This is a genomic window from Acinetobacter sp. YH01009, assembly GCF_013420765.1.
GTDB lineage: Bacteria > Pseudomonadota > Gammaproteobacteria > Pseudomonadales > Moraxellaceae > Acinetobacter > Acinetobacter amyesii.
Map to the genome: position 1 here is coordinate 115,343 of NZ_VOYE01000008.1, position 48,726 is coordinate 164,068.

Genomic DNA, 48,726 nt, shown 5'->3' on the forward strand with positions numbered 1-48,726 from the left:
GTTCCCAATTTTGTCCTAAATCAGTCACTAATGATTTAACAAAAGCCAATACCCATTCTTTTTTATCAGCACCTGAGTCGCGCTCTTTTTCAGCTGCATCCATAGCATTGACAGTCGTTTGAACGATTTCACGACCAACACCATAAGCATCCACAATTGGAGAAAGTGCGCTTGCAATAGTTAATGCTGCCATGTGTTATGCCCCTTTTTCATATTCAATTAGAACTTTGGCCACAGCTTTTGCTGCGATCCAATAACGTGCCTGAAATGCTGCCAATTCAGCTTCATTTGAAATGAAACCTAATTCGACAATCAAACCACCAGCATTGATGTATGCCAGACTGCCACGAGCCGATTTGCTCTGATCAATCCATCCATTATCACCACGCAATCGACTACCTAAAGCACTGGCCACGGCTGCCGACAAGTCCTGAGCTAATTTCTTATCACGAGGCAGAGCAATTGTTTCAATTCCGTTTGCCTGCTTTGAAGCTGCTGCATTCATGTGAAATTCAACCGCAACTGATGATCCCTTAATCACTTTCAATGCAGACGATAACGGATCATTTTGAGTACCTGTGCCATCCGTTCGAGTCGTAATTCCTGCCTCACGCAGATAATGCACTACAGCATTACGGAAACTTGTCACAAGCTCAGATTCTTTGATCTTGCCATTTACTGCACCAGGATCTGTATTACTATGCCCTGCTGTAACCGCAACAAAACCTAAAGCAGAATTTTGGTGCAAATTTGGTTGATAAATCTTGCGACCAATCCACCCCAACCATACGATCACCACACCTGTAATAGTGGCATGGTATTCAGTTGGAATAACTTTAAAATCTACTGCCCATTGCAAGCCTGGAATAATCACAAGCAATAAAAAAGCCCCCAACATTGGGAGCTTAACGGAAAGATACTTCCAGACATTTTCGTCTATAAATTTCATTTACTGTCCTCACGATGGCTTTGCATAATTGCCATATCTTGTTTGAGTTGATTAATCGAATTGATGGTCCATGTACCGCCTGAGATCGCCACACCCAGCACAAAACCCAAGCCCCACTTAAGCATTGAGATCGCACCCTGATCTTTAAATTTCTGCTGTTCAAGTAATTCAACCTTGACCCGCATTTGCTCCAAAGCAGCGTGATACCCCTTATTGAGCGTATTCGCCTCGACAAGTTGCTCAGTAACTTTCTGCAATTTGTCAGAGACTTCATTTAACTTTTTCCAAAGCTGCGCGCTTGGCTCATTCACAACTGCCCCCTAATTTTTAGCAATAAAAAAAGCACCTCAAAAGGTGCTTTATGGTTGAAAATTTTATTTGAAAACTTTCGAAACAGGCTTTGTAAGATTTGCAATAATCGATGAAAAAACATGTTCTTTAAGAATCATGCACGTTGCTATCGATGCAGCAAAACATACCAATACCAATACATATCCAGACTGCGTAAATTCAATAAATTGTGCAACCAACAAGATGATAAACCCATGGAAAAGATATATTGACAGACTATTGTTTCCCAAGGCTTTAAGAAAATCAGGTAAAAATACAGACACTCGAATTAATGAAATAACAGCTAAAAATGAAATAACTAATAAACATAATTTAATGAAAATTGCATAAATATAATTGTGACCAAAATCATTAATATTAGAAACCCCAAACAACCATTTCGGATTTATTTCGACAAAATAGCTAGCAAAACAAATAACTGTCAAAATAAATGGCGATAGTAAAAGAGTTATCTTCTTAGCCCTTACAACGTTGCACAATTCTTTACCATAGAGCGCACCAGCAATAAAAAATGGTAAGAAAGACAAAGTACGCCCAATTGAATATGGGTAATTATCTGTACTAACCAATCCTATATAAACAGATAAAATTATAGATGCGATCATAGCTTGCTTATATTGCATAAGAATTGGTGTAATCAAACAATAAATACTTAATGTGAACATAAACCACATGATCCAGTACGGCCTATTGACCCACTTTTCAAAACTCCCCCCCCCTGAGATTAATAAATCAAAGATGATGTATAAGATTTGAAATACAATAAAAATTGCAAAGTATCTTGAAAAGCTGTTCTTCCAATTTTCTGCTTTAAAAAACATTCCAGAGATAAATATAAAAGCTGGCATATGAAACAAATAAATAGATCTTAAAAAAAATCCTGATGCTTCATCATCCCAACCTGCGTACCGCTCTAGAAAATGACCAAAAACAACAAAAAATATAAGTATTCCCTTCGTTTTGTCTATCACGTCATCTCTAGCAACAGTACGCATAATCACCTCATATTCTTTAAATTATCTTGTCAACCACTTAATAGTCTCATTAATTGTATCCTTCGTCACCTGAGTAAACTGATTAAACATGGCACCAATGAACGCAATTTTTGCAGGGAAAGGACTACCATCTAAGTTCAAACTGCCCTTTTCAGCAACAACAATTGAAGCATGCCCATCTGTTTGATTTCTATAAGCAAGTATCACGGCACCAGGTGCGACACTGCCTGTTGTGTAACAACTATAATCGACACCAGTGTATGGCGGGCTAGAATCAGGCAAAGTAATCCCGACTTTTGCAAAGATATTTGCATAATCAGCAAAACGATAAATTGAATTGTCGCTTTTCCCTGTTGTAAGCATGCTCGGTAAAAGCCGAAGTCGAATCGACCATGTATGCGGATTCTGGCCAGTTCCTGCATGATTGGAGCAAAGAACTGGTATGCCTGCATTAAACGCTGCCACTATTACGTTAGACTCTGCTTCGGATGCTTTTACTCGAGACCCGATTAACAAGTCATATTGCAATGCGGATTCCAAAGTAAATGTCCCACTTGCAACTATTGTCACAGTGTGTCCGTATGTCTCAAGAACACCTTTCAGCGCAACCGGTGATGCATTCCCAACTAGATCAGTAACAATAGCAATATTTCTTGGGCCATCAACCATTGTATTTACTGTAGATTCAGCACTTATTTTTTCAACTCCATTTTTCACAGAGCCAATTCGCACATAATACTTTTTACCAGTCTCAATTGTAGTATCAAGATACGTTCTCACATCTGCAGACAGAATAGCTTTAGCTGTAGGTAAGTCATTTACATCTATCGGTGTTTCAGAGCAGTAGTAACGCTGCTCATCAACAAAACCATCTAATTTCCAATTTAGTTCTAAACGATTAGTCATTTTTAAACTCAACTGCTAGATCATATGGTGCTGAGAAGAATTGCGATAACTCAACAATGTATTCAAATGGTTGTAAGCAATCGTAATCATCCCTGACCGTTTTCAGCGTGATTTTTAAAAAGCGAGTATCAGCTTGCATTGTTGAAATTGCCATCGTGTAACTCGTTGCACCTGTTACATTCTCATTTGAAGTCGCAAGCTCAATTTGATTTTCATCAAGTTGCGATAAAATTAAATGCGTCTGTGTATTTGCTTCGATCAAGACATCATTATCAAAGAAACTTAATGGTGTGCCCCCTGTTTCTTGCAAACGATTACGATCAGACCAAGTCAAAATTAAGTCTGTCTCAATTTCTTCTGGATAATACTCGCCATTAATTTTTACATTCGCAGGTGGATACGGACGAATTGCACGCGCAACACAAGTCAATTCATGCGCAGTTGCATTATTAAGCTCAAGAACATCAGATCCGGTTAGAGTAAGCGCTTTGAGAGATAGAAACTCCCCACTTAAATACTCTAAATCATCAATACCTGAATAATTATCCCAACCAAAGACAAAAGATCCAGGAACATGCTTTTGTGGCACCGTATCAAAACAACCTCGTTTAACAGTCAGCATATTTGTTACTGTGTCAAAACTAACAAAAGCCATGATTTCATCATCTACTTGAATTCGATGATTTGCTTCAAGCAGTTCAAACTCAGCCACATTTTCAACTTCAAAACTCGAATCCATGTAACCGATGTCATTTTTCAAAGAAGCATTTGGGCAGAAATCTAAAGTCGTTCTTTCATCGTAACCCGCACCTGCATTCACATATAAACTTGCATTTATATGTTGGTTGTTTGGACGTATTGCTGCCATTCCGACATACCCAAGTTCAGGATAATTGGAAAGCTTTGCATCAACTTCATCTTGACCGTATTGCTCAACAAGCTCAATGTATGGCACTTCAAATGCAATGGATGTCGCATTTTTTGCAGTGCTATCACCACTGGTGATCGGTGGCACATATTCAATAACAGACTGCATCGGACTACTAAAAGAGTCTTCAATCGCTTCAACATAAACTGTGTTATTGATTCCATCCCCGCGCTTAATCGTTCGAATGCGCATTACAGCTTCAGATAAACCGTAACTCACATCTGAGAGTTTAAATGGCATGCCCTCATGCCATGATTCTGAAAAACTTTCATCGACATCAAATGAAACAGATGCCAATGTACTTGAAAGCGTTTTTAGATCACGTAATGCAATACGACTTGCTAAATCGCTATTAGTAAATCCCTTATAGTCAACTGACTGAGAAATAACACCGCCCTGTTGTGCGATCCGCGCAATATCCTGAACTGTTACAGTTGAATCTTTAGCACGCTCACGATCCCAGTAAGTTACAGTGACTGAATTAACGCACTCAGCCAAAGTTCGACGTTCAAAATCAAGATTGCGAATATTACTTTCATCAAGTGAAATTAAATCGGCAACATCATAATCATCGCGTATTAAATAGAGCTTCCATTTGTTTGTGACACGATCCAAATACAGCTGCCCATTAATGTGCTCTTTAATATTATCAACAAACTCATTGATTGAAGTCGAGTCAGTCCATTTAATCGACATACCCATATTTTCATCAAAAAGTGTATCTGCTGCTTTTTTAAAAGAGACATCATCAATGTTTGATTCAGAAACACCAATACCCCAAACCTGATTTGTTAAACACTCACGGATAATGTGAGCCGGATTTATATCCCGATCAAGACCACTAGCAGCATCAAAACGCATATATTGGTAGTATCCAAGTTTTGCTCCTTTAGCCATCTGAGCATCTACAGGATCACAAATACACGTTACTCTTGCCCCATTTCTAACTTTCACTTTTATAATTGCAAAACGTTCACTGTCATCGTAATTTTGCTGAGACACCCCGTGATTAAAATAATAAGTTTCAGGTGGCTCGCTGATCTGAATCATGTAGCGATTATAAGATGCACTTGCACCATAAACGCCCCCCTTTTTAATCCAACTATACTGCCCAACTTGTTCGCCCCCAATAACGTCACGAAACTCTGTTGATGCTGTAATCGCAATACTGATTTCAAAAATCTCATTTTGCGAAATATTTGGTGAATTAATAACAAAGCTAGATGTGCCAAAATTTCCAACCGGTACAGATGATGATCCATTCGCACCATTAGCACCTACCATTTCCCAATTCAATTTTGCGAAATTGTAAGCAGGATTATCAGCACTAGGTGGTGGTAAAATTTCAGCTTTTACGTCATACCATTGTTGTTCACCATCATGACGTGTATGAATTCGCTTAACACGCCATTTCGAATCGGGCATATTCGGTGCTGTGCCAATGTAAACATTATCAAAAACAACAGAGCACACCCCACGATACGCAGAAATCAACCCACCAAAGGCATTGGAAATTTTTGCGCAAATACGCTGTAAAGTACTGCTTTTTTGCTGATCTGCATGTCCAAATAAAAGCTCAATATTCCCCTGAACACCACCAGACTGCTCATCACCGCCAAATAAGCTTGGCTTGTTGATATAAATCGTTTTATTTTCATTTTCTTCATTCAGATATGCATCTTTATCTTGAAATGAAATCTTAGTGATGGCATCAATTGGGCCGTGGCACAAAACAAAATGACCACTGGCAAAATACTTATAGCCAATCGTTTGCTTTTTCTTTTTAGCCATCTTCTTTAGCCCTCATAATCACTTGCTGCGCCATCGCATCATGGCCAAACAATTCTTCAAAACGCGTTATTGGCATTCCGTTATCAAAAAAATCTTTTATTTCAGCGTTGGTTAAGCCTTGATTCAAAAAAAAGCGTCTTGCTTTGATCGTACACATGCTGCAAGCACGTATATGATGAACAAAAATAAAGCCCGCTTTGTGCGGGCTGTTTTGTGATTCCATGACTCACCTATTTTTTAATTGCTCTTGGCGTACCTGCTAAAAATGCTGTGACGTTTGGTGCAACATCACAGGTCCCAAAAATGACAGGAATTGATCCTCCTTCATCTGCTTGAGTGACATCAAGTTCACCAGGTGTCAGTCTTGATTTTTGACCCTTACGCATCTGAATATATGAAAAGACAGCGACTGCAACCGCAACGACTGCGGCAATAATGGCAAACATTACACAATCCTTGTAGTTGTAGGGTTATCTTCAGGCATATACGAAAAGCCAAGAAAATTGTCCGTGTTATTGAACCGATGACATGCATTTAAAGATTTCATGCAGCCAGGGTAAACTGTCACAAAAAACACTGATTCAGATGCCACATCAAATGCATTTTGTGCATCTTGTGTCTGTTGATGAGCGTTATCGATTTCATTTTGTTTTTGATCGACAATTGCTTGAGCATCCTGTAAGTCCTGCTCATAAGTCGGACTCGCTGGATCTAAAGCATCACGATCTGCAATGGCTTCAATCAAGGCTGATGTTGCAATCGTTTCTGCATTTATAGCTTGCAGCCAAGTCTGCTTTGTCGTGTTATATGCCAACAACGCTTCATCAGTCGTCACTTGGTCAGCCAATGTATCTAAGCGACGAATTAAAGTGACTGATTGGCCAGAACTCGACTCAATTGCTACATTTACACCGGTACTGCTTTGCAACATACCAAGTCTGAAATAATTGTCATCAACAGCTAAATCACGTAGTTGCACATTCAACTTGTCTACAGATTTAACTGTTGTTTGAATGCCCCATTGTGATTTATCCAGTTTACAGCCACTGCCATAAAGATCATGACAACAAGTTCGCTGATACTTATAACGCGCACCGGCACGCCCCAAACTTGTATAGTCCGTTTCACATTTCAGCGTAATTTCTACACCATCTGGCTTAACTGCAGTAACACGCCCTTGCCACAAGGTTGAAATATTGCCAAATTGCAACTTACTCACTTTTACCAGAATATTTTCTTCAAGTGCTGAACGCAGGCAGTCTTGAGCGAATTTGCTGTTCAGTGCAAAGGTAATATCAATTGAGTTTTTTTCCAGATCACTACTTGAATCAATTGCCGATCTCGTTAATGTGATCGCTTCATAGATTATTTCGCCATCCTGAACAGACTTATCGCTCGACGTGTAATAAAACTTTGCATTGCCTCTGGTAAATTCATAAAGCTCACGACGAACTGCAGAGTTGGTTAGTGATTGAAAAAACTTGCCCAATCCCATTGCCTAAACTCCTATTTCTAAAATGGGTACCGTGACTTCTACATTTCCCGCACCTTGATAATGCAAATCGATAGAATCAGCATCTAATCGATGCAAGCCCAAATACGAGATCCGTTCGATGGATGAAGCATTCTTATTCAGTGCAGGCGAGACCGTGACCTGAACAGTACTCCCTGATACCAATGCAGATGCTGTAATGGTATGTGCTGTCCATGTTTGATTGCTTCTGACCGCAATGTGTTTACGGGCATCACCGAGCTGTTTATATTGATCCGATTCAATCAACATGACAGATGAAATAAAGCCTGTACTTTTACAGCGCATATTGGCTTCATACGTTGGCAACCAAAATGGACGATATTTGCCTTTACGTCTGAACAAAAATTGTCGGTATGCATACAGATCTTCAGCACTATGAATTACTGCTCGGTACTGCTTTGAATAACGTGCAAAATTCCAGTCTGAGTTTTGAAAAATCACACCCACTTCGTTATTAATCATGTTTTGTTGCTGCGATAGCGTTGCGTCCATACCACTGCCTGAGTAGGTAAGGCTGAAGAAATACAAATCATGACTTAAAAATTGAATTGGTTCTGATTCCAATACTTCTGGTTCATCAATGACAATGAAAATAATTGATGCTTGAGCATGTATCCCACTTATTTGACGTGAAATATCACCATTGATAAAACACAAGCGCACTGGATATAACTTTGCACCCTTAATATTAATTGCATTTTTAATAACAATCCGGTCACTTGCAACACTCAGAACCTCAACAAGTATTTGCTCAGTTTTATTCTTGAGTAACGCAAGACCACCTTCATAAAAAGAATAAATATCAGTTCTGCAAGCAATTAATGTTTGCTCAGGTAATGGCTCCCCATCTGCAACAACTTCAGGAGATACATCACCAACAAATTGAGATTCCTGAAACAAGGGAACTGCCCAGTTTTTTCGGATTCCTGCCCATTGAGCATTAAAATGCTGTGCAATTTCATTTCGTATAGCCACTGAAGAAAAACCCAGCGTTTGCCGGGCTTTATCTTTAAGCGGAGTTCTGACTTCTGTGCCATTTTTAGACTCAAACACATCAGTTTTAAACCCTAATGTTTCAGTCCCTCCAACCAAGGCTGGTGAAGTTAATAAAATAACTTCACCAAAATTTTCCGTTGTTAATTTCATGCAATCATCGCCTTAATCGAAGATCGATTGTTTTTAATGAAGTTCATGAATGTTTTGGTACCTGACGATGTACCCATAAAATCACCCACAATATTCGGATCTAAGATATTGTTGATCTGAAGACTTTGCGGTATAGCATTCTGCGCTGTTGTTGGCTGCCCTAAATATTTCGGTGTTGCTGCCATTCTAGGGCTTTCCAACTTAGGAGCATCAAGTACCAAACCACCATCTGCAAAGCCATTTTTAATAGACTGACGTAAAGCATAAAAGCCAGCTGGCCCACCCAAAGCAGCAATCTCCTCTTGAGTTAAAACACCTTCACCACGGTGAACGATACCCGCTAGATCATACTTACCACCATGCCCTGTATAACCGCCAGATGCATATCCTACTGGGCTTAATGCAGATACTGCAGCCTGAAGTAACCCCGTCTCCATGGTAGCAATACCAACCGCAGGCAAATTATATGGAAATGGTGCAGATGCCCAAGCAGCTGAAATAGCCGCATAGCTATTCATTGCAGTTGAAAATAACGCTGCACCTTTTTGAATACCGCCAAGAAGGGCATAAGCTGTGCTTGAAGAATCTACTAAGCCCATCATCATGCCCGCAAAATCAGCCCCATACTGAGCACCATAAGCCATTTGCATTCCTAAGCGCTGCTGCTGATATTCTTCTTCAGTAATCAACATTTGTGCACGTGCTTCTGCAAGCAAATCTATGTCTTGCTGATATGGAGACTTTTCAAGCCCCATCATGGACTGATAATCAACCCAAACCTGTTCACGTTCTGAGTTTTCTTCTACCCCCTGCTGAATATTCGCCTGCTTTACCAGCCCATTTTTCATCTCTGGTGAGTATTCTGCTGTATTGAGAATTTCCTCACGCACTAAAGCATAATATTCACTGGCATAGGCCTCAGCAGACATATATGCCTTCTTAGTTTCAAGGAGCTGCTTTTGCTCTTTAAGCTGAGCTTCCTTCTTCTCCAAAGCATATTGTTGATTAAGCGAAGCTATTTTCAATTTTCTTTGATCATCACTAAGCTTTTTGTCCGCAATAACTTCTTGCCGCTTAATCTTAAACGTGTTTTCAAGCTTCTGTTGATCAGTTAAATTATGCTGAACAAGGTCATAATCATTCTGCATGGAAATGAGCTTTTTCTCTTGCTCATAGCGGGTTTTAGCTGCAGTAAAATATTCCTGACTTACACCTGCCTTAGTTAGCCTCTGAACCTCTTTTTGATAATCGAGCAGACGCTGATCATCACTAGAAGCGTAGTCATATTTAATCCGCTCACGCTCTTCTAGAACCTTGTTATATTCACGTTCAGCTTTTGATAACGCTGATGTTGCTTTAGAGCTTTTTTCTTTAGCTTTAGCATTATCTTCAGCCTGTTTAGTATTTACTTTCAAGCCTGCACTATTTTGCTGAGATGTTGCTGTGGTTTTCAAAATCGCTTGCGTCAGTTTATTTTGCGCACTTGCAGTGCCAGCAAAAGCATCTATCGCTTTTTTCCCGCTGTCTAAAGCAGTATCTGCAATAGCTGACCATGACTGCTTTACAACACCTGCACCATTTTTAAGAGCATCAACTGCCCCACTAAATGAACCTGCTGTCACTACACCATATAGTGTTGAGCCAACGTTAATCAGTTGGACCATAGACTCGCGAGAAATCACAAACAATGTTTTTAATACACCCGCAGCAGTAACTACAACTCCAGCAAATGCATTCATGCCAATGCTTACAATAGATACCCCACTATCCAAGCCAACCGCTGAATTTGTGGTATCAACAAACAATCCCATTAAGTTAGATACTGCTGGCATCACAGCACTTACAAGTTGATTTTTCATACCTTGGAATTGAATATCAAGAACTTGCGTTTGTGCTGCTAACAGTCGTGATTGCTCAATACTTTCTTTTGTTTTAAGTACGCCAGCCTCTTCAAGTGCTCTTCCGTACTCTTCTAATAATTGCCCATTTTCGGCAAACAAAGGAGCCAGGTTTCCCAAATCAGATGCCAAACTTTCAAAAACAAATCGACGCTCTTGACTAGTGACACCCAGTTCATCCATTTTATTATTTAAAAGCTGGATAGCTTCAACACCATCTTTACCTTGTAATGTTTTTGCAAATGATCTGATTTGATCCTCAGTCATCTTAGTATTATTTTTCAGTGCATCAAAAAAGTCCGCAGCACCACCACCCTCAGTTGCACTAAACTCACCCAATTTTTCTTGAACGTCAGCAAGAATAGAGCCAAGCTGATCTTGTGAAACGCCAAAACCTAAAGATGCTTGTTCTAAAATTTGAAAATTCTGCACACTGGTGTTAGCACGGTCTGCCAGCATTTGCAGCTGTGCATCTGCTTTGGCTGTTTCTATCGACATTTGTATCAATGCACCAGCACCAATTAAAGCACCACCAACAGCCATGCCAGCCAATGCACCACTTGCAGCAACAACCCCACCACGCAAGCCATTTACTTTACCCAATACACCATCAAGAGCAGAACCAAATTGAGAACCACCTAATGATTGATTCATCTGGTCTTTAAAATTGGAGAAAGCCTTACCCATTTTATCTGTCGATTCTTTGGCTTTGCGTTCCGCTCTGTTCATTGGTTCAACAAACTGACCGATCTGCGCTACTAAATCCAAGGTTAAACGGCCAAGTGAAGCTGTAGCCATACTTTTCTCCAGATAATAAAAAACCCTTGCATTAAGCAAGGGTTATATACACATCAAATATTGGTATTAGAAATACTAATTAGGTTTATTAAAATGGCTATTGGGAATAGGTAGTGTAAAACTACTCCCCACCATACTGCTGCATTGCCTCTTCAAAACTAATCTCAGGCGCATCATGGTGCGGTAAAAAGTCATATTCATCTTCAACCTGAAAGCCTTCTGCCTTGGCATACATAAATTTCAATCCCGCCAAGACTTCTTCAAACCTCAGTCCAAAGTTTAAGCTTCCTCTGCGGTTTCTGTATTGCCACCAGTAGATATATTCTCTGTGACTAAGGTTTCGCTTGGCTTCGGCAATGGTTCTGCCTCCAATGCCATTGAGGACAAGCTCTGCCCAGAATTCTTCTCCTTCAAACTCTGCTTCGCTGTAACCTTTCCCAAAAAGTTCTTCTTCAAAATTTCTGCCCAAACTGCATCAATCAACGGCTTGCTAAAGTGCTGACGAATTTCAGCTTCGGTAAATTCAGGTTCACCTTCCTCATTTACAATACAATCCGCTAGAATACTGGCCAAAGCTTCCTTCTTTTCCTGGTTGGCTTGCATCTGTGCGATGGCGGTTGAATAATCCATAATTTTAATATGGGTTTCAAATTCGCAAGGCTCACCACTCACCATAATTTCTACGGTTATTTTTTCGGGTGTATCTATTAAAATGCCTGCTTTAATATCGGCTAAGCTCAATTTTTTTTTCATGATTTAATCCAAAAAATTAGCCCCTTTCGGGGCTAGGGTTTAAGCAGTTTCACGAATCCATTCAACTTTGGTGCTACGCTGAATAGTGACTGTAGTTTTCACTACGGTATTGGCATCAATATCCATCGGGAAAGAATCGATATAACCCGTGAATTTATTCCAACTACGACCATCAGGTAAAGTCACTGCACCTGTTAAAGCTTCCACTGTTGGTACAATACTTTTTGCCTCACCTTTATTTTTACCTGCCCACCCGACAATAAATGTACGCTCCTTACCTGAAACTTCTAAATCATATAAACGACCATGTGAAGCCTCTTTCGGATCTGCATTTAACTCAAAAGTTGCTTGGCCGGTATCTTTTAAGCCACCTCCTTCCATGTATTTCTTACTTTCTTCTTCATCCAAAGGTGTTACTTCGATACGTTCCTTTGAATCAGTACCAGGCTTAAAATTCAAAGCCCCAACAACTTTTACAAGCTCAAATTCGCCTGGTGTGGATTTAGATTCATCAACTACCCAGATGTCGGTACCCTGTGTACGTCGTGCCATAATTTTCTCCATAAAAAAACCACCTATTTGGTGGCTTTCATTTAGTTAAGGTTCTTCTAACCATCGGCTTTCAATCCGAATACGGTACAAATTGACTTCTGGCTCCAACTCGCAGCCAGTAAAATCCTCAATAGAACAATTTTCTTCAATAACTTTGCGCACTAACTTGGCAATTTTCCGTGTAGCACCTTTATCTGTGGCATAAATATCAATTTGCACATATAGCGCATCCATATCTGATACCCCAGATAAATACTGCTCTGGATCTGCACTGATAATCTGCCAACATACATAAGGCGCATCATTCATGTTGATGGCATCAAACTCACCAACTTTTAAGCCAACACCATCAGAAAGCAATGTTGCCAATTCCGTATCGACTGCACATAAATCATATAGCGGGATAATAAGCATTATTTAATATCCCTCATCAAATCAGCTTGTAACTTTTCAGCAAAGGCATCTGTCGCATTTTGAATATTAGATTCCAATGCTGGGCGCATATAGGGCTGTGCTCTGGTTTTCGATGTCCCAACCTCCACTAGCCAAAAATGTTTGGTGTCATTTTCCACAGGGGTGTAATGCGGATTTGGCTGTCGTGGCTTGCCTTTACGTTGCACATTTTTATTACTTCGCCAAAACTGACCACCTCCTTTAACACCAATACGGACTTTTGACGAATTTTTATCACTGGTTTTACCTGCACGTATAACCAAATTTTTGGAAATATCAGCACTGGTTTTAGGATCATCAATTTTTTTAGCATTGTCCTTGGCAGATTGTAAAACGGGCTTTGCAGCTGCTCGAAGTGCTTTTTTTACATGTTTTGTGGCTACATTTTTGGTCATTTCATCCATTTTTTTAAGGGCATCTTCTAAACCCTCAATTACGAATCCTGCCATACATATGCCCCCAACTCACAAGCCAAAGTGACATATTCACGCCCGGTTTTGTTATCACGTAAAGGCGCAATAATGCGGTAATAAAGCCCATCACATAACAAACGACAGAGCGACCAATCAGTATTTGGTTCAATATCGTCCTGCCGTAGCACAATACGGGTTGCTATCACTTTTTGATCTTTTCGTGCAGCAATGAAATCACGGATTGACGCATCTGTTATGTGACCATAAATAGGAAAGATAGTGGTCCAGACAGTTTCTCGGTCTCCGCTACCATCAGGTTTTATAACAGATTGTTTTCTTTGCACTTCAATGTATTGATTTAAGCTTCCTGTTTGCATTGAAATTCACTCCAGGTTTCAAAAGCAATTTGCACGACTAGAATCCGGTACATCTGCTGATCTCTCAAAAACAAACGCTCACCATGAATAAAAACCAGTTGAGAATAGAAACTCTTATTTTTAAACCATTGTTCAAATTCTACATGCATGTCACACCCCCATTTTTCGGTATGGCAGCATGTACATTTCAACTGCTTGATTGACGTATAAGTTGACTTCAGTTTGAGCTGCTCGGTTCTCATACATATCAGTGATGATCAACAAGGCAGCAATGGTCAAATCTTCATGTAATTCACCATTGACCGTCACTTCTTCAAGTGGTCGATCTAAGAAATTTTGAATATGTTTTAAAGCTGCTTTGGTGAGTAATCCGATGTAATCATCATCACGGTCATGTAGAACACGTAACTGTTTTTTGACAATGTTGGGGTCAATTAAATCACTCATAAAAATAGCCTTTTTGCGACACGAAAAGAGTTAAAAAAAAGCACCCCGAAGGGTGCTTTTGATGAATCTAAATTAAGGTGCTGGACCTACAACCACAGTGCCAGATGAAGTCAAACCAGCCAAAGTTGTAGTGACTAAAGCCTGATCACCTTCATCAACAGGGTTCGGTGCAAAGCTAAATTGACCTGATTGACCTACGAGCTGAACACCCACAGCCACACCGTCAACAGTTACCGTAACCACACTGCCTTCAGTTGCTGTACCTTCAAGTTTCGCATCTGTATTGGTTGTTACCACTGGTGCATTTGGTGCATTTCCAATTGCAGGCAATTGACCTGCCACACATGCATCAGGCAATACCACTGCGCCTGAACCATCCATTTCAGCAAGAATGGTGACTAAGTTTTTAGTCACGTTATTGCCGTCTTCAGTAGAGACAACGATAGTAACATCTGAGTCTAAATAACCTTCATAAGCCATGCTCAGTGGGCCACACCAGTATTTACCAACTGGCATCGTTGCACTAAAGATAACCGGCACACCCCAAATTACAGGCTGAACTGCTGCACCTGGTGCGCCAAATACGTAATGACCATCAGTGCCTTTAATACGTTCGATGCGTCCCCAATCTTCAGGGTTCAAAATGATACAGTCAGGCTGAATATAAGTTGCAGCCGCTTTGTATTTCGCTTTGTTTAAAACATCGATTGCTGTATCAGAGTGGTGAACATCTACAGTTGTATAGTTCAATGGCTCTAATAAACCGCTAAAGATTTTTTGCTGACCTTGCGCTGGTTTATGACCATTCACAACATAATATTCGAGCTTTAAGCGAACGCCATACGCCAAACGTGTTTCGATATACACAGCAAGCTGTGACATATTTTTAAGCGCTTGCTTAGATACACGTACAAAGTGAGCAATGGTACCTACGCTTAATTGAAGCATACCAAGTTGTAATTCAGATTCAGGCTTATCTTCAGCTTCAGGAATAATACCCGCCAAGAAGTTTGCAGTCGTTTCACGTAAGTAATAAGCCGTTTCAGAATCAGCAGGAATCCAGTTGATCAAATCAATGATATTTAATGGACGATATGCAGCTGTACGACCTGTGATGTCTTTTGCATCAGCGGCATTGCCAACTTTATTTGAAATGCCAGCAAGTGTGATGATGTTACGCGTTTTAATACCTTCAAACGTGACAGAATCAGACACTGATTTTGAACGAGAATACATGATCGAAGCCTGATCCACAGCATCCTTGTTACGAATAAGAATAGCTGCAATATCTTCCTGATCTTCTTGACGCAGATTTTTAGCTTGGTTGACCAGATCATTTTTGATTTGTTCAATATCTGATGCAATGCCTTCAATCTGTTTTGCACGGTTTGCCAAATCCGTAGCTAAATCGTCAGGAACATTTTCCAATGCTTTTTCTTTTTTCTTAATCAGTGCATCTAATTCACTGATTTGAGTACGCAACTGGAGAGATAACTCATCCAAATTTGCAGGCTGACCACCTTGAGCATTACGCATTTGAATAGCACCGGCAGCTGCACCATGGTTTAACTTCGCGTTCATAACTTTTCCTTTTTGCAAAAAGAAAACCGCCCATATAGGCGGCTCATATTTAAAAATTAAATGGTTTAAAATTTTGGTTTAAGCAAGATCACTCACCCATGACAACGGGCTTTCGACTTTCTTTTGTGGTTCAACTGGTTTTGTAAACGTTTGGATTCGATTGATTAAATCGCCAATTGCGTCATCACCAAAACCACGCCCTTTGAGTAATGCTTTCATATCATCCATGGACTGCACTCGACTCAATTCAGCATCAGTCGTTCGGGCATCACGATCCGAAGGCTCATCACATGCCGAAATCTCGTAAATATCACCACGATGAATTCGAATGTAGTTTTCGCCTACAACCTCTTCAATATCCATTGGATTTGGTTCATAGAATGAAATCGAGAAGCCATCGATGGTACCGTGTTCAAGCATGGCGCGAACTTGATCAGCAAGCCAAAGCCCTGGTGTCAGTTCACCAATCACTTTCAGACCAATTTCGTCCTCTTCAATGCTGATCCACTTACCGATACGTAATGCCATGGCTGGATTGGTATAGCGATAATTCCACCATCCATGGTTGTAATACATGTGAACGACTTTAACGCCCGCTTTCACTGCATTCACTAAGTCAGCAAATGCACCTTTCACCCATTGTTCACGATGTGAATTGATACTAGCCCACTTAACGGCATAACCTTCAAAGCGAAAAGTAGTACTGCCCTCTTCAGCAGGAACAATACGCATTTCCTGTGGTGCCAATTGTAAAAAACGACATTTCACATCTGGCAGATCCACACGCGGTTTTTCACGCATTTTTAAACGATTACTTTGTTTCATTAACATTCCCCTGTGGCGTTTGAATCAGCCGATCCAACGGCACAAGATTCGCTGCAACCAACAACTGATCACCATTTTCTTTAACTGGGTCGCCTTCCTCACGACGAATTTCGTTGATCGTAGACTGCCCATTGATAATTCGTTTTGAGTTGATCTCAACACGGTCTTTAATTGAAGCTCTCAGCAAGTCTTTGATCTTGAATTCGAATTCGTATTTATCCCAATCGATACGTTCAATCAGGTTTAAACGAATCGATTCTTCAATACGTTCAAAATAATGGCGCAGACCGAAACGATAGAAAGCATCCACCAACTCAGTGATACCGCTACCCCATGTCGTCGATCCATTCGTATCATTCACTAGGACACTAGGGACACCATAGAAACGACAAATTTCTTCAACTGTGAATCGACGGTTTTCAAGAAGTTCAATATCTTCAGGTGTCAAAGACATTTTATTGAATGTCAAACCACCCTCTAAGACTGGTAAAAAGAATTCATCTCCATAAATCATGTCGGTGAACTCTTCACGAAGACCATCTCGTTGTTCTTTTTTCAGTCTGACTTTTGGATCAGTGCTCAAATAACCATGTGGTTTTGCACCGTTTTCCATGATCTTGCCAACTTTGTCATCTGTCGCAAGGCCAATCCCAATTGTTCGTGCTCCATACGCCAAAGGCGACATCCCCACAAGGCCATTGCCAAATAATTTGATGTGCCAAATTTCTTTGGTTGTCAGTACTTCCTTTTTACCGTTGAAATAGGAAACGTGATATTCAACTTTGCCTCTGTCATTCAACTTTGGGGTCACAACCCCATTGTTTATGACCTCAAGCTGAATTAATTCCTTGTGCCAATAATATTTTCGAACATAAGCATTTCCATTGATCAAATTCAGCATCAAGGTTTCTTTAAACTCGATACATGTTTGATGATCGTTTGGCTTATTTCGCAAAAGCTTGATCAGCTCATGGTCAAATACTTGTGTTCGGTTACGGCTTTTATCGAAAGTAAACATTTCAATGGGCAAACTTGCCACCGTTTCAGCCAAAATCTTATGGCAAGCAAATACAGCACTGAGTGTCATTGCCCGATCAAATGTTGCAGTTCGAGCAATATTGCTTTGACTACGTGGTGAATCGAAAATCACACCGCGCTTAAATCCATCTGGTCCAGCACTTCGATTCCCGACTTCACGTTCTTTAAAAACAGCAGATTGAATTCTGTCTTTTTCAAGACAGAAATTCAGCCGATGTTTTGCTACTTTTGCACTTGTCTTCATCGTCGTACCGCCACAAAATTATTCAAATAATCATCAACATCCCAATCGGCATCACCTTCACCTGGTACCAAGTCAAAAACGTCCAACTTATCCCAAAGCATTGCCCGTGTGCCACCGATAATCGCTGCCACACCTGCGTCAATTTTTCGTGCTTTATCAGGCTTACGTGGGAAAATGTTGCTGTTGTTATCTTCTTTGACTTCAATGTTGCAAATACACCAATGCAGCACGGGATTGCCATCATGATGAAGCCGTCCATCACGGATCAACTCTTCCATCCAACGCATGCCGATACTCAAGGGATTGACCTTTTGAGGAACTTCAATTGCTTCTAAACCATCGGCAATCAAATCCTGCCCGAATTGCGCTGCATTCCATGGGTCAAAACCAATTTCATACATATTGGCTTGCAAATGACTTTCGATCACATCTTTATAAATCTGTGAAAAGTCAGTGACGTTCCCTGGCGTTTCAATCAGATGACCGCTTTCGACCCAATCCAAATATTCATCTGGACGTTTCTGACCGTCCATTGCACGTCTTTGATTTACCACGTTGGAGTTGATGTACTGATGCGCAAAAATATACCAATGCACACGCCCATCAATCAGTTTAGGGAACCATTTCACATAACCTGCCAAGTCCATTTTGCTTGCCAAGTCTAAGCCACCAAAAGAAATACATCCTTTAAAATCATCTTCAGTGACGCTCGGATCTGCAATCAACTCCCATTCACTCGAAGCAATCCAACTGTCTGCCCCTTGCACCCATTCATTCAAACTTTTCTGTCTAAATCGGCTTTCTTCAGCAGCGGTTTTGATCTTCTTGTATTTGCCTTGCAAGTAATTTGTGTCAAACGCTACGCCCATACTCGGATTCGCTTTTGGCCAAACATCAGGATTGCGCCAATCATCACCCTTATCGATGGTAAAAATGATGCCGAAATAACGCTCTAAATTATCTTTACCATACAAAATATCGACAACTTTGCAGCGCTCACGCCAACAGACCCCGATTTTATTACTGCCTGCTGTGGTAATACCCAAAACTAAAGGCTCACGACGAGCAATGACACCATCTGCCATGATGTCGTAAGTTTCAGAATCTTTATGCGCATGAATTTCGTCAAGAATGGCACAATGGACGTTTTTACCGTCCTTACTGCCTTCTTTGTCTGTCGCAATCGGACGGAAAATACTGTTGTCGTTGCCAGTGGTCGAACGGATCTCATACTGAGTCGTTTCAATACCAAATGTTGCTCTTAATTCAGCATTCAGCAGTACCATCTGTTTGGCATCCTGCCACACAATTTTTGCTTGGTCATAATTGGCAGCTGCTGCATAAACTTCAGCACCCGCTTCACCATCACCGCATAACATGTACAAACCAATGGCAGCAGCAAGGGTAGATTTGCCGTTTTTCTTAGAAATTTCGACATAAGCATCAGTAAAACGTCTGATACCATCCTCATCTTCCCAGCCGAAAATGTTACCAACAACGAACACTTGCCAAGGATCTAAGATGAAATGCTTACGCGCTAAGGCACCTTTCCAGTGATGCAAATTTTCAATGAATGAGCACACATGATTCATGCGTTCTTCATTGAATGAATATGGAAAATCGTGGTCGTTTTCTTGGCGTTTTAAATCATTTAGAAAACGTTTTACTGCTAATTTTTCAAACTTTCCTGCAATTCGTACACCTGTTTGCACGTCTTTGCAGTACTGGTGCATGATTTCTAAATAATTTCTTTCGCTCATGATCGTCTACGCACTGTAAATGCACTCTCTGTTTTCACTGGTTCAGGCGTTTCAAACCCAAGACCCAATTGCTGACTCTTATCCGTCTGAGCACCACGCATACCACTTCGAGAAGCTGGAGTCAGACCAAATTCTTTGGACAGTCGCAAAATGTCATCATGCAGTCGGTTCCGTAATGTGAACCACACTGATTGGACCTTAAATTTATTCGGAGTCGTGTCAACGTAATCATCGACACTCTGTAACTTGGCCAAAACAGCCTCATAGTCAGAAATATTTCGGCACAGCAATGTAAACGCTGCCCCATCCACTTCACTCAGCAAACCAACTTCAACAAGTTTTGGTCCTAAATCTTCCCAGACTGCATTTGCAACTTTGGTCAAGCCTGCAGGCTTAGGCGGGATTTTCGCTTTTACTGCTACTTTCGGTTGCAGTAGTTCAGATCCAGCTTGGAATGTGAAATCTTTATCAGTCATAAATCACCTCTGATACCCCCCTCCCTTTTGATTTTTTCTCACGGAGAGAAAATTTCATGGGGGGGCGGTCTTTAGCGGGAGGTCGGTTTAGACTTTTGACCCCATATCCCCTTGAATATTTTTAAAATGTGAAAAATGCAGTTGCTGTATCTTCATGCCGTTGGATACTTCGAGAATTTTTTCATTGAGCACATCGAGCACTTCCCATTGATCCTGATCAGTACAACCAAGTCGGCTGAGGATCACATCATTTGCAATGGTCACTGTGTCACCAACTTTGAAAGGATTCATTCGATCAGGATCTATCACAGGCTTATTCACTACTGGCATCCAAGCACCGCGATCTTCTGATGCAGTCTTGATGTTATGGTGTGTTTCACATAACGGTTGCCAGTTTGATTTGTTCCAGAACAGATCCTTATCACCCTTGTGTGGAATGATGTGATCGACCACCGTTGCTGGCATCACATAACCTTTGCGACGACACTCAACACACAGCGGATGTTCCAACAAAAATTGGTCACGATGTTTTTTCCACTCGGCATCATAGCCACGTTGATGTGCAGTCCCGCGATCACGATCACGTTGCTTCACTCTGCTCTGATGTTTGTCGCAATATCCTTTGTTCGATGCAAAGTCTTTACAGCCCGATGATAGACATGGACGCTTAGCTTTCTGTGGTGCTTTGTTCATGTTTCACCGGAGTAACTTTGATGGAACGTTTAATAATTAATTCACGCAGTTTCTGTGTTGCTTTCAGTTGAATGATCTTGTCCACTGCATGAAGCGCTGTGAGCATTACCATTCGACGTTTAGGCATCTGCACTGAGATGCGAACGATCATCTGATTGTTTGCCATGCGGTCATCCTTAAAAAAAGACTGTATGCCCTGCCCCGCGCCTGACATACAGCCATAAAAAAAGAGCCTCTGGGGAGAGACTCTTAAGAACTTACAGCGCTTTAAATACAGTTTTGCATTGTGGAGAAATGTAGTTTATTTCTGGCTCACCTGTCAATACATAAAATCAACTTTTAGGTGATTTAATATATTTCATTATCCATCAGTTTATTTATTTGTCTCTTAACCTTTTGCATTGCATCCTTCAAATCAACCGCTATATCTTTTCGATAATCATCAATCAAACTGCCAACCACTCGTTGGATCTTCATTCGAGACAATCCAGCAAGAACAGCACGGTTTCTTTCAGATGGCTTGTATGTTGCTGGACATGCGAACAGTTCAATCAATGCAACACGCAATGCAGTGGCATGATCAATATGATTTTGATAGCAGTATTCAGCCTCAAGTACCTGAGCCTGTTCAGTAATCACTTCAATCGTATTGTCACCGAAGGCATACATACGGATCAACTTCGCTTGTTTTGACGATAAACGTGCATAACTGATCGCCAGTAATACATCTTCACGGGTCAATGCACCAAAATTACCGCCACCGATTGCATCGAAATTTGTTGTTTTTGGATTTAACAAACGCAAATATTTTTCCATGATCACTATCCTTGTTGATTTTTTAAGCTAGTGTTACGGGTAAAGTCTATTTTGTTACGGCATAACTTTGATTTGTTACATGTAAAAAAATTAAAAATATAATAAAAACAAAGGTTGTTACGGGTGTTACGGGTGTTACGGGCTGTTTCCTCGCACGTAAGAAAAATATTCTTATCTTTAGAAATAAGAATTAGCAGATTGAATAATTTTTTTTTCACGCGTGCGCGCGCGCATAAGCACGTAACAGGTGTAACAAGGTCGCTGAAAGTTAGATGGTGTAAGGCTTTGACAGTGTTACGGGGTGTTGATTTAACCCGTAACAGACCCGTAACACCCGTAACAATTATTGATATTTTATATTGTGTTAGGGACATCATGATCTCCTTTTAACTTAGCACGGAATTCTTTCACTTGTCCACTCAGCCAATCTGCTCTTTTTACGCCTTCAGGTGGATTAGCAGTAAAGACCATGCGCCTTTGCACCTCTTTGCGTCTTTCCTGATAACCAGCTCCAGTGACAACATCCTCATAGATCCGTCCATGCCCTTTGGCCACGACACGCTCAGATGCAATCAAGTTTAAGAACTTGTTAGATGGAATCGCTTTTTCTCCATTCTTATGGCACCACTGACGATAAGCCATATACAAATCATCTGAGAGACAACAAACAAATGGATGCTCTAATAATCCTACACGCCAATCATCTAAGAATAATTTCCAGCCTGGTAAACCGAACTGAATGATTTTCTGTTTGGCCTTGGTCATTGGTGGCTCAGTGTATGGGGTGAAGTCGGCCAGATCCATCGACAACAAGTAGGTATAGAAAGCACTGATTGCTTTACTGTCAGGTTCAAGACAGTTTTCAATCAATCCTTTTAGGTCATCACCTAATTTTTGATTTGGTTCGAGTACCAAGAATCGACGGTCACGTTCTTCAATAGCCAATGGCTGTACTTCATTGGATAAGAACACACAGTTGATGTGGTTATTCTGCGAATAGCCTGACATAAACTTTTTCTCGATACGGATCTTTTCACCCGTGATCATGTGTTTGATCAGACCCATCATGCCGAACTTGGACTTATTGTTAAATATTTCTTCAAATAAGCAGTACAACTTACGCTCAGCCCAATCTGTATAAATGGATTCAAGACCATTTTGACCCAATGTGACAGAGTACTTTTCACCATAAATCCGTGTCATGATCTTTTCAAAGAATAGGGATTTACCCGAACCTTGCACGGCACTGCACAGCAAAACAGATGTATTCATTTTTGCACCTGGATGTTGCAGAGGATAAGCGAGCCATTTCATCAGCCATTCATAAGCAGCCGTTTCACGACCACATAAAAATTTGACCAAGTTAATAATTGGTATGCACAGCTCCAACGCATCGGAAGTTTGAACAATCTGATTTTTATCATCCAGCATCGGTGAAATGTCCATGCCGTCATAGGTATTGATCTGACCTTCACTGATATGCATGCTTGGGACAAAGACCAAATCTTCATGCCAAATCATGCGTTTTTCTCTAGACTTTGCCCATACATCATAAGCACCTGCCCAGTTTTCTTTCATAACATCCGTGCCGACAAGCTCACGACGAAATGTATCCCAACATGCTTTTTTACCTTCAAGCATAATGAACCTTTCGATCATCTCTTTTGCTTTGAGATGACCTTCATCCGTTGCACGTCCAGCTGCATCATCTGATGAAATGGTTTTACGTTTTGGATGTGAATTCCACTGATCAAAGACTTTCTTGCCACCTAACATGGTCTGAAATGCGGTTTTTTTCCAAATCTTTTTGCCGTAATCATCCCAAACGTTGGTTTCACCTTCGATTAAGCAGAAACGGGCAATCCATTTTTCCATTTGATTTTCAGGTGAAGGCACAGATTGAGCAGTATTTTCCTGCGAAATACCCGCGCCCCCACTTTGTTCAACAACATCGATTTGTTCAAAATCGGGATCTTGCCCCAAAAAATTGTTGGTTGCATTACTTGGGGGTGCGGGGGAAATCTGAATAGAAGAAATAGCTGAACGGATCTGCTTTCCGACTTCGTCGAGTCCGCAATTGACATGCAGATCGTTGAAGTCTGTATAGACCTTAGAATTCATGCAACTGACTCCTTAATTTTGGTGAAATCAGGCAGTACAATGATGCCACCTGTTATGGCTTGTGCTTCTTGGGCGTACTTCAAGCCTGTATCTTGTTTAGCTGAATCATCATCAGCACAGTAGACAAACACAGCATTCGGATATTTTTGGCGCAATACTGCACCCACTTTTGGTAAATTATTTGCAACGAATGAAAGCGCGACTGGATGACCTGTTGCCATGTGAATAGACATACCTGTTGCATAACCTTCAGCGATGCAGATGATGTGAGCGTCATACAAATCAGGCTGTACTTCACCGATCATGAAGAAGCACCCACCAGTACGACCTCCAGCATCAGTGATAAAAAACTTTTGGCCATCTGGTGTGATTGTTTGCACATTCCACATTTTGCCGTGCTCATCGTATGCAGGGATCAGTAAGTTACCGTCATGCGTAATCTTGATTTTAGGTTCCTTGTCTATTTGCTTATTTTTCAAATAAAGACTGAAATCACCCAAATAAGCATTGCGGAAAATGCTTTCTGCTTTACGTGCAATGTTCTCCTGAAGCTTGCGCTCAAGTTCACGCTGTTCTTTATCACGTAACTCTTTTTCTTTACGCCATTTTTCACGGTCTGCATCTGTGATATTTGACGTTGCATCAAGTCCGACAATGGCTGCAACTTCTGCAATCGTGTCTGGAAACGATAAATGTGTGCATTTTTGGATAAGACTGAAGCCGTCACCAGCGCCACAGTGCTGGCATATATAATCACCATTGCCATTTTTATCGTCATAACGAAAACGATCACGACCACCACATGCCGGACATGGTGTTTTTTTCTTAAATCGCACATCGATATTGAATCTTGGAAAAATCGTATCGGCCCAAAGACCTTGCGCTTTGGCTTTAACGTCATCCAATTGGAATCTAGGCTTTACCATTACGCCACCTGCTCACGCTGTTTTTTGACCATCGCAAGCAAAGATGTCGCCACTCGAACAAGATCCAGTACTTCCTGGTAAATCTCGTTTTCTTCAACCTTAGTGATCCGACCGTCTGCTACTGCATTCGCTATCGACTGAGCTAATGCACCCTGCTCTTTTGCTAGTTCACCAACTCGACTTAAATAACTCACCTGATCGAAATTTTCTGAAACTTTTGGAAATTCAAACCAGCCCGCATTGCCATGAATGGCACATATACTATCCATAATCCCTGGATCACGAGTTTCAGCAAGTACTGCTTCAAGATGATAAATATTGGCCTTATGGGTAGTGGTAGTAGGACATAGGGAATTTCTAAAAGTGGTTAGATTCCAACAATTCTTTTCAGCAATATACGACATCAATGATTGATCACCATCTGCATAAACTGCTGCACGTAATGCCAAAGAGAGTGGCAAAACCTTATCTTTCTTATTAATCATGATTTTAGCCTCATTAAATAATCATATTTACTCATGATGAAATCACCTACGCTTTACTTAAGTCATATAACCAAGAGACGAATTCATGCTTAGAAAAATCACCACTAGAAGCAAAAACCAAAGCATCAATCATTTCAGGACGAGGTATTTTTTTCTTGTAAATCAAATGTCTTTTGATGTAATTCGGTGTAGTTCCAGAGTCTTGAGAAAACTTGACCAAGCGCTCATCAGACATTTGCAAGATATATTCATTAAAATTGAAATCAACTTTCATACTACTAAATCACCTTAAAGGTTATTTATTTTGTTGCATTATTGATTTTTTAATTATTGAAAGTCAACACCTAATAGGTGATTTAAATATTTTATGAGTGATTTTTTTTCATGTGATTATGCTTGATAATCACCGCATAGCAATAAGTAAAAGTCTTCAGGAGCCTGATGGCCCTGAATTAAAGGCGGAGGAACATCAACCTCAATATTTGGTGTATAGGTATTTGAAATGCAAATGACTGTTTACGAGACTCGCAAAAACAACCTGCTCAACATGTTGGAATTCTATGAAAACAGAAGAGCTTTTTGTGAAAAATTAGGTGTTGAATACAATCACTTAAATCAATATTTAGGCAAAAATAGTAAAAAAAATATTGGTGATAAATTTGCCGAAAAAGTGACAGAAGCACATGGCTTACCACTAGGTTGGCTAGATCACCCCCAAGATATTCTTACCATTAAAAACATTGTTCAATCTAACCACGCGACAGATCATGTCGTATCAGATAAAAAAATTAGAAATAAATCAACTAATCACCCTAGTATTGATCAAAACGATGTGCTTAGAATAGTGCCACTTAAAAACATTTTAAAAATGTCCAAAGGTGAAGAGTTGGCAGTCAGCGATAATATTGAAGAAGTAAAGAACATTAATCTTCCAGCGGGTATCAATAATCCAATAGCGTACTTGATTCGTGGTACAGGATTTTCAAAACCATATCGAAATGGTTATGCAATTGTGTGTGAGTTTGCAGGTATACCGATACCTGGTGAGGAAGTCCTAATATTTTGTAAAGATGGCTCAATTTACGCTGGTGAATTCCAACGTGAAGAAGATATATTGATAAGCATTGATTCAGTTGATGGTTCTAATGATCGTATCCTTAAAGATAAGATTGCACGAATTTCTCCAGTGAAAATGTTTATTTCTCCGAGCCAAATTAAGTAGCTTAAATATGATTAAAAGGTGGCAAATGCCACCTTTTTTTTATTCCTAAAATTTACTTTTAAGTAATTTTATTAAAAAAAATATTCTTTCGTACAATAAATCAATGCAATAAAATCACCTAAAATTAAATTTAATCACCCAATAGGTATTGACAAGGTTGATTTTATAAATCAATAATTCACCTATCGAATAACCTATAAGGTGATTTATTTAATGAAAAAATCAACTTTTGACACAATCATCATCAAACGCCTTCAAGCTGAAGATTTCGCTCAGCCAGCAAAGATCAGTCTTTTTGCTCGAATCTGGAGAAAGTTATGTGTCGTGAAAACAGCATGAAGCAGATTAACGCAGCTATCGAAAATTTACTTAATGCACTTTCAAGCGCTGCATTACTGGATGCCCAATCTCAAGCCCTTGCGTTCATTCAAGCAGCTTTTGAAGCTGAAGAACTGAATCAAATCGAAAAACAGACTTTGGAAAAAAAAGTCCGTCGTATTTACCGAAATCAGCTTATTGAGGAATCAGCATGAATAATCAAATTCCCGCGCTAAAGCAAAAAATCAATGCTGCAGTTAAAGCATTGATGAAAGACGCATTTGATGCAAATAGCGATGACTTTCATGTCTTTGTTGATTTTTCAGGGCATGTCAATCTTGTTGAAGTTCGCGTTTTTTTAGGCGGATGCACTGAAGATAAGGATGCTGTGTATCTATGCTGCAGCTATACACAACCACTGCCATCTCAGCTAAGAGATATTGAAGCTTGGAAAAAATCTCTATCTGAATTGATTGATGCGCGAAAAAAACTAAAGCAGCTCAAAGAAGAGCAATCAAAAAAATTGTGGAGTGATCATGCCTAAACATCCGTGTGCAGATAAATGCCCTAATTTTATTGATGAACAGTGCTGCCATTGCCTAATTGCTGAAGTTGAGCAACCTGAACCTGAAGGCTGTGAACATCATCCATCAAAATGCTGCGAATGCATGCTTAAAGAAATTGATGAAGAGTATTTGAGCTATTTGTCTGATGAAGAAAAACATTTAAATGCAGCACTAAAAGCTGTGGAGTATGTGTCATGAACGAATATGCACCGTTTTACATTATTGCTTTTATGTTCGTTTTCTCTGTTTTTATTGTCTTAAAAGCGTATGAACATCAACTCAAACTCAAGCGAAAACAAGCTGCATTGAAGCAGCTGCTGGAGAACGACGATGCTGCAATTCACTGATTTAAACCACACACAGCACATTATCAATATCAGCAATGTGAACAACGTGGTGATCCGTAATAACAATGGTGCGCATGTGATTACTTTTCACATGCCTGGTCAGCATGTGGTCCCTGCAACCGTTGATGTAAAAACGGCTGAACGTATCTTCAAGGAACTAGGGGAATTGAAGTGAAAGGTAAATTTGCTCCAGTTATCAACACGTACACGATGCTTGTGTTGCGCTACATGTCTCCAGTGGTACCGCTTGAAAATGTGGTTGAAGACTACTTGAGCCACATGTCACTTGAAATTGCCAAACGTAAAGCAGTGAAACAGGAATTACCGTTTCCTGTGATCCGTTTAGGCGAAAAACAGAAAGCATCTTGGATGGTCAATTTGCATGATCTTGCTGTGTATATCGATCAGCAAACTGCATTGGCCCAGCACGATCATAAAGCCATGAATGGTGAACAGTATGCACACTAATTTAGACCATGACGTTTTTATCAAAAAGGGCAAATCCATTGCCCTTGCTCAACAAGTCGACGACTTCCTGAAGGCTCAGGGCAAATCTGAACCAGATCAGATTCCATTTGGTCACTCTGAACTATCGTCTAAAAAAAATGAATACGGTCGCACAGCACAAACCACCATGCGCGAAATTATGTTTAGTGCAGTACGTGAAAGCCAAACAGCTAAACAAAAAACGCGTGTCATTGATAAACCTGCAGAACCAACATACTCACCCGATGTGAGCGAAAACCGTGTTTTGTTTAATCGCCATGCGCGTGAACAAGCTTGGGAAAAGGGAAAAAAAGAATTCATTGGTCGCTGTAAAAAACATGGCGAACAAACATTTGTGATTAGAAAGCAAGGTAAAGACCACCTGTGCTGTGTCTGCAAAAAAGCATTCACTAAAGCGCAAAATGACAAAATAGCGAAATTTAAAAAAGGAATTTCAGTATGAAAAAATTAATGGTTGATTGTGAAACGCTTGGTATTGGTGAGCGTCCTGTTTTGCTCAGTATTGGCGCTGTTGTATTTGATGATGCTGAAATTCATAAATTTTTTCATGTGCAGATTGATATTGAAAGCGCCAAAGCACACGGTTTTTCGGTGGACCAATCGACACTTGATTGGTGGGATCAGCAAGACCCGATTGCTAAGAAAGATGCGTTTAGTGGCGAGCGTGATATTCAAGATGCGCTTGCAGCTCTTGTGCGATTCTACAAAGTGAATGAGTGTACGCAAATCTGGTCTAAAGGCTCTATTGCAGATATTCGTTGGATTAATAATGCATTGAATTATTTTGACATGCGCCAGCCATGGAAGTTTTGGCAAGAAATGTGTTTTCGCACGTTTCTTGAGATGTCGCCACGTGTGAGTGTTGCATTTGAGGGCGTGCCACACAATGCGCTTGATGATGCAGTTCACCAGGCTAAACAGTTTATTCATATCAAGACCATCCAAAGCAAACAGGCTCAGATCCTGATTGAACAAGGTCAACGTTTTAATGAAATAGCTCAAAAAGTAGCGGATTTAGAGTTCAAAATTTTACAAATGGAGGAATCAGCATAATGAAACTCGAAAATGCACAAGAACAATTGTTAGAACTGAGTCCTTTGAAACTGAGCCAACAATTTTGCCGTGATGATCTTTTAGATCTACGTGACCAACTCAAAGCCAAACGTGCAGGCTTGATTGAAGCCAAGGATAAATGCAAAAACGGCAATTCAATTGCTTTGCTGAACATTGAATTGTCACAAGTCAATTCTATGCTGACACGCATCAACCAGACTGTCACTTTGCTTGATCAAGATGCCAAGATCATGAAGAAAAATAATCACTCAACGCAGGAGCTGGCGATGCGTTTTTTCAAGGTTGCTGAAAAGGAATTGGATGCAAAGACGTTTAATAAAATTAAAAAAATGGCGGTGGCGTGATGGATGCAAAAGTAATTGAAGTAAATAATGTTTTAGAAGGTGATGCTAAACAAGTTGCCGATCAAATTTTCGGTGGCTATATCGTGCCGACATTCAATGAAATTGCAAAAGATGCACCCTTGTCTGCGATGCAATTCGTCACCATAATTGCAGGTAATGGCATTAGTCTATGCTTAAGTGGGACACGCACTGACAAACTAGACAGTGCCGCAAAAATATTGCATGACCTCGTTGATGAAGTGCTTACAAACGTTAAAGCAAGTCGAATCAAGAAAAGCTAACCCAGAGTTAATCGAAAGCCTCTTAATCAGAGGCTTTTTTAATGGCCTCAGCAATACCAGTGGTTTTTGCATATTCAATGGCTTGCTTGTATGTGAGCAGATCCTTTCGAATAATATCTAAATTGACATAGCGTTTCAGACTATTCCAATCATCATGCAAAGTGTACTGCTGGATCTGCGGTACCGTTAAGCCCTGCTCTGCCAAACGTGTTGCTGCTTCATGCCGAAGGTCATGAAAACGTAAATCATCAATGCCGGCTTGTTTCTTAATTTTCTGCCAATGACGTGCAATATTTTCCTCATGTGTTGGGATCAGGTACCGATCATCACCGCCACGTAAAAGCATCTTTTTACGGATTTCAGGCTTTAATAACTCATCAATGATTTCTGCAGCTTCGTCTGAGACCACAAACCATTTGTCATTGTTTTTCTTGGTCGGATGCTTCACTGCCTCCAGGTACCATTTTTTGTGCTCACGATCATAATGCTGTATTTCAAGCCTTGGCAATTCACCCAAGCGACGACCCGTGTAAATATCAAGCCACATAATCAAGTACAAAGGCGTATTTGAATAATTCTTTAAATGAAAATCCATGTACGCATACGTGGTCAGATCTTGCAATTCTTTGGTCGTTGGCAACCGATTACGCTCTTCAGACTCAGAAATCACACGAGACTTTCTTAGCCCTTTGACTGCCTTTTCATACTCATTGAAGTCGATCTCTATCCCCCAAAGTAATTCGGCATGATCTAACACCGATTTCATACACTGGAATTCGAAAAGAATCGTACTCGGCTCAACAGGATCTAAATCATAATTTTCATTTTTATAGCCGTCACGTCTACGCAAAGCATGTTGTGCATAGTCAGTGCGCTTCAGATCTGACAATGACTTTTGGGAAATATCGAACTTTTTCAGCATCTCAAGAGTAAATGCTTTGGTCCTGCCATAGTCTGAAATTTCAGATTTATACCTGGTAATTGCTGATGCCAAAGACATGGCAGCAGATGCCACAGCATCTTTGTCGGTTGACAACAAGTGAGGATTCTTTTCTAATCTGTCCTCTTCTCTTTTTAGCCACGCTTTTGCCAAAGCTCTGGTGCTAAATGTTTCAGTATCAAAGTACTCGATACCCTCACTTGGCTTGCGAATATTGATCACAGCCTTGTATCTGGTACCTTTAGTTTTGGATTTTAACTCTGTGATATAGCCCATACTTGCAACTATTTTTTAAATGAACGGGGAATGGTTGCAAATATAGTTGCAAGAGTTGCAAAAAGATAGGAAAAGATACAAATTTATCGTAAATGATACGAATGCTCATAGGTGCTTAAATGACTGATTTAAAACAAAACACTGATATATCAAGGCTTCCACGTATATCCGTTGCACCTATGATGGATTGGACGACTCGTGACTATCGTTTCTTTGCACGCTTGTTTAACCCTACTGTGATTCTCTACACCGAGATGGTCACCACAGGTGCGATTTTATTTGGCGGTGCGAATCGTCATTTGAACTATAACAACGAAGAACACCCGATTGTGTTACAGCTAGGTGGTTCAAATCCTAAAGATTTAGCGACCTGTACCAAGATGGCACAGGACTGGGGCTATGATGAAGTAAACCTCAATGTCGGCTGTCCGAGTGACCGCGTTCAGAACAATAAAATTGGCGCATGCTTGATGGCAGAGCCTGATTTGGTTGCAGAATGTATTGCTGAAATGCGAAATGCTGTTGATATTCCAGTGACCGTGAAACACCGCATCGGGATTGATGACATGCAGTCTTATGAAGAAATGCTACATTTTGTCGATACCGTGGCAAAGACTGGCTGTGACAATTTTATCGTGCATGCGCGTATTGCCCTGCTGCAAGGGTTGTCGCCAAAAGAAAACCGTGATGTGCCACCTTTACGTTATGAAGATGTTTATCGTCTGAAACAAGAACGTCCAAATTTATTGATCGAAATTAATGGCGGGGTGAAAACCTTTGCTGAAACGCAGCAACATTTACAACATGTTGATGGCGTGATGATTGGCCGTGAGGCTTATCACAACCCGTATTTATTGGCTGAGATCGGTCAGCTTTGGGATCTCGAATTACCCAACCGTTTCGATATTATCGATCAGATGCTACCGTATATTGCTAAACGCATGGAAGAAGGTGCGCCGCTTTCTATCATTACCCGTCATATTTTAGGTTTATTCCAAAATCTACCAGGTGCTCGAAAATGGCGTCAGGCTTTAAGTGGTGGCAATGCCAAAACCTTTGCAGATGTGGAAAATGCCATCCAAAATATTAAAGATGCAATGCAACGTACAGAAGACTATTTACGTGATCATCCTAAAGTCGTTTTAGAAGATTAATCCTATAAAAGTAAAAGCCCGCTATTTTGCGGGCTTTTTTATTTTCACGCCTCACAAAATACGTGTTTGGCAACATCGTCACAACTCAGCAAAATCATCAAAGCAATCACAATCATCGCTCAATGACTATTGATCGTAATGTTCCCTTTAGGAAAAGGCTCATCATCATCGGTCCATTGATAATCGGATGGATCTTCTTCCTCACGTAAACCCACATAGCTCTCAGGCGCCGATGTAACAGGTTCAACCTCCTCGGTTGGTTGTTCCAATTCCTCAACCAAATGATTCAACTCTTGATCTAACTGCGCCTGATACTTTGCAATTTCAGCTTCGTCAATGAAGGCAAATTGTTCTTCATCTATTTTCCATGCATAGCCTTGCAGGTCTTTGTAAATATCGACCAAAACAGTATAAGGCTGACCATCGTATTGCAACGTCGCCTGAGCCTTAAAGCTTAATCCCTTACGCTCTAATACTTTTATATTTTGAATCCGTAAATGGTACTGCCGATAATCTGGATTCTGATCAAACTCGTGTTGCATCTGCTGCTCAATCTGCCGAGATAATTCATCTGTCGAGACAAAATAGCTACAACCAGCCAAACTCAACAGTAAAAAAATGGTGAGCCATCGAAACATATTGCATCCCCCATGATGCATTTATTCTTGATGAAAAAGTCAGACCGTTCACAGATTGCGATCCAAACATTCCTCATTGTTTGCTTCATAATAGCCAATAAAACACACAGTACAAGCCAAATTATCAAGATTTCTCAATTTTATATTTAATTTTGATATCAATCACTTAAATTGCATTTTTGCTGTTTTAAAACACTGACAGCCTTGGTCTATTGCTGACATATTTTTGTTGAAAATGACCATTTTGGTAATAGTTTCCTAGCCGTCAAATTTTCAATATGAAACCGGTCCCCCTGTGATATCTTCAATAACGAGCCTTAAACAAAACATCTAAAAAGCGCCATAAAAAATCCCCGAACATTGCGGGGATTTTGAGGAATCAACTGAAATTATTCATCGTCCGTTTCAGGCTCATGATGTAGCGCATCATGTATGGCTTCCACCAATTGCTGTGCAATTTCTTGTTTTGACGCTTTCTCTAAATCACGCTTTTCCATTTGATATTGATCGGCGAAGAACACGGTCATGGCATTTTCGTCTGAAGCAAAGCCAATGTCTTTACGTGAGACATCATTGCACGCAATCATATCGAGTTTTTTCGCCACAAGTTTGCCTGCAGCATACTCTTCGACATTGCGTGTCTCGGCGGCAAATCCCACCATAAATGGACGTTTTGACTGCTGCGCAATCGTTGCAACGATATCTGGATTTTTAATTAAAGCCACATTGAGTTCATCGCCAGCTTTTTTGATTTTATGCTCTGCAACTTCTGCCACGCGATAATCCGCAACAGCCGCTGTTGCGATAAAAATATCACAGCCTTCATCTAACATTTGCAGACTAGTCTCTAACATTTTAATTGCAGACTGCACATTAATCCGTCGTACACCATTTGGTGTATCTAAACTGACGGGTCCTGCGATCAGCGTTACTTTAGCCCCAGCTGCATAACAAGCCGCTGCCAGTGCAAAACCCATTTTCCCTGTGCTGTGGTTGGAAATATAACGAACAGGATCTATCGACTCGCGTGTTGGACCTGCTGTAATCGCTACATGTTTACCGGCAAGCATGCCAAATTTTTCAGCAATAGCTCGCTGTGCTTGATGAAAATAGGCCGTCACTTGATCCGCTAAATCTTCTGGCTCAGGCATACGTCCTAAGCCCACATCTCCACAGGCTTGAGAACCGGCATCGGGCATGATCACATGTACGCCATCTTCAACCAGTGTATTTAAATTACGCTGTGTCGCTTTGGCTGCCCACATTTGCTGATTCATCGCAGGGGCAACCCAGACGGGTGCTTTAGTCGCAAGATAAAGTGTCGAAAGAAGGTCATCTGCTAAACCCGCCGCAAATTTTGCCAGCGTGTCACAACTTGCAGGAGCAACCAATACCAAATCAGCCCAACGTGCCAATTCAATATGCCCCATGCCCGCTTCTGCTTCGGGATTGAGTAATTCGGTATGCACAGGGTTGCCTGAAAGCGCCTGAAACGTTAGCGGGGTCACAAAGGCTTGCGCACCTTGAGTCATCACCACGCGCACATCAAATCCGGCATCTTTTAACCGACGGACAAGAATGGCACTTTTATAGGCTGCGATACCACCAGTGACACCTAAAAGAATATTTTTTGTGGGCATTACACTTAAATCAAAGCTCACGAACAGGCTACCTATCTGTTGCAGTGGCGCTCACAATAGCATTAAATATGCACTGACCCAACAATCTGCTGTGAAAAAGCCGATTGACTGATAATAAAAAAGTCTAAGAATAATGAATAATTCAATTAAAAATTGGCCTGAACAAGAGCGCCCACGTGAGCGCCTGATTCATCAAGGCGCACAAAGTTTATCCGATGCTGAACTACTGGCTATTTTCCTACGCTCTGGTTCCCAGCAGCACTCTGCTGTCGAACTCGCACGACTCCTGATCCAACATTTTGGTCAGTTGCAAGCGCTGATGGATGCTTCACTTGAGGATTTACGCCAGTTTCATGGCATTGGAAACAGTAAATATGCGCAGCTCATGGCGGTAAAAGAACTCGGTAAACGCTATGTGAGTCAACATTTTCAAAATGAAGCCTTACACTTGCAACATTCTGAACAATTGCAAAACTTTCTTCGCTTTGAATTTTTATCGGAACGTCAAGAAGTCTTTGGCGTGCTTTGTCTAGATGCGCATTTAAGAAAAATAAACTTTAAAAAACTTTTTTATGGCAGCCTCAATACCTGTGAAATTTCCATCAATCAACTGCTGCGTTATGTCATTTCTGAACATGCCAGCAGTATTGTCATTGCACATAATCATCCTTTCGGTCGTGCAGAACCTTCTGCTGCCGATCTTGAATTGACTCGACTCATTCAGCAGGCTTGTCAGCTGGTGGAAATTCGACTGATCGATCATTGTATTATCTCAACAGAAGGGAGCTTTTCCTTTGCTGAACATGGCTTGCTCCAAGCACACTCATCTGCGTGAAACAGTTATTGACAAGTGCTTGAGCAAACCCGAAGATCATCATAATTTTTTAAAACTAGAAATTATCATTCGAACATGATCGTCCGTGACCAACCGAGTATTTTTAAACTGCTATTTTCTTGGCGAGGAACGATTTTACCTAAGGTTTTACCGCCGCTCGGGATCGTTATGTTGCTGTCTGCCATTGTGGGCGGCTTATCCTATGTCGATATCTTCCATTTTACCGAATTTCCTTTGGTCGGCTTTACCCTGATCGGTGTTGTGCTGTCGATTTTCTTGGGCTTTAAAAACTCAGCCTGCTATGACCGTTGGTGGGAAGCTCGGCGTTTATGGGGCATTTTGATTGCCAACGCGCGACATTTTGACCGTGACTGCCGTTTACTCAGTCAAGGCCGTCGTGAACGTGTGATTCAACATGTGATCGTCTTTGCCAACGTTTTACGTGACCGACTCCGCCATCAAACTGCCAATCCCACAGAACTGGTTGAAACCAGCGGCATGAGCGCGAATGCCATCACCCAACTATACCAACAAGCCAATGCACCGCAGTACACGTTGAGTTTGATTCAATGGGAGCTGATGCAAGCGCTTAAAGATGGTGAAATTTCAGATATTATTTATACCCAGATGAATCAGCATGTGATGGAGCTCAGCACCGTACAAACCGGCTGTGACCGTATTGCCACTACGCCATTACCGTTTGCTTATTCGGTCTTGCTGAATCGAACTGTTTATTTTTTCTGTTTTGTCTTACCCTTTAGCTTGGGTTCTACTTTAGGTCTTGCGACCCCCCTTTTGGTCGGAATTTTGGCTTATACTTTTTTAGGCTTAGATGCACTGAGTTCAGAGATTGAAGAGCCCTTCGGCACACAGAGTAATGACCTTCCATTGGACTCGATGGTACGAACTATTGAAATTGAACTTCTAGGAACTCTAGGAAAACCCACCCCACCACCGATTCAAGCCAAAGATCATAATTTACTTTAATTGATCAGTGCGTCTAAACCCTCGCTTACATAGCCTTGCCGTACATTTTTCGTATATCAAAGATATGTAAGTGAGAGCAATCATCGCGTAAGGCATTAAACAAAGCTCTCCCAGATTCCAACTTGCCCCTCTTTCACTCGAGGAATATTGCCGAGTTTAATCCACGGCATATTGTCACCATGAAAATCACTGCCAACAGAAACTTTCAAGTTAAAGGCAGCAATCATGCGATCTACCATTTGACGAGTTGATAATGGCTCAATTGCCGGTGGTAATTCCACTGCATCACCGCCCGCTTCAGCAAAGATTTCAATCAAATAACGAATATTGGTCGCAGATAAATCATAACGTGTCGGATGCGCCAACACTGCAAAGCCACCACTGGCATGAATCACCTCAATGGTTTCAGCAAGACTCGGACCTTCAAATTTTACAAAAGCTTTTTTGCCTTCTTTAATATATTTATCAAAAGCTTGTTGTGGACGCGCAACCACACCCTTTTCCACCAAAGTTTTGGCAATATGCGTGCGTGTTACCCGATCTGGAATATGGTCGACTTTGGCAATCACATCGCTATAAATATCTTGACCAATTAACGGTATCAATAAGTCACAAATCTGCCGAGCACGTTCCGCTCGAATACGCTTTTGATCCATCAATAAGGCTTGTAAGGGTGCAGGATTTTGCATATTTAAAGCAACGATATGCACACCATAACTTTTTTTGGTCGCAGGTCTCGACCACTGGCTAGAAATCTCCACGCCAGAGATTAATTGCAGCTTTAATTCATGAGCGACTTGCTCTGCTGCCAACAATCCGTCCATCGTATCGTGATCAGTCAAAGCCAGCGTATGAATTCCAATAGCACTTGCGGCCTGCACCAAAGCCTCTGGTGACAAAGTACCATCAGAAATATTACTGTGTGTATGTAAATCTACGCCTTGCATCTCTATACTATGTCATTTATTTGATCAGATTTAGATACTCTAACATGAAAGCACTTTTAGACTTTGTGCCACTCATTATTTTCTTTTATTTATATAAAACTGTAGATCCAAACGATACGCAGCACCCATTATTACAATTGATTGGTTCTGCTGGGGGTGTCGATAACAATAACATTCTTGTGGCAACATCAGGTCTCATCATTTCCATGCTGGTGGTTTATGGTGCATTGTTTGTCATGCAAAAATTCCGTCTAGATAAACAACAATGGATTGTGTTGTTTATGACCGTGATATTTGGTGGTATTACCCTGATGCTAAGCGATGATTTTTATATTCGTTTAAAAGCCGTTTTACTGAACTTAGTTTTCGCAGGGGCGTTTTTACTTTCACCACTATTTAGTAAAGATAAGAAACCACTCATCGAACGTTTATTTGGTCCAGTCTTAAATTTAACCGCTGTCGGTTGGAAACGATTGAACTATGCATGGGCTGCAATGTTCGTGGTGATGTCATGTTTACACACCTTTTTCGCTTATTTGTTTGCAGACGGAAAATATTGGGGTGAATTCACTGCTTTTGGTGACATGATCGTGATGTTTTCCTTTATCATTATTCAGTTTATTGTATTACGTAAATACTTTAAGACCTCAGAATAATCCATTCGGTCAAAAATCAGGAAAAGTCATGCCATTATTCGTCGTAAGCTGTACAGATAATGAAGGTACAGTGGAAAAGCGCCTTGCGGTTCGTCCTCAACATCTTGAACGTCTACAAAAACTTGATGATGAAGGTCGTCTGATTGTTGCAGGTGCGATGCCTAAAGATCCGGCAAACCCGCAAGCTGGTTTTTATGGCAGTACGATCATTGTCGATTTTGATAGTCGTGAAGCCCTAGACCAATGGTTGGCAGATGAACCTTTCCTCAAAGAAGGGGTTTATGGCCAAATTGATGTCAAACCATTTAACAAAGCATTTCCTAAAGGATAAGGTTCATGCGCGTCGTTGTTTCTAGTTTACTGGGCTTATCTTTAATTTGTTCAACTGCATGGGCTGAAGAACCGGCTCCTGCACCTGCTGTAGCCCCTGCTGCTCAAGCAACGACTGCAACACCTCCTCCCAATCCTGTGCCGCATACTATTCCTGCCAATAAACCGGGCATCATTAAAGTGGCGGCAACCGTCAATCCCAATGGTCAACCTCAAGATGCAAACCCATTGACCATTGAGCAATTGGCAAAAAATAAAGCGCTGCAAGATGCCAAAGTTAAAGCGATGGTCAAAGACCAATCTGTACGCTTACAACAGTTAGAAAAAGCTAACCTTGAAGCTTTGGCGCAAAACCAAGAATTACAACTTAAAAATGATAGCTTGGGCGTACAAGTACAAGTGCTGCAAAGTGAACGTAGCGCGCAGATGTTTTTATATGGTGGCACCACGCTTGGTGTTGGCGTGATTTTAGGTTTCTTGTTGGCCAGTTACGTCTATACCAAACGTCGTCGTCAATGGTAATTCTTTTTTCTACTTCAATTTAAAGGTTGCTTGAGTTTTGTCAGGTGCAATTCAGACTGCCGATCTCGATTGGCAAATGATCGATGGCATTGATATTCCAGTGTCTAAACAGTTTGGTGATGTGTATTTTTCGAAGGACAACGGCCTGCTCGAAACACGTCATGTGTTTTTAAAAGGGAATGACCTCGGCACTCGCCTTGCGGCACTGACTGATTTTGAATATTTCAGTGTCGGCGAAACAGGTTTTGGTACAGGCTTAAATATTTTGGCCCTGTGGCAATTATGGCAACAGGTTCGTCCAAATAATCACAGTCATCTACATGCTATTTCTGTAGAAAAATTCCCTTTATCTAAAGCAGATCTCATTCGTGCATTAAATGCATGGCCTGAATTACAGCCTTTGGCACAGCAACTGATTGCGCAATATCCTAAACCTATTGCGGGATGTCATCGACTCAATTTTCCAGAAGAACGTTTTTCGATTGATCTTTGGTTAGGCGATGCACACGACGTTTTTCCGGTCATGGCAAAAACTGCTACAGTCAATGCATGGTTCTTGGACGGTTTTGCACCTGCCTGTAATCCTGACATGTGGGAAGAAAACGTACTCAAAAATATCGTGCGTCTATCGGACATTGGGACGACCTTCGCCTCATTTAGTGTGGCCGGTGTACTCAAACGCGGCTTACGTGAACATGGCATTACTATTACACGACCACGTGGCTTTGCACATAAACGTGAAATGCTCAAAGCCTTTTGGCTCTCACCTGAAAGTTCAGATGATCAATCCAAAGTTGCGGACATACCCACTTTAGACGAAAAAAAAAATCCTGAAATCGCTCTAGGACATAAGCCCCGTCAAATCGCGATTATTGGCGCTGGCATCGCTGGTTTAAGCTGTGCGTGGGCATTTGCTCAACGTGGGCATCAAGTGCGTATTTACGAGAAATCAGCACCACTCAGCGGTGGGTCGGGTAATCCTCTTGCCCTACTCAACCCTAAACTCTGTCCAATTGAACAAAGCGCTGAACATCTAATGACCCTAAGTTGGTTATATGCGCTCAAGCATTATCAAAACTTCAAGGCATTTCGGCCCTTACAGATTCACCAATCTATTTTAAAAAATAAAGCAGAATACCTTGATTTAGCTCAAGCTTATCCTTCAGAGGTGTTATCTGCTGAAGAAGGCACGCAAAATCAATTAGCCTCAACATTTCCAACCCTGCTCTTAAAACAAGCAGGCGCGGTCAGTCCTCATCAGCTTCGTGACCAAATCTTGGCGCATCCACACATTGAATTGTTACAAGCAGATATTCAACGCATTGAACAGCAACAAAATGGCGTTGCGCTATTTACAGTGGATCAGCAGCTTCCATCTGCCGAGCATGTCATTCTCTGTGCAGCACGTGACAGTATGCAGCTACAAACAGATTATCCAGAGCTGCGTGCCATTCGTGGACAAGTCAGTTGGTTGAACAATCCCGCTCAACAGATGGATATGCATACCGCCTATAGTTATGGAGGCTATTGCATGCAACTGGATGCCGAACAGATGATTATGGGCGCGTCATTTTATCCCGGCCGTGATGACACCGACGTTCTCACAGAAGATCATGTGCATAACTATGAACTTATCCACAGTGTGTTCCCCGACTTTGCCAAAACCTTAGCACCGATTAAGCAATGGCAAGGACGTGCCGCAATTCGCGCACAGACAAAAGACTTTTTCCCTGTAATTGGTGCAGTCCATGAAGATCAGCAAATTTATAGCTGTAGTGGACTCGGTTCTAAAGGTTTCCTGTATGCCCCGCTCTGTAGTGAAATCATTGCCGCGCTGGTCTTAAAAGAAGCCTGCCCTATTCCAACACAGCTACTCGATAAAATTCATGCAGCACGTTTTATACGACGCGCTAAAGCGAAACAAAAAACCAAGAAGCCTTATTTTCAAGGTCAGATGCCGTCATCTCCACCTCAAGAAAAATAACTTGCAATAAAAAAGCGCCTTTCGGCGCTTTTTTTGATTCGATCTTATTTCCCTTGTTCCAAAGGAAGACCGGCATCACGAGCAGCACGCGTGCCGCCCATTAAGATTACATATTCACGTGAGCTGTCAAAACCCTCTAGTAACTCTGCTGCACGTGGAGCTTTACTTCCGCCACCACATAAAATGTAAATGGGTTGATCCGTTGACACCTGAGTCAGTGCATCTGATGACAATGCGGTGATCGGTCGGTTAACCGCACCTTTCACATGTGCTTCAGCATAAGCACTTGCATCGCGAACATCCCAGATAATCGAGTCTTCTGGGAACTCAAATGTTGTAATTTCTTGTTTACGGATCATTGCACACTCCTTTTGATGTAAACAACACTTGGCAAATGAAGAAAACATCCCTAGCATCTCAGATATTCTTTCCCTTTGTAAAGGTCTAATCTATGCCTTCTTTTGATATTGTTTCGGAATTAGAAGTTTTTGAAGTAAATCATGCAGTTCAAAACACGCAAAAAGAAATTGCGACGCGTTTTGACTTCCGTGGTCAAGACGTTTCAATTGAGTTAAATGAGAAAAATAAGGAAATCAAAATCTCAACAGAAAGCGATTTCCAATGTGAGCAAGTGTATACCATGCTCGAAAATCATTTCTTCAAACGTAAAGTCGACATTCAAGCGCTCGATCCACAAAAAATGACCGCTTCTGGTAAAAACGTCATTCAAGTGATCAAACTAAAAGACGGTCTTGACTCTGATACTGCAAAAAAAATCAATAAAGCCATTAAAGAAAGCGGCATTAAAGTGCAATCTTCTATTCAAGGCGACAAAATTCGTGTGACTGACAAGAAACGTGACACTTTGCAACAAGTGATGGCGTTCTTAAAAGAGCAACAGTTTGGTGTGCCGCTTCAATTTAACAACTTTAAAGATTAAGGCAGCACAACTGCCATTGAGGTCAATATGGCACGTCCAAATCGTCTAAATAAACTGGTCAAAGCAAGCTCTAAATTACCCAAAGGTATTCAAAGTCGTTTGCTCAGTCGAGCTTTTGGTCGTGTCGTGCCCATGGTTGGAACGGCTAAAATCCAATATCAACATGTCAGCCCTGAGCGTGTTGAGGTGAGCATCGCCAATCATAAGGCGATGCAAAACCATATCGGGCAAGTACATGCCTGTGCCATGGCGCTGATCGCAGAAACAGCCACAGGTTTTGTCACAGCAATGAACGTCCCTGATAGCGCCATTGTCCTGATTAAAAGCTTCAAAGTTGATTTTAAGCGTCCAACCCAAGGTGGGATGACAGCCATCGCAACGCTTACACCCGAACAGCAACGACAAATGCAAAGTACAGAAAAAGGTGAAACCTTAGTACAGGTCTTAGTCACCGATGAATCTGGTGAAGCACCGATTCAATGTGAAATGCTTTGGGCGTGGGTGGCAAAATCCGCTCTGAAAAATAAATAAATGTAAATAAAACTTACTTTTAGGTAAGTATAAGTTTTACCAAATTTCAGCAAAATCAAGACTGTTTTTTACTATTTATACGCCGTAATTCCGCTCAATATGCTTGCACGACACAAATATATTGAGCACTTTATGAAAAAAATCATTCCCCTTTCACTCATCAGCCTGGTGGTGTTTTTAACTGCATGTCAAAGTACTATTCCTGCAACGCCAACGACTCCAAATCAAGCGGCTGAAAGCAATATTAAAACCAGCCAAGCAGCGGAAAATAAGAAAATCGTGATTGATTTTTATGAAGGTGTCTTTCTTAAACATCAGGTTAAGACATATGCTGACCGATATATTGGCAATCAATATATTCAACATAATCCGCATGTACCTGATGGCAAAGCGCCTTTTGTCGATTATTTCATCCAGTATTTTAAACAAAATCCTGAAGCAAAAAACCAGATCAAACGTGCCGCTGCCGAAGGTGATTTGGTCTATTTACATGTGCACTCTACGCAGAATAATCAAGACCGTGGAGAAGCGATTATTGATATCTTCCGTGTTGAAAATGGCAAGATCGTCGAACATTGGGATGTGCAACAAAGCATTCCTGAAACCAGTGCCAACTCAAACACGATGTTCTAATTTCTCAGTCACTATTCATAAAAAAGCCACTCGATTGAGCGGCTTTTTTTTTGCGTCTAACTTTAATTAAGCTTGATCTGCAGCAAATTTAGCTTTTGCATCCGCAGGAATTTGACGCTTAGCACCTTTCACATCCACAGCGACAAATGTAAACACACCTTCGGTTACGCGAATTGGATCACGTGAACTGTCGTGACTATCCCAAACTTCAATCTGCATTTGGATAGAGGTATTACCCACTTTTAAAATTTTGGTATATACACTGATGACATCCCCGACTTTCACTGGAACGAGGAAGGTCATTTGGTTAATTGAAATCGTTGCACAGCGTCCTTGACTGAAACGCTCTGCGTGAATTGCACCGGCCAAGTCCATTTGTGACACGATCCAACCACCGAAAACATCACCACTCCAGTTGGTGTCTGCAGGCATCGCGATGGTTTGTAGGGAAAGCGTTCCTTCAGGTTTTACATGAGTTTCTGACACTTTAGCTCCTGGCGCTGACATTTATTGAGGTAAATTTAACTGCTGGTTGAGCCATTGTTGTAACTCACCAGCACGCATTGCACCGCTTATTCTAGCAATTTCGTTGGTTTTATTCATCAAAACCAGTGTAGGAATACTACGAACATTAAATGCACCGCTCAATCGAGGGTTTGCTTCGGTATCAATTTTGGCAAAAACCACCTTCGGATTAGATTTTGCAACTTGTGCAAAGTGTGGCGCCATCATCTTACATGGTCCACACCATTCAGCCCATAAATCAATCAGCACAGGTAAATCACTATTGCTAATAAAATTTGCAAAGTTCTTTTCATTCAACTCGATGGGAGCCAATGGAATCAATGCTTGATGACATTGACCACATGCAGGTCCAACTTCGAGTTTTTCTTCAGGTACACGGTTTTTTGCACCACATTCAGGACACACAACGATCATTTAGCTGACTCCAACATGTTGATGTAAAAATTCTAATTGGGTTGCCATGGCTTTTTCAAACCATTGCCCATGATAAATATCAAAATGTTGCATTTCCCACTCATAATATTGCACATACGGTGCAATATTGGTCGCAGTTTCTCGGCTTGATTCGATGGGAATCAAACTATCTTCTTTTGCCGCAATAAAAAGTACTGGTATGCTAATTTTACGGACATCCAATATTGGGCGATAACGGATTAACTTAAAAAAGGTCCGAGCCGGAATTTCGCCACTCCAATAAAAATCAGGATTTACAATCGATAAGTAGCCCGCATAACTATCTTCAGACTGTAAAAAACACAATCGATGTGGATGAACTACGGGTAAAGTCGTTGGACTCATCCCAACTTTAGACCCCATATAGTCCTGACTCGATAATTTTAACGCTTTGGGTAATTGCTGTAAGGGATACAATTTTGCACTTTCAGCGCCGTCGACAAATGGTACTTGTACCATTACCGCTTTAATATTTTTAAGCTCTGCCGCCAAACTAAGCACATAGCCACCACTCAGCGATGTTCCCCATAATACAATGCGTCTCGAATCAATCGATTTACGCTGCTGTAAATGATCGATCATGGTCCGCCAATCTTCAAGTTGAGCTTTAAGGTTCACCAACTCTCTCGGACGCCCTGTACTGCCACCCCAATAGCGATAATCAAACAACACGACAGCATAGCCCGCTTGCACAAAGCGCTTGGCATATTGCACTAATTTAAACTGGCGTAATGCCGCCAAACCATGTGCCATGAGAATGACTGCAGGTTTTTCAACAGATTTTGGACGATAAAAGTCAGCAGCTATAACATCTTGTCCGCTTTTGACATACAGTGGTTCGACTGTATAGGCGTGCATACGCGCTCCATTGCGTTATTTTATGGTTGCAATCGCTTATAAAAATTTAAGAACATTCTGCTCAAGTTTGTGCTTAATGCTATCATAAAGCATAAATCTATGAATTAAATTATGGAGTGACTCAATGAGCGAAAATGTTGGTTTTGCAGGTCAAATCGGCCCAGAACATGTAGCGCAAGTGGTTGAAAAAGGCTTTAAATCGATTATCAATAACCGCCCTGACATGGAAGGTGGTCCTGAGCAACCAACCAGTGCTCAAATTGAAGAAGCAGCACGTACCGCTGGTTTAGACTATGTTCATCAACCGGTTGTTGCGGGTCAAATTTCTGAGCTAGATGTCCGTAACTTTGCGAATCATTTTAATGAATTGCCAAAGCCAGTACTCATGTTCTGCCGTACAGGTAACCGTTCAAATAACCTATATCAACTAGCAAAACAGATGGATCTTTTGGATGACTAAGGCTTTCATTCAAAAAGCTTTATTGATCGCAACGTGCATCTTTTCGGCACCCTCATTTGCTGATAATAGCAGTCAGCCCTTAAATGCATATTTAAGTGTCTCTGGACAAATGACCACAGATAAGTTTTCAAGTTTACTCAAGCAACTTAAATTTAAATCTGTGATTGTGAATCGACCAGATAATGAGGCAGGCAATGAAGTGACTGTTTTACAGTTACGACGCATTGCGGAAAAGTCTCATGTGAGTGTTGTGTATCAACCTGTGCAAAGCGGTAAAATTTCTCAAACAGACGTGAAAGAATTTGCCAAATATTATAATGAGCTCCCTAAACCCATTTTGATGATTTGTCGTAGCGGCTCTCGTTCGACATCTCTTTTCAATCAAGCTCAGGCTCAAGGTTTGCTCAATGACTAAATTTATGTTCACCGTTTTATTTACAACGTTGTTGCTAACAGGGTGTAATTCTATGAATGTACGTCCAACTGTTGGTGTAAGTGTCGGGACTGCACTATAAAATGACGAATATAAAGATGGCGCTATTTGCGCCATTTTTTATGTCTGGTATCTTTACGCAATATAACTTTTTCTATACATAAATAACTATTTTGGGGTAATTCATGAAATTCGTTCAAGGGACACTTGTACTTACTTTAGCCACTTTACTTACAGCTTGTGGTGGTGGCGGTAGTGATGGATATTTTAATAACGAAGGAACAGATTCTTCTAATCAAAACAATAACAATGGCGGTACAACAACTCCAACTGAAACAGCAAAAGCACAGTTAGATATTTTAAAACGTGAAGGGCAATATTTATTCGGTAATTATGATCCTAACGATGCATCAACAGCAAAAGGCTATATTGATCATTCAATGGATACATTTGCACAAGGCCCATTACAATTAAGTTTAGATATTAGAAAAATAAACTTAAACTCATATAAAAATACTTATCACTACAGAGATAAATGTTTCTATTTAAGTAAAACTGACTATAGAGCATGTTATGTTTTTATTGGCGAAGATATTAAAAATATCTTACCGGGTTATGACAACTGGGATTTCGATATTACAGCTAATGATCTAAAAAACATCAAATTACAACATGATGAAGTGACACCAAACTTAGAAGAATATGAATCCAATACTCGCATTTACGTATTTGAAAATGAAAATGGAGATAAAAATTTCCATGATGTAACAATTACTGGTGCATTTGCTTATCCATTTCAACAGTCTTGGGGAATACAACAAACTCAACAAAAAAGGTTTGTTTTAATAAATGGCAATACAAGCGACTATAAAATTACAACAACAGCAATAGTTACGGATCCAGAAACTGGTGATGATATTGAACGTGAAGTAACAACAGGTGCTATCAGTATTTACAAAGATCTCTCTTCTCTCGATGGAGATTTATACAATATTCAATCTGGATCAGGATTTAATGTATTAATTAACGATAACCCAAATATTCCTTTTGCAGAACCAATTTCATTCGTATTAAACTCAACACCAGGTACCACAAGTTCAGCAAGTTATCGTGTGAAAGCTTCAGGTGAACAAGAACTAATTTTACCTAGCATCACAACAATCGATGGGACTCGAGTTGAGAATGAAGCCTCTAGTTTAAATAGCCAGACATTTACTGGAAGCATTAAATTAACAGGGACGAACATTTTGAAATTTAAACAAGCTACAAGTGGTAGTCTTAGTTTTGAACATGCTATTAATGGAATAACATTCAAAGGTTCATCTACTAATAATGCAGGAACTGTAAGTACAAGTTTAACATTACCTTCTGGTATTAAATTTTAAGTGTAAAAAAATGCAATTAAACCCTCTATACTGAGGGTTTTTTTATATATTAGATCTAAACTCATGAAATGAAGCATATCCAAATGTACGACATCATCATTATCGGTGCAGGAACAGCAGGCATTTCAGCCTATAAAGAAGCAATTAAAAAAACACAAAATCTTCTTATCATTAATGATGGGCCTTGGGATACTACCTGTGCACGCGTAGGTTGTATGCCCAGTAAAATACTTATCTCTACTGCAAATCGTATGTACGAAATAGGACATTCAGATAATTTAGGACTAGATGTCAAAAGTGAAATTGATACCTCTAGCGTCATGCAACATGTTCAAACCTTACGTAATCGTTTTACACGAGCCACGTTAAAAGATGTTGAAAATTGGCCAAGCCAACATAAAATTTCAGGTAAAGCTGAATTTATTGATTCAAATACAATTCAAGTAAATAACCAAACATATCAAGCCAAGTCATTTATCCTTGCAGTAGGTACTACTCCTGCTATAGATACTGAACAAAAACAAATATTAGGCGACAAATTAATTACATCCGATCAAATATTCGAATTAGAACAACTCCCTAAATCTGTCGCAGTTATTGGAAGTGGCGTGATCGCTTTGGAATTAGCTCAGGCTTTAACACGGCTTAATATAAACACAACCGTTTTTGCACGTAGTCGAAAAATTGGTTCACTGAGTAGCCCTATATTGCAAAAGCTCGCACAGGAAGAATTAAGTAAAGAGTTAAAGCTAAAGTTTGAAATTTTACCTGAACATTACTCTGTTGAAGGCGATCTAGTTCATCTAACCTACACTGAAGAAAACGGACAAAAGACAATACAAGTTGACTATGTATTAGTTGCAACTGGCAGACGTACATTATTAAATACCTTAGGTTTAGAACTCATAAATGCAGAATTTAAAGATATTAAAAATTTGCCAATTAACCCAGATACAAAGCAACTAGCTGATTATCCAATTTTTATTGTCGGTGATGCACATACCAATACCCCTATTCAACACGAAGCAGCTCATGAGGGTAAGTTTGCAGTACAAAACTGTTTAAACTTTCCACAAATTAAATCCATAAAGACGCTAACACCTCTAGGCATCTTATTTTCTACACCACAAATGGCAACCATTGGGCAAAGCTATAAGCATCTACAAGATAAAAACATAGAATTCGTCATTGGTTACGTTTCTTATGAAAAACAAGGTCGTGCAATTGTTGCTGCTAAAAATAAAGGGGCTGCCGAAGTATATGTGGATACTATTAGCCATAAACTATTAGGAGCTGAGCTATTCTGCGCGGAAGCTGAACATTTGGCACATTTATTAGCTTGGATGATTTCAGAAAAACTAAGCATTCATGAAATTTTAAATAAACCCTTCTATCATCCAACGTTAGAAGAAGGATTAAGAACAGCATTAAAGCATGCACGACGTCAGTTAATATAATTTTATCGTTTTATGTAAATTTATAGCGTTGGATTTCCAGCACTTTATTTTCGTACCTTACCCTTTTTCTGCGCATAAAAAAACACCCCCTTCGCATTGAAGGGGGTGTTTCGAATAATGAGCTGGCGATGACTTACTCTCACATGGGTAACCCCACACTACCATCAGCGCTAAGAGGTTTCACTTCTGAGTTCGGGAAGGGATCAGGTGGTTCACTCTTGCTATGG

63 protein-coding genes and 1 rRNA gene (1 of these 64 running past the window's edge) are annotated in these 48,726 nt (G+C 40.6%); 25 read left to right on the forward strand and 39 right to left on the reverse strand.

What is annotated here, in order from left to right:
- The 30 genes from FTT76_RS09950 to FTT76_RS10095 form a co-directional block, all read right to left on the reverse strand.
- Positions 1–193: the 5' portion of a hypothetical protein gene (locus tag FTT76_RS09950; RefSeq protein ID WP_180190436.1), read on the reverse strand. Its footprint begins 71 nt before the window's first position; 193 of the gene's 264 nt are visible here — the first part of the coding sequence; it begins with the start codon at positions 191–193; the stop codon falls past the left edge of the window.
- A gap of 3 nt (positions 194–196) precedes the next feature.
- A complete protein-coding gene (locus tag FTT76_RS09955) occupies positions 197–949 on the reverse strand; it encodes an N-acetylmuramoyl-L-alanine amidase (protein ID WP_180190437.1) in 753 nt (250 codons plus the stop codon).
- The gene (locus tag FTT76_RS09960; protein WP_180078701.1) at positions 946–1,260 is read right to left on the reverse strand and encodes a hypothetical protein; all 315 of its coding nucleotides are present in this window, start codon (positions 1,258–1,260) and stop codon (positions 946–948) included. Before FTT76_RS09960 ends, FTT76_RS09955 begins: the two co-directional genes overlap by 4 nt.
- 63 nt (positions 1,261–1,323) lie before the next feature.
- The gene (locus FTT76_RS09965; RefSeq protein WP_180190438.1) at positions 1,324–2,295 is read right to left on the reverse strand and encodes an acyltransferase family protein; all 972 of its coding nucleotides are present in this window, start codon (positions 2,293–2,295) and stop codon (positions 1,324–1,326) included.
- 21 nt (positions 2,296–2,316) lie between these two features.
- Complete coding sequence (locus FTT76_RS09970) at positions 2,317–3,201, reverse strand: hypothetical protein (protein WP_180190439.1); 885 nt, start codon at positions 3,199–3,201, stop codon at positions 2,317–2,319.
- Positions 3,194–5,920, reverse strand: coding sequence for a phage tail protein (locus FTT76_RS09975; RefSeq protein WP_257235082.1), 2,727 nt, complete (start codon positions 5,918–5,920; stop codon positions 3,194–3,196). Before FTT76_RS09975 ends, FTT76_RS09970 begins: the two co-directional genes overlap by 8 nt.
- On the reverse strand, positions 5,913–6,143 hold the full coding sequence (locus FTT76_RS09980; protein WP_180190440.1) for a hypothetical protein: 231 nt from the start codon (positions 6,141–6,143) through the stop codon (positions 5,913–5,915). Before FTT76_RS09980 ends, FTT76_RS09975 begins: the two co-directional genes overlap by 8 nt.
- Before the next feature lie 7 nt (positions 6,144–6,150).
- Positions 6,151–6,366, reverse strand: a complete 216-nt coding sequence (locus FTT76_RS09985) for a hypothetical protein (protein WP_125274650.1) — start codon at positions 6,364–6,366, stop codon at positions 6,151–6,153.
- On the reverse strand, positions 6,366–7,415 hold the full coding sequence (locus FTT76_RS09990; RefSeq protein WP_180190441.1) for a DUF2163 domain-containing protein: 1,050 nt from the start codon (positions 7,413–7,415) through the stop codon (positions 6,366–6,368). Before FTT76_RS09990 ends, FTT76_RS09985 begins: the two co-directional genes overlap by 1 nt.
- Positions 7,416–7,418: 3 nt before the next feature.
- A complete protein-coding gene (locus tag FTT76_RS09995) occupies positions 7,419–8,600 on the reverse strand; it encodes a hypothetical protein (protein ID WP_180190442.1) in 1,182 nt (393 codons plus the stop codon).
- Complete coding sequence (locus FTT76_RS10000; RefSeq protein WP_180190443.1) at positions 8,597–11,296, reverse strand: phage tail tape measure protein; 2,700 nt, start codon at positions 11,294–11,296, stop codon at positions 8,597–8,599. Before FTT76_RS10000 ends, FTT76_RS09995 begins: the two co-directional genes overlap by 4 nt.
- Before the next feature lie 279 nt (positions 11,297–11,575).
- Positions 11,576–12,049, reverse strand: a complete 474-nt coding sequence (locus tag FTT76_RS10005; protein ID WP_180190444.1) for a phage tail assembly chaperone family protein, TAC — start codon at positions 12,047–12,049, stop codon at positions 11,576–11,578.
- 39 nt (positions 12,050–12,088) lie between these two features.
- Complete coding sequence (locus tag FTT76_RS10010) at positions 12,089–12,601, reverse strand: phage tail tube protein (RefSeq protein ID WP_180190445.1); 513 nt, start codon at positions 12,599–12,601, stop codon at positions 12,089–12,091.
- Between the two features lie 45 nt (positions 12,602–12,646).
- Positions 12,647–13,015, reverse strand: coding sequence for a DUF3168 domain-containing protein (locus FTT76_RS10015; protein ID WP_180190446.1), 369 nt, complete (start codon positions 13,013–13,015; stop codon positions 12,647–12,649).
- A complete protein-coding gene (locus FTT76_RS10020; RefSeq protein WP_180190447.1) occupies positions 13,015–13,503 on the reverse strand; it encodes an HK97-gp10 family putative phage morphogenesis protein in 489 nt (162 codons plus the stop codon). Before FTT76_RS10020 ends, FTT76_RS10015 begins: the two co-directional genes overlap by 1 nt.
- Positions 13,488–13,844, reverse strand: coding sequence for a head-tail adaptor protein (locus FTT76_RS10025; RefSeq protein WP_180190448.1), 357 nt, complete (start codon positions 13,842–13,844; stop codon positions 13,488–13,490). The genes FTT76_RS10020 and FTT76_RS10025 overlap by 16 nt, the downstream gene beginning before the upstream one ends.
- A complete protein-coding gene (locus FTT76_RS10030) occupies positions 13,826–13,993 on the reverse strand; it encodes a hypothetical protein (RefSeq protein WP_180190449.1) in 168 nt (55 codons plus the stop codon). Before FTT76_RS10030 ends, FTT76_RS10025 begins: the two co-directional genes overlap by 19 nt.
- 1 nt (position 13,994) lies before the next feature.
- Positions 13,995–14,291 (reverse strand): head-tail connector protein, encoded by a 297-nt coding sequence (locus FTT76_RS10035; RefSeq protein ID WP_180115095.1) that lies wholly within the window; start codon positions 14,289–14,291, stop codon positions 13,995–13,997.
- A gap of 72 nt (positions 14,292–14,363) precedes the next feature.
- Positions 14,364–15,872 carry a phage major capsid protein gene (locus tag FTT76_RS10040; protein WP_180190450.1) on the reverse strand — a complete coding sequence of 503 codons (1,509 nt, stop codon included), beginning with the start codon at positions 15,870–15,872 and terminating at the stop codon, positions 14,364–14,366.
- Between the two features lie 78 nt (positions 15,873–15,950).
- The gene (locus tag FTT76_RS10045; protein WP_257235084.1) at positions 15,951–16,697 is read right to left on the reverse strand and encodes an HK97 family phage prohead protease; all 747 of its coding nucleotides are present in this window, start codon (positions 16,695–16,697) and stop codon (positions 15,951–15,953) included.
- On the reverse strand, positions 16,684–17,979 hold the full coding sequence (locus tag FTT76_RS10050) for a phage portal protein (RefSeq protein ID WP_180190451.1): 1,296 nt from the start codon (positions 17,977–17,979) through the stop codon (positions 16,684–16,686). The genes FTT76_RS10045 and FTT76_RS10050 overlap by 14 nt, the downstream gene beginning before the upstream one ends.
- Complete coding sequence (locus FTT76_RS10055; protein ID WP_180190452.1) at positions 17,976–19,739, reverse strand: terminase large subunit; 1,764 nt, start codon at positions 19,737–19,739, stop codon at positions 17,976–17,978. The genes FTT76_RS10050 and FTT76_RS10055 overlap by 4 nt, the downstream gene beginning before the upstream one ends.
- Positions 19,736–20,215 carry a P27 family phage terminase small subunit gene (locus tag FTT76_RS10060; protein ID WP_180190453.1) on the reverse strand — a complete coding sequence of 160 codons (480 nt, stop codon included), beginning with the start codon at positions 20,213–20,215 and terminating at the stop codon, positions 19,736–19,738. The genes FTT76_RS10055 and FTT76_RS10060 overlap by 4 nt, the downstream gene beginning before the upstream one ends.
- A gap of 87 nt (positions 20,216–20,302) precedes the next feature.
- Positions 20,303–20,908: an HNH endonuclease gene (locus tag FTT76_RS10065; RefSeq protein ID WP_075167503.1), complete on the reverse strand. Its 606-nt coding sequence runs from the start codon at positions 20,906–20,908 to the stop codon at positions 20,303–20,305.
- Positions 20,883–21,074: a hypothetical protein gene (locus FTT76_RS10070; protein ID WP_180190454.1), complete on the reverse strand. Its 192-nt coding sequence runs from the start codon at positions 21,072–21,074 to the stop codon at positions 20,883–20,885. Before FTT76_RS10070 ends, FTT76_RS10065 begins: the two co-directional genes overlap by 26 nt.
- 182 nt (positions 21,075–21,256) lie before the next feature.
- Positions 21,257–21,724: a hypothetical protein gene (locus tag FTT76_RS10075; RefSeq protein WP_180190455.1), complete on the reverse strand. Its 468-nt coding sequence runs from the start codon at positions 21,722–21,724 to the stop codon at positions 21,257–21,259.
- A gap of 354 nt (positions 21,725–22,078) precedes the next feature.
- Positions 22,079–23,845 carry a DUF5906 domain-containing protein gene (locus FTT76_RS10080; protein WP_180190456.1) on the reverse strand — a complete coding sequence of 589 codons (1,767 nt, stop codon included), beginning with the start codon at positions 23,843–23,845 and terminating at the stop codon, positions 22,079–22,081.
- Positions 23,842–24,771, reverse strand: a complete 930-nt coding sequence (locus FTT76_RS10085; RefSeq protein ID WP_180190457.1) for a primase-helicase zinc-binding domain-containing protein — start codon at positions 24,769–24,771, stop codon at positions 23,842–23,844. The genes FTT76_RS10080 and FTT76_RS10085 overlap by 4 nt, the downstream gene beginning before the upstream one ends.
- Positions 24,771–25,256: a phage regulatory CII family protein gene (locus FTT76_RS10090; protein ID WP_180190458.1), complete on the reverse strand. Its 486-nt coding sequence runs from the start codon at positions 25,254–25,256 to the stop codon at positions 24,771–24,773. The genes FTT76_RS10085 and FTT76_RS10090 overlap by 1 nt, the downstream gene beginning before the upstream one ends.
- Positions 25,257–25,302: 46 nt before the next feature.
- On the reverse strand, positions 25,303–25,530 hold the full coding sequence (locus FTT76_RS10095; protein ID WP_179997242.1) for a hypothetical protein: 228 nt from the start codon (positions 25,528–25,530) through the stop codon (positions 25,303–25,305).
- Positions 25,531–25,758: 228 nt separating this feature from the next.
- Between FTT76_RS10095 and FTT76_RS10100 the strand changes: the two genes are divergently transcribed.
- The 11 genes from FTT76_RS10100 (at position 25,759) to FTT76_RS10150 (ending at position 29,915) form a co-directional block, all read left to right on the forward strand.
- On the forward strand, positions 25,759–26,478 hold the full coding sequence (locus tag FTT76_RS10100) for a hypothetical protein (RefSeq protein WP_180078653.1): 720 nt from the start codon (positions 25,759–25,761) through the stop codon (positions 26,476–26,478).
- Between the two features lie 317 nt (positions 26,479–26,795).
- Positions 26,796–27,011, forward strand: coding sequence for a hypothetical protein (locus FTT76_RS10105; protein WP_075167510.1), 216 nt, complete (start codon positions 26,796–26,798; stop codon positions 27,009–27,011).
- Entirely contained in the window at positions 27,008–27,340 is a 333-nt protein-coding gene (locus FTT76_RS10110) for a hypothetical protein (RefSeq protein WP_180190459.1), read from the forward strand. The genes FTT76_RS10105 and FTT76_RS10110 overlap by 4 nt, the downstream gene beginning before the upstream one ends.
- A complete protein-coding gene (locus tag FTT76_RS10115) occupies positions 27,333–27,560 on the forward strand; it encodes a hypothetical protein (RefSeq protein WP_180078648.1) in 228 nt (75 codons plus the stop codon). The genes FTT76_RS10110 and FTT76_RS10115 overlap by 8 nt, the downstream gene beginning before the upstream one ends.
- Positions 27,557–27,709, forward strand: coding sequence for a hypothetical protein (locus FTT76_RS10120; RefSeq protein ID WP_164836591.1), 153 nt, complete (start codon positions 27,557–27,559; stop codon positions 27,707–27,709). The genes FTT76_RS10115 and FTT76_RS10120 overlap by 4 nt, the downstream gene beginning before the upstream one ends.
- A complete protein-coding gene (locus FTT76_RS10125) occupies positions 27,693–27,884 on the forward strand; it encodes a hypothetical protein (RefSeq protein WP_180031483.1) in 192 nt (63 codons plus the stop codon). The genes FTT76_RS10120 and FTT76_RS10125 overlap by 17 nt, the downstream gene beginning before the upstream one ends.
- A gap of 35 nt (positions 27,885–27,919) precedes the next feature.
- Positions 27,920–28,177, forward strand: a complete 258-nt coding sequence (locus tag FTT76_RS10130; RefSeq protein ID WP_120375892.1) for a pyocin activator PrtN family protein — start codon at positions 27,920–27,922, stop codon at positions 28,175–28,177.
- Positions 28,167–28,658 (forward strand): hypothetical protein, encoded by a 492-nt coding sequence (locus FTT76_RS10135; RefSeq protein ID WP_180190460.1) that lies wholly within the window; start codon positions 28,167–28,169, stop codon positions 28,656–28,658. Before FTT76_RS10130 ends, FTT76_RS10135 begins: the two co-directional genes overlap by 11 nt.
- Positions 28,655–29,269 (forward strand): 3'-5' exonuclease, encoded by a 615-nt coding sequence (locus FTT76_RS10140; protein WP_180190461.1) that lies wholly within the window; start codon positions 28,655–28,657, stop codon positions 29,267–29,269. Before FTT76_RS10135 ends, FTT76_RS10140 begins: the two co-directional genes overlap by 4 nt.
- Positions 29,269–29,634: a hypothetical protein gene (locus FTT76_RS10145; RefSeq protein WP_180190462.1), complete on the forward strand. Its 366-nt coding sequence runs from the start codon at positions 29,269–29,271 to the stop codon at positions 29,632–29,634. Before FTT76_RS10140 ends, FTT76_RS10145 begins: the two co-directional genes overlap by 1 nt.
- Complete coding sequence (locus FTT76_RS10150; RefSeq protein ID WP_179997250.1) at positions 29,634–29,915, forward strand: hypothetical protein; 282 nt, start codon at positions 29,634–29,636, stop codon at positions 29,913–29,915. The genes FTT76_RS10145 and FTT76_RS10150 overlap by 1 nt, the downstream gene beginning before the upstream one ends.
- Before the next feature lie 22 nt (positions 29,916–29,937).
- On the opposite strand, the gene FTT76_RS10155 is transcribed toward FTT76_RS10150, so the two are convergent.
- Positions 29,938–31,131: a site-specific integrase gene (locus tag FTT76_RS10155; protein WP_180190463.1), complete on the reverse strand. Its 1,194-nt coding sequence runs from the start codon at positions 31,129–31,131 to the stop codon at positions 29,938–29,940.
- 119 nt (positions 31,132–31,250) lie between these two features.
- On the opposite strand from FTT76_RS10155, the gene dusA reads away from it, so the two are divergent.
- Positions 31,251–32,285 (forward strand): tRNA dihydrouridine(20/20a) synthase DusA, encoded by a 1,035-nt coding sequence (gene dusA, locus FTT76_RS10160; protein WP_180190464.1) that lies wholly within the window; start codon positions 31,251–31,253, stop codon positions 32,283–32,285.
- Between the two features lie 119 nt (positions 32,286–32,404).
- Here dusA and FTT76_RS10165 read toward each other — a convergent pair whose 3' ends face one another.
- Complete coding sequence (locus FTT76_RS10165) at positions 32,405–32,923, reverse strand: Asp-tRNA(Asn)/Glu-tRNA(Gln) amidotransferase subunit GatC (protein WP_180065618.1); 519 nt, start codon at positions 32,921–32,923, stop codon at positions 32,405–32,407.
- A gap of 389 nt (positions 32,924–33,312) precedes the next feature.
- Positions 33,313–34,584: a bifunctional phosphopantothenoylcysteine decarboxylase/phosphopantothenate--cysteine ligase CoaBC gene (gene coaBC, locus FTT76_RS10170; RefSeq protein WP_078191307.1), complete on the reverse strand. Its 1,272-nt coding sequence runs from the start codon at positions 34,582–34,584 to the stop codon at positions 33,313–33,315.
- A gap of 112 nt (positions 34,585–34,696) precedes the next feature.
- On the opposite strand from coaBC, the gene radC reads away from it, so the two are divergent.
- Both radC and FTT76_RS10180 read left to right on the forward strand, forming a co-directional pair.
- Positions 34,697–35,398: a DNA repair protein RadC gene (gene radC, locus FTT76_RS10175; RefSeq protein ID WP_168378714.1), complete on the forward strand. Its 702-nt coding sequence runs from the start codon at positions 34,697–34,699 to the stop codon at positions 35,396–35,398.
- Between the two features lie 75 nt (positions 35,399–35,473).
- Positions 35,474–36,385: a bestrophin family protein gene (locus tag FTT76_RS10180; protein ID WP_078191309.1), complete on the forward strand. Its 912-nt coding sequence runs from the start codon at positions 35,474–35,476 to the stop codon at positions 36,383–36,385.
- 95 nt (positions 36,386–36,480) lie between these two features.
- Here FTT76_RS10180 and FTT76_RS10185 read toward each other — a convergent pair whose 3' ends face one another.
- On the reverse strand, positions 36,481–37,332 hold the full coding sequence (locus tag FTT76_RS10185; RefSeq protein ID WP_180094844.1) for a PHP domain-containing protein: 852 nt from the start codon (positions 37,330–37,332) through the stop codon (positions 36,481–36,483).
- A gap of 44 nt (positions 37,333–37,376) precedes the next feature.
- On the opposite strand from FTT76_RS10185, the gene FTT76_RS10190 reads away from it, so the two are divergent.
- The 4 genes from FTT76_RS10190 to mnmC are packed head-to-tail and all read left to right on the forward strand — an operon-like array spanning position 37,377 to position 40,824.
- Complete coding sequence (locus tag FTT76_RS10190; RefSeq protein WP_180190465.1) at positions 37,377–37,988, forward strand: inner membrane-spanning protein YciB; 612 nt, start codon at positions 37,377–37,379, stop codon at positions 37,986–37,988.
- Between the two features lie 28 nt (positions 37,989–38,016).
- Positions 38,017–38,319 carry a YciI family protein gene (locus FTT76_RS10195; RefSeq protein ID WP_078191312.1) on the forward strand — a complete coding sequence of 101 codons (303 nt, stop codon included), beginning with the start codon at positions 38,017–38,019 and terminating at the stop codon, positions 38,317–38,319.
- A gap of 5 nt (positions 38,320–38,324) precedes the next feature.
- Positions 38,325–38,840, forward strand: coding sequence for a hypothetical protein (locus tag FTT76_RS10200; protein WP_078191313.1), 516 nt, complete (start codon positions 38,325–38,327; stop codon positions 38,838–38,840).
- A 37-nt stretch (positions 38,841–38,877) separates the two neighbouring features.
- Positions 38,878–40,824: an FAD-dependent 5-carboxymethylaminomethyl-2-thiouridine(34) oxidoreductase MnmC gene (gene mnmC, locus FTT76_RS10205; RefSeq protein ID WP_180190466.1), complete on the forward strand. Its 1,947-nt coding sequence runs from the start codon at positions 38,878–38,880 to the stop codon at positions 40,822–40,824.
- A gap of 44 nt (positions 40,825–40,868) precedes the next feature.
- Here the strand turns inward: mnmC and FTT76_RS10210 are convergent, their stop codons facing one another.
- The gene (locus FTT76_RS10210) at positions 40,869–41,183 is read right to left on the reverse strand and encodes a rhodanese-like domain-containing protein (RefSeq protein WP_180190467.1); all 315 of its coding nucleotides are present in this window, start codon (positions 41,181–41,183) and stop codon (positions 40,869–40,871) included.
- 92 nt (positions 41,184–41,275) lie between these two features.
- Here FTT76_RS10210 and FTT76_RS10215 point away from each other — a divergent pair, with 92 nt between their 5' ends.
- The 3 genes from FTT76_RS10215 to FTT76_RS10225 all read left to right on the forward strand — a co-directional run bounded on the left by FTT76_RS10215 (position 41,276) and on the right by FTT76_RS10225 (position 42,928).
- On the forward strand, positions 41,276–41,764 hold the full coding sequence (locus FTT76_RS10215) for a YajQ family cyclic di-GMP-binding protein (protein ID WP_078194203.1): 489 nt from the start codon (positions 41,276–41,278) through the stop codon (positions 41,762–41,764).
- Between the two features lie 27 nt (positions 41,765–41,791).
- A complete protein-coding gene (locus FTT76_RS10220) occupies positions 41,792–42,295 on the forward strand; it encodes a DUF4442 domain-containing protein (protein WP_180059452.1) in 504 nt (167 codons plus the stop codon).
- A gap of 132 nt (positions 42,296–42,427) precedes the next feature.
- On the forward strand, positions 42,428–42,928 hold the full coding sequence (locus FTT76_RS10225) for an ester cyclase (RefSeq protein ID WP_180190468.1): 501 nt from the start codon (positions 42,428–42,430) through the stop codon (positions 42,926–42,928).
- 66 nt (positions 42,929–42,994) lie between these two features.
- Here FTT76_RS10225 and FTT76_RS10230 read toward each other — a convergent pair whose 3' ends face one another.
- Genes FTT76_RS10230 through FTT76_RS10240 form a run of 3 tightly spaced genes read right to left on the reverse strand, consistent with a single transcriptional unit; the run spans position 42,995 to position 44,764 of the window.
- On the reverse strand, positions 42,995–43,414 hold the full coding sequence (locus tag FTT76_RS10230; protein WP_078191328.1) for an acyl-CoA thioesterase: 420 nt from the start codon (positions 43,412–43,414) through the stop codon (positions 42,995–42,997).
- Positions 43,415–43,435: 21 nt separating this feature from the next.
- A complete protein-coding gene (trxC, locus tag FTT76_RS10235) occupies positions 43,436–43,867 on the reverse strand; it encodes a thioredoxin TrxC (protein WP_078191319.1) in 432 nt (143 codons plus the stop codon).
- Entirely contained in the window at positions 43,868–44,764 is an 897-nt protein-coding gene (locus FTT76_RS10240) for an alpha/beta hydrolase (protein WP_180190469.1), read from the reverse strand. It lies immediately after the preceding gene.
- Positions 44,765–44,888: 124 nt separating this feature from the next.
- Between FTT76_RS10240 and FTT76_RS10245 the strand changes: the two genes are divergently transcribed.
- From FTT76_RS10245 to FTT76_RS10260, 4 genes are all read left to right on the forward strand, one after another.
- On the forward strand, positions 44,889–45,224 hold the full coding sequence (locus FTT76_RS10245; RefSeq protein ID WP_111885430.1) for a TIGR01244 family sulfur transferase: 336 nt from the start codon (positions 44,889–44,891) through the stop codon (positions 45,222–45,224).
- Positions 45,217–45,639: a beta-lactamase hydrolase domain-containing protein gene (locus FTT76_RS10250; RefSeq protein WP_180190470.1), complete on the forward strand. Its 423-nt coding sequence runs from the start codon at positions 45,217–45,219 to the stop codon at positions 45,637–45,639. The genes FTT76_RS10245 and FTT76_RS10250 overlap by 8 nt, the downstream gene beginning before the upstream one ends.
- A 203-nt stretch (positions 45,640–45,842) precedes the next feature.
- Entirely contained in the window at positions 45,843–47,042 is a 1,200-nt protein-coding gene (locus FTT76_RS10255; RefSeq protein WP_180164927.1) for a hypothetical protein, read from the forward strand.
- Positions 47,043–47,125: 83 nt separating this feature from the next.
- Positions 47,126–48,499, forward strand: coding sequence for a dihydrolipoyl dehydrogenase (locus FTT76_RS10260; protein WP_180190471.1), 1,374 nt, complete (start codon positions 47,126–47,128; stop codon positions 48,497–48,499).
- A 120-nt stretch (positions 48,500–48,619) separates the two neighbouring features.
- Here FTT76_RS10260 and rrf read toward each other — a convergent pair.
- Positions 48,620–48,726 (reverse strand): 5S ribosomal RNA (gene rrf, locus FTT76_RS10265); the annotation flags it as partial.

Coding starts and splice junctions, on each gene's coding strand:
- FTT76_RS10115 (WP_180078648.1), top strand. CDS start 27,333: ATGCCTAAACATCCGTGTGCAGATAAATGCCCTAATTTTATTGATGAA.
- FTT76_RS10090 (WP_180190458.1), bottom strand. CDS start 25,256: ATGATTAATAAGAAAGATAAGGTTTTGCCACTCTCTTTGGCATTACGT.
- FTT76_RS10200 (WP_078191313.1), top strand. CDS start 38,325: ATGCGCGTCGTTGTTTCTAGTTTACTGGGCTTATCTTTAATTTGTTCA.
- FTT76_RS10240 (WP_180190469.1), bottom strand. CDS start 44,764: ATGCACGCCTATACAGTCGAACCACTGTATGTCAAAAGCGGACAAGAT.
- FTT76_RS10185 (WP_180094844.1), bottom strand. CDS start 37,332: ATGCAAGGCGTAGATTTACATACACACAGTAATATTTCTGATGGTACT.
- FTT76_RS10225 (WP_180190468.1), top strand. CDS start 42,428: ATGAAAAAAATCATTCCCCTTTCACTCATCAGCCTGGTGGTGTTTTTA.
- radC (WP_168378714.1), top strand. CDS start 34,697: ATGAATAATTCAATTAAAAATTGGCCTGAACAAGAGCGCCCACGTGAG.
- FTT76_RS10000 (WP_180190443.1), bottom strand. CDS start 11,296: ATGGCTACAGCTTCACTTGGCCGTTTAACCTTGGATTTAGTAGCGCAG.
- FTT76_RS10105 (WP_075167510.1), top strand. CDS start 26,796: ATGTGTCGTGAAAACAGCATGAAGCAGATTAACGCAGCTATCGAAAAT.
- FTT76_RS10095 (WP_179997242.1), bottom strand. CDS start 25,530: ATGAAAGTTGATTTCAATTTTAATGAATATATCTTGCAAATGTCTGAT.
- FTT76_RS10155 (WP_180190463.1), bottom strand. CDS start 31,131: ATGGGCTATATCACAGAGTTAAAATCCAAAACTAAAGGTACCAGATAC.
- FTT76_RS10035 (WP_180115095.1), bottom strand. CDS start 14,291: ATGAGTGATTTAATTGACCCCAACATTGTCAAAAAACAGTTACGTGTT.
- FTT76_RS10010 (WP_180190445.1), bottom strand. CDS start 12,601: ATGGCACGACGTACACAGGGTACCGACATCTGGGTAGTTGATGAATCT.
- FTT76_RS10215 (WP_078194203.1), top strand. CDS start 41,276: ATGCCTTCTTTTGATATTGTTTCGGAATTAGAAGTTTTTGAAGTAAAT.
- FTT76_RS10165 (WP_180065618.1), bottom strand. CDS start 32,923: ATGTTTCGATGGCTCACCATTTTTTTACTGTTGAGTTTGGCTGGTTGT.
- FTT76_RS10110 (WP_180190459.1), top strand. CDS start 27,008: ATGAATAATCAAATTCCCGCGCTAAAGCAAAAAATCAATGCTGCAGTT.
- FTT76_RS10120 (WP_164836591.1), top strand. CDS start 27,557: ATGAACGAATATGCACCGTTTTACATTATTGCTTTTATGTTCGTTTTC.
- FTT76_RS10150 (WP_179997250.1), top strand. CDS start 29,634: ATGGATGCAAAAGTAATTGAAGTAAATAATGTTTTAGAAGGTGATGCT.
- FTT76_RS10070 (WP_180190454.1), bottom strand. CDS start 21,074: ATGGCAAACAATCAGATGATCGTTCGCATCTCAGTGCAGATGCCTAAA.
- FTT76_RS10220 (WP_180059452.1), top strand. CDS start 41,792: ATGGCACGTCCAAATCGTCTAAATAAACTGGTCAAAGCAAGCTCTAAA.
- FTT76_RS10015 (WP_180190446.1), bottom strand. CDS start 13,015: ATGCTTATTATCCCGCTATATGATTTATGTGCAGTCGATACGGAATTG.
- FTT76_RS09965 (WP_180190438.1), bottom strand. CDS start 2,295: ATGCGTACTGTTGCTAGAGATGACGTGATAGACAAAACGAAGGGAATA.
- FTT76_RS09970 (WP_180190439.1), bottom strand. CDS start 3,201: ATGACTAATCGTTTAGAACTAAATTGGAAATTAGATGGTTTTGTTGAT.
- FTT76_RS09980 (WP_180190440.1), bottom strand. CDS start 6,143: ATGGAATCACAAAACAGCCCGCACAAAGCGGGCTTTATTTTTGTTCAT.
- FTT76_RS10140 (WP_180190461.1), top strand. CDS start 28,655: ATGAAAAAATTAATGGTTGATTGTGAAACGCTTGGTATTGGTGAGCGT.
- FTT76_RS10190 (WP_180190465.1), top strand. CDS start 37,377: ATGAAAGCACTTTTAGACTTTGTGCCACTCATTATTTTCTTTTATTTA.
- FTT76_RS10180 (WP_078191309.1), top strand. CDS start 35,474: ATGATCGTCCGTGACCAACCGAGTATTTTTAAACTGCTATTTTCTTGG.
- FTT76_RS10005 (WP_180190444.1), bottom strand. CDS start 12,049: ATGAAAAAAAAATTGAGCTTAGCCGATATTAAAGCAGGCATTTTAATA.
- FTT76_RS10040 (WP_180190450.1), bottom strand. CDS start 15,872: ATGAACGCGAAGTTAAACCATGGTGCAGCTGCCGGTGCTATTCAAATG.
- FTT76_RS09975 (WP_257235082.1), bottom strand. CDS start 5,920: ATGGCTAAAAAGAAAAAGCAAACGATTGGCTATAAGTATTTTGCCAGT.
- FTT76_RS10100 (WP_180078653.1), top strand. CDS start 25,759: ATGCAAATGACTGTTTACGAGACTCGCAAAAACAACCTGCTCAACATG.
- FTT76_RS10065 (WP_075167503.1), bottom strand. CDS start 20,908: ATGAACAAAGCACCACAGAAAGCTAAGCGTCCATGTCTATCATCGGGC.
- FTT76_RS10195 (WP_078191312.1), top strand. CDS start 38,017: ATGCCATTATTCGTCGTAAGCTGTACAGATAATGAAGGTACAGTGGAA.
- FTT76_RS09995 (WP_180190442.1), bottom strand. CDS start 8,600: ATGAAATTAACAACGGAAAATTTTGGTGAAGTTATTTTATTAACTTCA.
- FTT76_RS10055 (WP_180190452.1), bottom strand. CDS start 19,739: ATGAGCGAAAGAAATTATTTAGAAATCATGCACCAGTACTGCAAAGAC.
- FTT76_RS10250 (WP_180190470.1), top strand. CDS start 45,217: ATGACTAAGGCTTTCATTCAAAAAGCTTTATTGATCGCAACGTGCATC.
- FTT76_RS10025 (WP_180190448.1), bottom strand. CDS start 13,844: ATGCAAACAGGAAGCTTAAATCAATACATTGAAGTGCAAAGAAAACAA.
- FTT76_RS10020 (WP_180190447.1), bottom strand. CDS start 13,503: ATGGCAGGATTCGTAATTGAGGGTTTAGAAGATGCCCTTAAAAAAATG.
- FTT76_RS10210 (WP_180190467.1), bottom strand. CDS start 41,183: ATGATCCGTAAACAAGAAATTACAACATTTGAGTTCCCAGAAGACTCG.
- FTT76_RS10260 (WP_180190471.1), top strand. CDS start 47,126: ATGTACGACATCATCATTATCGGTGCAGGAACAGCAGGCATTTCAGCC.
- FTT76_RS10080 (WP_180190456.1), bottom strand. CDS start 23,845: ATGAATTCTAAGGTCTATACAGACTTCAACGATCTGCATGTCAATTGC.
- FTT76_RS10145 (WP_180190462.1), top strand. CDS start 29,269: ATGAAACTCGAAAATGCACAAGAACAATTGTTAGAACTGAGTCCTTTG.
- dusA (WP_180190464.1), top strand. CDS start 31,251: ATGACTGATTTAAAACAAAACACTGATATATCAAGGCTTCCACGTATA.
- FTT76_RS10125 (WP_180031483.1), top strand. CDS start 27,693: ATGCTGCAATTCACTGATTTAAACCACACACAGCACATTATCAATATC.
- FTT76_RS10245 (WP_111885430.1), top strand. CDS start 44,889: ATGAGCGAAAATGTTGGTTTTGCAGGTCAAATCGGCCCAGAACATGTA.
- FTT76_RS09985 (WP_125274650.1), bottom strand. CDS start 6,366: ATGTTTGCCATTATTGCCGCAGTCGTTGCGGTTGCAGTCGCTGTCTTT.
- FTT76_RS10030 (WP_180190449.1), bottom strand. CDS start 13,993: ATGCATGTAGAATTTGAACAATGGTTTAAAAATAAGAGTTTCTATTCT.
- FTT76_RS10135 (WP_180190460.1), top strand. CDS start 28,167: ATGCACACTAATTTAGACCATGACGTTTTTATCAAAAAGGGCAAATCC.
- FTT76_RS09990 (WP_180190441.1), bottom strand. CDS start 7,415: ATGGGATTGGGCAAGTTTTTTCAATCACTAACCAACTCTGCAGTTCGT.
- FTT76_RS10060 (WP_180190453.1), bottom strand. CDS start 20,215: ATGACTGATAAAGATTTCACATTCCAAGCTGGATCTGAACTACTGCAA.
- FTT76_RS10255 (WP_180164927.1), top strand. CDS start 45,843: ATGAAATTCGTTCAAGGGACACTTGTACTTACTTTAGCCACTTTACTT.
- FTT76_RS10045 (WP_257235084.1), bottom strand. CDS start 16,697: ATGAAACAAAGTAATCGTTTAAAAATGCGTGAAAAACCGCGTGTGGAT.
- FTT76_RS09955 (WP_180190437.1), bottom strand. CDS start 949: ATGAAATTTATAGACGAAAATGTCTGGAAGTATCTTTCCGTTAAGCTC.
- trxC (WP_078191319.1), bottom strand. CDS start 43,867: ATGATCGTTGTGTGTCCTGAATGTGGTGCAAAAAACCGTGTACCTGAA.
- FTT76_RS10050 (WP_180190451.1), bottom strand. CDS start 17,979: ATGAAGACAAGTGCAAAAGTAGCAAAACATCGGCTGAATTTCTGTCTT.
- FTT76_RS10130 (WP_120375892.1), top strand. CDS start 27,920: ATGCTTGTGTTGCGCTACATGTCTCCAGTGGTACCGCTTGAAAATGTG.
- FTT76_RS10085 (WP_180190457.1), bottom strand. CDS start 24,771: ATGGTAAAGCCTAGATTCCAATTGGATGACGTTAAAGCCAAAGCGCAA.
- FTT76_RS10075 (WP_180190455.1), bottom strand. CDS start 21,724: ATGGAAAAATATTTGCGTTTGTTAAATCCAAAAACAACAAATTTCGAT.